This window comes from Aeromonas sp. R7-4, assembly GCF_040908055.1.
Lineage (GTDB): Bacteria > Pseudomonadota > Gammaproteobacteria > Enterobacterales > Aeromonadaceae > Aeromonas > Aeromonas sanarellii.
On the sequence record NZ_JBFODA010000012.1, the window covers coordinates 1 to 54,693 of the forward strand.

Consider the following 54,693-nt stretch of genomic DNA (forward strand, 5'->3'; position numbering starts at 1 on the left):
TGGATTTGACCCCATAGATCCAGACACTCTTTCCCGCTTAGGGTTGTGATACCCGACTGCGCAGATATTCCCGAGGGGAACGATACCCCAAGGCGCTGTGCGGGTGGTGCTCGTTGTAATGCTCGAACGCGATCGCCAAATTGCCTACCGCTGTTCGGCTATCCGGCTTCGGCATCATCTCGATATAGTCTCGCTTCATCGTCTTCACGAAGCTCTCCGCGATACCGTTGCTCTGTGGACTCCTCACCGCCGTTGTTCTGGGCTCCAACCCGATTTCTCGTGCGAACGCGCGAGTCTCATGGGCCCGATACACCGAGCCATTATCTGTCAGCCATTCCACCGGTGAGGCCGGCAACGCATCCCCGAAGCGACGCTCGACCGCGCGCAGCATGACATCTTGTACCGTGTCACTGTCGTAACCCCCGGTGCTGGCGGCCCAGTCCAAGGCTTCCCTGTCACAGCAGTCCATGGCGAACGTGACCCGGAGTTTTTCGCCATTATCGCAGCGAAACTCAAAGCCATCCGAGCACCAGCGTCGATTGCTCTCGTTAACGGCGACACGCCCCTTATGTGCCTGCTGAGCCAAGGGAACCGCCGGTTTTCTTTCCAGCAGCAGGCCATGATCGCGCATGACGCGATATACTCGCTTGGCGTTGACGACGGGCAGTCGTTCGGCCTCTGACTGACGTCGTAACAGCGCCCAGACTCGCCGATAACCATAGGAGGGGAGCTCTGCCAGCGCGCCCATGATCCGGGCAAGCAAGGCGCTGTCATCGCGTTGGCGATGCTGCCGGCCATCTCGCCAACCAGGTTTTCGATGAACATGAACGGATAGCTGCGCACGCGATACACCAAGGGCTTGGCTCACCGCCCTTAATCGTCGTCCCCCGGCAACAAGGGCGCATGCGCAATCCATTTTTTTGCTCGACCAACCTCCACAGCTTCTTTGAGGATCTCGTTCTCCATGGTCTTCTTCCCGAGCAGACGCTGGAGCTCTCGGATCTGCTTGATGGCAGCAGCCAACTCTGAGGCTGGAACAACATCCTCACCGGCGGTGATCGCCGTGAGAGAGCCTTCCTGGAATTGTTTGCGCCATTTGAAGAGCTGGTTGGCGTTGACGTCGTGCAAGCGAGCGACATGAGAGACGGTCATACCGGGCTCAAAGGTCTGCTGCACCATGGTGATCTTTTCTTGCGGAGTCCGGCGTCGACGGCGCTCGGCTCCTGTTAACACTTCGGCCATCTTCTCGTTGCGACTAGTACTGAACATAGTTCCAAGACTACCTCTTAAGTTAAGAGGGGCGAAGTGTCTGGATCCTCCAGGGGCCAATCTACGCTCTGCACGGGTTGCCGCCGTGCGCCTTGTCTCTGCACCCACCTCGCACGCTACGACCAGCTCTTGCCACGTTACCTCAGCCACTCCTCCTGCTATGGAACCATTGCTGCTGATTACACAAAAGTAATTTGACGTTACCGTCATTTTTACCAACAAACGCCATCGGCATACTGGCGCCATTCTCCCGTCGGGAGTCACCATTCAAGGAGTTTGTATGCCACTGGCGTTGTTTGCCCTCACCCTGAGTGCCTTTGCGATCGGCACCACCGAATTCGTGATCGTGGGGCTCATCCCCACCATCGCCGACCAACTGCACGTCTCGCTCCCTTCGGCGGGCCTCCTGGTCAGCCTCTATGCCTTGGGCGTCGCCATCGGCGCCCCCGTGCTCACGGCGCTCACCGGCAAGCTGCCGCGCAAGTGGCTGCTGGTCGGGCTGATGGCGCTCTTCACCGCCGGCAACCTGCTGGCCTGGCAGGCCCCCGGCTATGAGAGCCTGATCGTCGCCCGGGTGCTGACCGGTCTGGCCCACGGGGTCTTCTTCTCGGTGGGCAGCACCATAGCCACCGGCCTGGTCCCCAAGGAGAAGGCGGCGAGCGCCATCGCCATCATGTTCAGCGGCCTGACCGTGGCCCTGGTGACCGGCGTGCCGCTCGGCACCTGGATTGGCCAGCAGTTCGGCTGGCGCGAGACCTTCCTGGTGGTGAGCGCACTCGGGGTCATCGCCATGGCCGGCAGTCTGCTGCTGATCCCGGGCAACCTGCCCAAGGGGGCTTCCGCCAGCCTGGGCGAGCAGCTCGCCGTGCTGACCAGAAAGCCCTTGCTGCTGGTCTATGCCAAGACGGCGCTGGGTTACGGCGGTGCCTTCACGGCCTTTACCTTCCTCGCCCCCATCCTGCAGCAGGTGAGCGGCTTCGATGCCAACGCGGTGAGCCTGATCCTGCTGGTCTACGGCGTCTCCGTGGCGGTCGGCAACATCTGGGGCGGCAAGCTCGCGGACAAGATGGGCCCGCTGCCCGCCCTCAAGCTGCTGTTTGCCGGTCTCGCCCTGGTGCTGCTGATGCTCACCTTCACCGCGCCCCATCCGGTGCTGGCGGTGCTCACCGTGCTGGTGTGGGGCGCCTTCGCCTTCGGCAACGTGCCCGGCCTGCAGGTGCTGGTGGTAAAACAGGCCGAGCAGCACACCCCGAACGCCGTGGACGTGGCCTCCGGCCTCAACATCGCCGCCTTCAACGTCGGCATCGCCCTGGGCTCTGTCGTTGGCGGCTTTGTGGTGGAGCACCTGGGGTTGATGCACACCCCCTGGATCGGAGCCCTCATCGTGCTGCTGGCCTATGGCCTGACCCATGCCAGCGAGAAGCGCGAAGCCAGACTGGCGCCGGCAATCTGATCCGCCACGCAAAAGAACGAGAAGGCCGACACCCAGTGTCGGCCTTTTTCATTGGCAAGATGGCGCGGCTCAAGACTCCTTGAGATCCTCATCCGCGGCCCAGCGCGCCTCCAGCCAGAGCAGATTGACCAGGCCGCACAGCAGCGCGAACCCCAGCCCCAGTATCCAGGTGAAATACCACATATCGAAGACTCCTCAATTCCCGTGTCAGTAGAGGCTATGGCCGTGCTCGCGCACCTGCTCGGTGCTCATCTTGCCCCGCGCCACCCAGTAGACCCAGAGGGTGTAACCGATGTTGATGGGCATCAGCACGCCGACGATGCCCAGCATGATAAGCAGGGTGCGCTCGCTGGAGGTGCCGTCCCACAGGGTCAGGCTGCTCGACGGATCCAGGGACGAGGGCAGCACGAAGGGGAACAGGGCGATGGCGATGGTCAGCATCATGGCGGCGCAGGCACCGCCGCTGGCGACGATGGCCAGCCGCGCCCGGCCAAGGGCGCTTGCCAGCGTGCTCAAGAGCGGCAGCAAGAGGCCCAGGGCTGGCACGGCCCAGAGCACGGGGTGCGCCATGAAGTTGCCAAACCAGCCATCCGGCGCCGTCGTTACCTGCTTCATCAGGGGCGTCAGGGCGCCGTTGAGATCCCCGATCCCGGCTATCCGGTAGCCCCGCATCTGGCTGAGCCAGAAGCCGCCCAAGGCAAACAGGGCGCTGGCCAGCGGGCCCAGCCAGCGGCTGTGGCGGGCGCAGCGCGCCGCTATCACCCCTTGGGTCTTGCACTGCAGGAAGCTGGCGCCGTGCAGCATCAGCAGGGCCAGCGCCGTGCCCATGCAGGTCAGGAGCAGCGGCCAGTGGAACTCGAAGGCGCCGTAGTGGATGCGAAGGGCCGAATCGAAGCGAAACGGCAAGCCTTGCAGCAAGAAGCCCAGGGTCGCGCCAAACACCAGGGTCGGCAGCAGGGCGCCAACCACCAGGGCCCGGTCCCACCAGCGGCGCCACAGGGGCTCCGGCAGCTTGCTGCGATAGTCGAAACCGACCGGGCGCAGGAAGAGGCCGAACAGCAGGAACATGAAGGGCACGTAGAGCGCTGAGAAGGAGGCGGCATAGACCAGGGGCCAGGCGGCGAACAAGGTGCCGGCACCGGCGATGAGCCACACCTGGTTGCCCTCCCACACCGGGCCCACGCTGTTGAGCAGCACCCGCCGCTCCTCATCGTCCTTGGCCACCACGGGCAACAGCATGCCGACCCCGAGATCGAAGCCATCCATCACCACGAAGCCGATGAGCAGGAACAGCACCAGCCCCCACCAGACGAGTTTCAGGGTTTCGTAATCCATCAGACGGGACTCCCGTTTTTCAACACTTCACCTTGATAACGACCCGTCTGCAGGCTGGCGGGCCCTTTGCGGATCACGTGACGCAACAAGAACAACTCCACCACCAGCAGCGTGCTGTAGATGAGGAAGATGGCGATCAGGCTGAACCAGAGCTGGCCCGGTTGCAGCAAGGAGACAGACGCCGAGACCGGCAGCACCTCGCTGATGGTCCAGGGCTGGCGACCGAACTCGGCCACGAACCAGCCCGCCTCGATGGCAATCCAGGGCAGCGGTATGCTCCAGAACAGCGCCTTGAGCAGTCGGGTCGATTGCACCAGCCGGCCCCGGCACAGTTGCAGGAAGGCGGCGGCAAAGAGCGCCAGCAACACCACGCCTATGCCCACCATCAGCCTGAAGCTCCAGAACAGCGGCGCCACCTGGGGAATGGAGTCATCGACAGCCTTGGCGATGGCCGCCTCGTCCGCCTTGCCAATCTCCTTGGCATGGGGGGTCAGCAGCAGGCCATAGCCGAGATCGGCGCGGTGGCGCTCGAAGGTCGCCCTGGCCTCGGCATTGCTACCGTCTGAGCGCAGGGTTTCCAGGGCGTCGTACGCCAGCATGCCGCTGCGGATGCGTTTCTCGTGCTGCGCTTTCAGATCCTTGAGGCCCGTCACCTGCTCATCCAGGGAACGAGTGGCGATGATACCCATCAGATAGGGGATCTTGACCGCGGCGTGGGTGGTCTCGGCGCGCTGATCCGGCAGGCCGAACAGGGTGAAGGAGGCAGGGGCAGGCTCGGTGTGCCACTCCGCCTCGATGGCGGCGAGTTTCACCTTCTGCACCTCGCCGGTGCGATAGCCCGACTCGTCCCCGAGCACGATGACCGAGAGGATGGCGGCGAGGCCGAAGCCCGAGGCGATGGCGAAGGATCGCAGGGCGAAGCTCACCTCCATGCGGCGCAGCAGATACCAGCTGCTCACCCCCATCACGAACAGGGAGGCAGCCACATAGCCCGCCGCCACCGTGTGCACGAACTTGACCTGGGCCACCGGGTTGAAGATCACCGCCGCCACGTCGGTCAGCTCCATGCGCATCGTCATGGGGTTGAACTCGGCGCCGACCGGGTTCTGCATCCAGCCGTTGGCGATGAGGATCCAGAGCGCGGAGAGGTTGGAACCGAGCGCCACCAGCGCGGTCACCAGCAGGTGCTGGCCCCGGGAGAGCTTGTCCCAGCCGAAGAAGAAGAGGCCCACCAGGGTGGATTCGAGGAAGAAGGCCATCAGCCCCTCCACCGCCAGCGGGGTGCCGAAAATGTCGCCGACGTAGTGGGAGTAGTAGGCCCAGTTGGTGCCGAACTGGAACTCCAGGGTGATCCCGGTGGTCACCCCCATCACGAAGTTGATGCCAAACAGCTTGCCCCAGAAGCGGGTGATGTCCTTGTAGATCACCTTGCCGGTCATCACGTAGGCCGACTCGGCGATCACCAGGATCCAGGACAGCCCCAGGGTGAGGGGCACAAACAGAAAGTGGAACATCGCCGTCGCGCCGAACTGTATTCGGGAGAGGCTGACCACATCATCCAGGCTTATCATGCATGACTCTCTATGTTGCATTTAACAGGCAGGTTTTCGCCCGTTCAGTACAACACGCGCCATGACACCTATAACAGATGCAGTTATAGTGAAATCCACCTATAACAGTTTGAGCCCACCATGTCCCGCTACGGCCAACTGGCAGATCAACTGCAGCAACAGATAGAGAGCGGCGTCTGGCGAGCGGGGGAGCGCATCCCCTCCATCCGCCAGAGCTGCAAGACCCACAACCTGAGCCCCATGACGGTGCTGCAGGCCTATCAGCTGCTGGAGAGCCGCGGCCTGGTGCTGGCCCGGCCCCAGTCCGGCTACTACGTCAAGGCCGCCGCCTCCCCCCAGCGCATCAGCGCCCCCCGGCAGGCCCGCTACAGCGGATCTGTGGACATCAACGATCTGGTGTTCGAGGTGCTGCAGGCCAGCAAGTCCCGGGAGCTGGTGCCGCTGGGCATGGCGGTGGCGGATCCCGCCCTCTTCCCCCACCCCCAGCTCGGCCGGGCCCTGGGGAGCTGCATGCGCCGGCTCGATCCCTTCAGCACGGTGGCGGATCTCCCCCCCGGCAACGAGATCCTGCGCCGGGCCATCGCCCGCCGCTACGCGGACGACGGCCTGGCGGTGGATCCCCAAGAGATCATCATCACCACCGGCGCCATGGAGGCGCTCTCCCTCAGCCTGCAGGTGCTGACCGAACCGGGAGACTGGGTGGTGGTGGAGTCACCCACCTTCTACGGCGCCCTGCAGGCCATCGAGCGGCTCAAGCTCAACGTGGTGGAGATCCCGGTGCGCCCCGGGGTCGGCATCGATCTCGCCCTGCTGGCCCAGGCGCTCGCCGAGCGCCCCATCAAGGCGTGCTGGCTGATGGGCAACGTCCAGCACCCGCTGGGCCACACCATGCCGGATGGCCACAAGGAGGCGCTGATGCAGTTGCTCAACGCACACCGGGTGCCCCTGGTGGAGGACGACGTCTACGCCGAGCTCTACTTTGGCCGCGAGCGCCCCCGCCCCATCAAGTGCTGGGATGCGCGGGGAGAGAGCCTGCTGTGCGGCTCGTTTTCCAAATGCCTGGCGCCGGGCTTTCGGGTCGGCTGGGTGGTGGCAGGGGCCCATGCCGAGCGCATCCAGCGGCTGCAGCTCATATCGACCCTCTCCACCAATGTGCCGAGCCAGCTGGCGCTCGCCGACATGCTGCGCCAGGGCGGGGTGGACGCCCACTTTCGCCGCCTGCGCCATACCCTGGCCCAGCGCCAGCAGCAGATGCGGGCCGCCCTGCTGCGCCTCTTCCCCGAGGCGAGGATCAGCGCCCCGGATGGCGGCTACTTCCTCTGGCTGGAGTTTGATCACCGCCTAGACAGCCGGGCCCTGCACACACAGGCGCTCGCCTGCGGCTTTTCCCTGGCGCCCGGGGCGCTCTTCTCGAGCCAGGGCCAGCACAACCACTGCCTGCGCCTCAACAGCTCCCATCCCTGGAGCCCGGCGCAGGAGGCGGCCCTTGCCCGGCTGGCGGCGCTGATCCACCAGCAGCTCGGCACCGACCAGGGCTAGCCACTTTGCCTCTGAGCCCGCCTGCGAGGCTGGCTCGCCGTCGACTTCGGCTGCCCCGACTCGACGACGCCGATTTTTTTCTGCTCGGCTGCATCCAATCGCCTCCCTCCTGCGTCTCTTGCTTGAACCTCAATCAAGGAGAGACGATGAAATCCCACCCCCTCTGGCTCGCCCTGCTCTGCTCGGCCCTCATCCAGCCGCTGCAGGCCGCCACCCTCCCCCAGTCTGCCCAGACCGACCCCGTCCATCAGGCCGACGACGGCGTGATCCGCCTCTATGGCCCCGGTGGCCCGGACACCGCCCTGAAACGGGCGGCCGCGGCCTTCCAGCAGGAGACCGGGATCCCGGTCGAGGTCACCGCAGGCCCCGAACATAGCTGGCGCGACAGGGCCGTGAAGGATGCGGATCTCATCTTCGCCGGGGCCGAGCAGTCCATGTCCGCCTACCTGCGAAGCTACCCCTTCCTCGACCCCCAGAGCGCCCACGCCTACTACCTGCGCCGCAGCGTCATCGCGGTGCAGAAGGGCAACCCGGCGCAGATCACGGGGGTGGAGGATCTGATCAGCCGCCCCCTCAAGGTGGTGGTGACCGAGGGACTCGGCAACTACAACACCTCGGGCACCGGCCTCTGGGAAGACATCGCAGGACGCAAGGGCTCCCTGGCCGATGTGCAGAAGCTGCGGCGCAACATCGTCGCCTTCGGGCAGGGCAGCGGTGCGAGCCTGCGGGCCTTCACCAATCAGCGGGCCGATGCCTGGATCACCTGGGTGCACTGGCCCCTGAACCACCAGGACAAGGCCGACTTCGTCGAGATCGAGCCGGAGCGCCGCGTCTATCGCGGCCTGCTGATCAGCAAGGCGCAGGGCGCGGATGCCAGCACCCAGCGCTTCATCGACTTCATCGACAGCCCCAAGGGCGAGCCCTTCTTCGCCCAGGATGGCTGGACCCGTTAACCCTGACCTCCCATAACCCAAAGACCATCGCCAACAGACCCAAGGAGAACGCCATGAACAAGTTCCTCATCAGCCTCGCCTGCCTGCCCCTCGCCTCGGCCTGGGCCCTGGACACCCAGCCCCTGAGCGGCGCCGAGCAGCTGCCCATCGCCCGGATGACCGAGAACGGCAAGGCCTATCTGGTCGATGCCAAGGGCTTCAGCCTCTACCGCTTCGACAAGGATGCCCAAGGAAAATCAACCTGTTATGCTGAGTGCGCCGAGAAGTGGCCGCCGGCATTGGCCAGCGCGGAGCAGGCCAAGGCGGGGGTCGGCAAGGCCGCAGACGCCGGGATAGGCCTGGTCCTGCGCGACGACGGCCGCTATCAGTGGAGCTACCGTGGCCAGCCGCTCTATCGCTGGATCAAGGATGAGCAGCCCGGCCAGAGCAGCGGGGATGGCGTGAAGCATGTCTGGCACCGCGTCCAACTGTGAGGTCTGAGTGAACATCGACAACCAGCAGCTCGCCCACCTGCTCGCCCGCAGCAAGCAGAGGGACAAGCAGGCGTTTGAAGCCCTCTACCAGCTGACGGGCCAGCCCCTGTACGCCATGCTCCACGCCCTGCTGAAAGACAGGCAATGGGCCGCGGACATATTGCAGGAGGGCTTTTTGAAGATCTGGCACGGCCAGAGCACCCATCCCGTCGACTACCCCTGGGCCTGGCTCTGCCAGTGCATGCGCAATCTGGCCATCGACGCCCTGCGGGCGAAGAAGCGCCACGGGGAGACCCCGCTGGAAGAGTCCTGGGAGGAGAAAGCCGACCAGGAGACCCGGCCAGGAGACACAGAGGGGCTTGCCCCCTCTTTCTCCCTCGAGCACTGCCTCGGGCGGCTCTGTGCCGACAAGCGCAACGCCATCGTACTCGCCTATCGCCACGGCCTGAGCCACCAGGAGATAGTCACCCACACCCAGACCCCGCTTGGCACCGTCAAGTCCTGGATCCGGCGCGGACTGGAGGAGCTCAAGCTATGTCTGACCCAGTGACCCCCCAACGCTACCGGGATCCCGCCCTGCGCGAGCGGCTCGCCGGCGAATACGTGCTGGGTACCCTGAGCCCGCGGGTGCAGGGCAGGATGAGCCGGCTAATGGCCCGCGACCCCGACTGGTGGCAGTGGATCGAGCAGTGGCAACAACATCTGGATCCCCTGCTGCATCAACCCCAGCCCGCCCCGCCCCTGCCCCGCAGCGTCTGGCGTAACATAGAGCAGGGGATCTCTCCCAAACCCGGGCCCCATCGCCTGTGGTGGCCGCTCGCCATGGCCGCCTCCCTGCTGCTGGGCCTGTGGCTGCAGCCGCTGCTCCCCTGGCCCTCCGCCCCCATCCAGCCGGTGCGCTACCTGGCCATGATGTCTTCTGCCAATGAGGAAGCCCCCTTCGTGCTGGTGGCCTATCAGGGCAAGCGGCCGGGCCAGTCCAGCATCCGCCTGCAACAGAACCAGGCGAGCCCGCTGCGCCTGCCCACCGACGCCATGCTCTGGATGCGCGACAGGGAGTCGGAGCAGCTGGTGCCCCTGGCCCCCCTCGGGGAGGTCATGGCGGGCCGATTGATGAGCCCGACCGAATGGAAGCAGCTCAAGCAGAGCAGCGAGCTGCTGGTGATGGCGAAGGGGAGCGAGCGCCCGCTCTATCGCGGCCACTGCATCGAGCTCGGCCCCTGGCCGGCGGAGAGCTGAGCACGAGCGCAGTCCCTGCGACAGCAACAAGGCCCCATGACGGGGCCTTGTTCATCGCGCGACTCCCCGGCTTATCGGGCGTAAATCTCCGACTGGCGGGTAAAACCCAAGGATTCGTAAAGTGCCTTGGCACGCGTGTTGAACGACATCACCTCCAGGCGCAGCTGACTCGCGCCCCGGGCCTTGCCCCAGCCGTCACAATGGGCGATCAGCGCCTTGCCGATGCCTTGGGAGCGATGCCCCTCATCGACCACCACGGTACTGATGCGGCAAATGGGCTGCTTGCTGAGAAAAGGGATGGTCTCGTTGATGTCGATGCGCGCGGTCAGAAAGCCCGCCACCTTACCCGCCACCACCGCCACGCAAAACAGCCGACCTTCGGCGGCGATGGCATCGAGCAAGAAGGTGCGCTCCTCGGGGGATGGGGGGCGAAACACCTGTGGGGCCTGCTCGAAGTGGATCTCTCCTATCTGCCGGTTCAGCTCGAGGATGGCGTCGATATCCTGTTCATTGGCCTTGCGAATGTTCACCTGATGCTCCTTGCATGGTGGGCCGGCGGGGATGATAGAGTCTCATCCGTCACCCTTTGGCCTGAGCCCGCATCTTACTGGCTTGCACCGGCAACCAGCAAGCCGCCCTCAGAAAACGACCAGGCCCCGCGATGGGGCCTGGTCGTCAACACGATGGCGCGGCTCAACCCGGCCCGTTCAGCTGGGCCACCTGCCGCTCTATGCTGCCCTTGAGGTTGTCATCGAGCTTCAATGCCCGCGCCAGCTCGTCCAGATAACCGCGCTCCATGAAGTGATCCACCTCGATGGCGAGCAGGGAGGCGAGGTAGACCTCGGTCGCCAGCTCCATGTCGGTCACCTCCCGCGCCAGGACGTGGGGATCGAGGGGGCGGGCCAGCTCGGCGTCGATCCAGCGAGCCGCATCCCGCTCCCCCTGCTCGGTCAGGTACGTCTGGATCTTCTGGCGCTCGGCGGCGTCGATGTGGCCGTCGGCCCGGGCCGCCGCCACCATGGCGCGCACCAGGAGGGCGGCGCGGGCATCCAGCGCATTGCCCTGCAGGGTGTCGAGGGGATGGGTGGGCTGAGCCGGGGCGGACTGCTGGGCCTGCCAGTCCTGATAGAGCTTGTAGGCCAGGCCACCCAGGGCCGCCGCGCCGCCCACCGCCGCCACCTTGGTGCCGTACTTGCGCATCTTCTTGTTGCCAAGCAGCAGCGCCATGGCCCCGGCGGCCAGCCCGCCCTGGGCCATGCCCTTCATCTGGGCCTTGCGCGTGTCACCACCGTCGTCGAGCCAGCCCTTGCCGCTGCTCAGCAGTTGATCGAGTATTTGTTTCATAGCCCCTCCTCGTTGCATAGTGTTTCATGCTGGTTCGCCGCCACTGAACTCAAGGTGAATAAATGCCGCCGTCCCGTCTGTTGCTGCTGACCCTGCTGACCCTGGTGGCGTTCGCCGCCAACTCGGTGCTCTGCCGTCTGGCGCTGTTCGAAGAGCGCATGGATCCGGCGCTGTTCACCCTGCTGCGCCTGACCAGCGGGGCCCTGGTGCTGATCCTGCTCTGTGCGGCCCGCCGCCCCCCGCCGCCCCGCCAGGGGGACTGGGGAGGCGCCCTCTACCTCGTCACCTACGGCGCCGCCTTCTCCTTTGCCTACCTGACCCTGACCGCAGGCACGGGGGCCCTGCTGCTGTTCGCCGCCGTCCAGCTCAGCATGCTGGCCCCGCCCCTGCTGCGTGGCGAGCGGCTTCCCCCTCGCCAGTGGGCCGGCCTGCTGATCGCCATGGCAGGGCTGATCGTGCTGCTGCTGCCCGGCATCCAGGCCCCCGATCCCCTGGGGGCGATCCTGATGATCGCCGCCGGCATCGCCTGGGCCTGCTATACCCTGCGCGCCCCGCGCTTTGCCGACGCCCTCGCCGCCAACGCCGGCCACTTCCTGCGGGCCAGCCTGCCCGCGGCCCTGATCTACCTGTTGCTGGGACGGCTCGACGCCAGCCCGACCGCCATCGCCTACGCCCTGGCCTCAGGGGCGCTCGCCTCCGGCCTGGGCTATGCCCTCTGGTATCGGGTGCTGCCCCAGCTGGGGCGCACCCTGGCCGCCAGCGCCCAGTTGCTGGTTCCCCTGCTCGCCGCCCTGGCCGGGCTCGTCTGGCTGGATGAGTCGTGGTCATGGCGCTTGTTGCTGTCGTCCCTGGGCATCCTGGGAGGGATTGCCCTGGTCATCGCGGGACGCCCCCCGCAAGGAGACAAACCATGAAGAAGATTGTCATACTGCTGCTCGGTTGCACCTTCGCCACTGGCCTGCTCGCCGCAGTGCAGGACAGGGAAACCCATCAGGCCGGTCTGGATCGGGCCTGCGCCAACGCCCAGCAACAGCTGATCGTGCAGGGCAGGCAGCAGCGCATCGACGCCTGCATCAAGGCGGGTGGCAAGGCAACCCGATGCCAGCAGGAGTACGCCAGCTTCGGCCAGCGCGAGGGCAACAAAAGGCCCGATTTTTCGACCCTGCCTCCCTGCCAGCAGGCCGAGGCGTATCGCAAGAGTTACCGGCAATGAGCCGGATACAAGGAGAGCGCATGACCCCACCCCGCGAGCTGACCCTGCAGTTCCTGGCCGAGCCCGCCGACGTCAACTTCGGCGGCAAGGTCCATGGCGGCATGGTGATGAAGTGGATCGATCAGGCGGGCTACGCCTGCGCCGCCGGCTGGTGTGGCGGCTATGCCGTCACCGTCTACGTGGGGGGGATCCGCTTCCTGCGTCCCATCCAGATAGGCCAGCTGGTGGAGGTGCACGCCAAGGTGATCCACACGGGCACCACCAGCATGCACCTGGCGGTGGATGTCTACAGCCGCCACCCCACCGACCCCGAGCGCCACAAGACCACCCACTGCATCATCATCTTCGTGGCCATGGACGAGCAGGGCAACCCGACCCGGGTCCCCCAGTGGCAACCGGTGAGCGAGGGCGATCTGCAGTTGCAGCAGTACGCCAGGAAGCTGATGGCCCTGCGCGAGGAGATAGACAAGGAGATGCGCCAGCACCTGTGAAGGGAAGCCCGCAACCGGGGCGTGTTTCACGGGCCGCCGGCGCTATAATGGCGCCCCCCATCCACGAGAGAACACAATGTCACTGGAAACCGCCCCCGCCGAGGTGCAGCTCGCCGTCGATCTGATCGAGCTGCTTGAGACCAACCAGATAGCCCCCGAGCTCGCCCTGGCGGCGCTCGCCATCGTCCGTCAGGACTATGAGCGCAAGCTGAGGGAGGGCCGGGATCACTGACCCTGTCACCGGAGACGCCATGTCAGAGCCCATCCGCTTCGAGACCGGCAGCGCCATGCTGCTTGGCGGCCTGCGCCGCCACCACGAGTTCCAGCACGCCGACTTCGGCGGCCAGTGGCGTGACTTCGGCGCCTTCACGCCCCTGCCTGGCCAGCTCGGGGAGCACGCCTACGGCGTCATCTGCGGCGTGACCCCCACGACCTGCGAATATATGTGCGCGGTGGAGGTCGCCGCCCTGGAGGTGCTGCCCCCCGGGCTCGGCCGGATGCGCATCACGCCCCAGACCTATGCGGTCTTCCGCCATCTGGGCCATGTCTCCACCATGCCCCAGACCTGGCAGGGAGCCCTCGACTGGCTGGCCGGCTCCGGCTGGGAGTCGGCCCACAAGCCGGACTTCGAACGCTACGGCGCCGACTTTGACGCCGCCACCGGCAGCGGCGAGGTGGAGCTCTGGCTCGCCGTGGTGCCGAGGCACTCCCTGGCTTGAGCCATCGGGCCCGGGGTTGTGCCTACCTCGGTCCCATCACCTCGTCACAGAGCGCCATCAGGGCCTCCCCCAACCGGGCGAGGGGCTCGCTCGTGCCAGGCCCCTGATGCAGGGCCAGCTCCACCGGGCGCACCTCGGGCCAGCCTGTCAGCACCACCTGATCCGGTTGCCGCAAGCGGGCGGGCAGCAGGCTGACCCCTATCCCGGCGCTCACCGCGCCCTGCAGGCTGGCGAGGCTGGCGCTCACATAGGCGATGCGCCAGGGGATCCCCTCGGCATCCAGGGCGTCGGTGATCTGGCGCCGGTAGAGCCCCTCGCTCGGAAACACCGCCAGGGGCAGCGGCACTCGCCCGGCGGCGGGCCACTCCCGGCTGTCGACCCAGGCGAGCGGCTCGCGCCAGCGGGCGATGGGCTCCCCCTGCCCGCCCCCCTGCTTGATCAGGGCCAGATCCAGCTCCCCCGCCTCGAACCCCTGCCACAGGGCGTGACTGAGATCGCTGTGCACCTCCAGCCTCACCTCGGGATGCTGACGGGCAAAGCTGGCCAGCACCCTGGTCATGGCCCCCGCGGCGAAATCCTCAGGCACCCCGAGGCGCAGGGGCAGGCTCGCCTCCCCCACCCGCTCGCTCGCCCGGGCCAGCAGCCCCAGGATGCGGCGCGCCAGGCCGAGCAGGGTCTCCCCCTGGGCCGTGGTCACCACCTGGCGACCGGAGCGGTCGAGCAGGGTGCAGCCGAGCTGCTGCTCGAGGCGACGCATCTGCTGGCTCAGGGTGGACTGGGTCAGGTGGACCCGCTCGCCGGCGCGGGTAAAGCTGCCGGTCTCGACGATGGCGACGAAGCTGCGCAGCAGTTGGGGATCCAGCAGGGGGCGCTCCATGGGTCACTCCATTTAGAAAATCACTGAAAGTCATTTTATCATTTAATTTCCAAATGATGTGGCGACCCTCTAGGCTGCGTCCATCCCTTGTCTTTTTCCAGAATGCCCCATGCCACACCCCAGCCAGTCCGGTGACCGCCTCCTTCGCACCCTCACCGCCCTCTCGTCCCCCAGCCATCAGGAGTGGCTGGAGCAGGCCCTGCACCTGGCCCTGACCCACCGCCAGCAAGGAGGCCGCCCCTTCGCCGCCCTGCTGGTGCGGGACAACCGGCTGGTGGCGAGCGCCGTCAACCGCATGCTGGAGGACGGCGACCCCACCCGCCACGCGGAGCTGGAGGCGCTGCGGGAAGGGAGCCGTCAGGGGCCGCTGGCCGGTGCCATCGTCTATGCCAGCGGCCACCCCTGCCCCATGTGTCTGTCCGCCCTGGTGATGAACGGCATCCAGGCGGTCTACTACGCCTTCGACAACGCAGACGCCGCCCCCTTCGGCTTTGACAGCGGCGCCGCCTACGACAGGCTTAGGCTGCCGCTCTGCCCGCCGCCCCTGCCCCTCGTCAAGCTGGCGAGCCCCATCCCGGCCGAGGCCCTCTACGGCCCCCTGCCCCATGCATAAGCGCCTCATCCCCGCTGGCAGCGGCGCCCTGCTGATGCTGGTGATCCTGATCGCCCTCAACCTGCGCCCCTTCCTCACCGCCATCGGTCCCCTGGCGCCCCAACTAGACGCCAGGCTGGCCCTCGGGATGGACACCCTGGCCTGGGTCACCCTGCTGCCGCTCTGGCTTATCGGGGTCGGCGTCCTGCTCACCCCGGCGCTTCTTGGCCGCACGGGGCCGCGTCCCCTGCTCGGGGCGGCCCTGCTGCTGCTCGCCCTCGGCAACGCCCTGCGCGTCGAGCTGGCGAGCGGCGCCCTGCTCATCGCCAGCGCCGCCCTCTGCGGCCTGGGTTCGGCCCTGGTGCAGGGGGTCTTGCCCGGCCTCATCAAGCAGGGCTTCGCCCGCAAGGTGCCCCTGGTGATGGGGATCTTCTCCGCCTGCATGATGGGGGGCGGGGCGCTGGGGGCCGTGCTCACCCCGCGCCTCGCCGAGCATATGGACTGGTCCAGGGCGCTGGCGCTCTGGAGCCTGCCGGTGCTGCTGGCCCTCGGCTGGCTCGCCTGGCGGGTGCGGCTGCCTGCGGCGCCGGTGGCGGTATCCGGCGGCGGCGAGCAGCGCCTCATCAACCTGCCCCGCACCTGGCTGCTCATCGCCTGCTTTGGCATCATCAACAGCGGCTACGGCATCGTCGTGGCCTGGCTGGCCCCGGCCTACATGGCGGCGGGCTGGAGCGCCCAGCAGGGGGGCGAGCTGGTGGCCTGGCTCGCCCTGGCCCAGACCGCGAGCGGCCTCGGCCTGCCCCTGCTGGCGACCGGTCGGCTGGACAGACGCCCCTGGATGGCACTCGCCATCGCCTTGCAGCTGGCGGGTTTTGGCGGTCTCTGGCTGGCGCCGACCAGCGCCCCCATTCTCTGGTGCCTGCTGTGTGGCGCCGGGCTTGGGGGGAGCTTCTCCCTCATCATGGTCATTGCGCTCGATCACCTGCCGGACCCGCGCCGCGCCGGCGCCCTCTGCGCCCTGATGCAGGGGGTCGGCTTCATGGTGGCGGCCACCGGCCCCTGGGTGGCGGCCCGGCTGCACAACTTGAGCGGTGACTTCGCCACCGCCTGGCAGTGGCAGCTCGGCGCCCTGATGCTGATGAGCCTGCTGGTGCTGCGCCTCGACCCCCGCCACTACCCAGGCGCGATGCGCCTGCCTCGAAGCCAGGCCGAGACAATGGCTATGCCGGCGCCCGACAACACGCCAGCCTGATCCGACCCCCTTGCCCTGACGTCACTGTGCCCCAAAACAAGACACCGGCCAGGGGCCGGTGTCTTGTTTTGTGGACGCGGGGGATGTCGGGGGGCTCAGCGCCCCTTCTTCTGACGCCCGCCCTGCCCTGTGCGCGGCTTGCCCTGGGCTGGTTTGGCCCCCTTGCCGGGCGCACCCTTGCCCTGGCCGCCTTTGCCTGAGGGGCTCTTCCTCTCGAAGGCCTCGGGGCCCGGCACATTGGGGCGACCGCCGATCTCGTGATCGTCGCTGCGCCGCGGCTTCTTGACCTGGGCCGGCGTGCCGGCCGCAGCCGCCTTGGGCTTGGCAACCTGAGCCCCCTTGGCCGGTTTGGCCTCGGAGGAGGAGTCCTCGATCAGCTTGAACAGCTCGATCAGCTCGTCGTCGGTGAGATCGCGCCACTCCCCTACCGGCAGCCCCTTGAGGCTGACGTTCATGATGCGGATCCGCTCGAGCTTGGTCACCTCGAAGCCGAAGTGCTCGCACATGCGGCGGATCTGGCGGTTGAGCCCCTGCACCAGGGTGATGCGAAACACGAACGGCGCCTCTCTCTTCACCTTGCACTTCCTGGTGACGGCGCCGAGGATGGGCACCCCGGCCGCCATGCCCCTGACGAACTCGTCGGTCACCGGCTTGTCCACGGTCACCAGGTACTCTTTCTCGTGATCGTTGCCCGCCCGCAGGATCTTGTTCACCAGATCCCCGTGGTTGGTGAGGAAGATGAGCCCCTGGGAGTCCTTGTCGAGCCGGCCGATGGGGAAGATGCGGGTGCTGTGGTTCACGAAGTCGACGATGTTGTCCTTCTCCCCCGCCTCCGTGGTGCTGACGATGCCCACCGGCTTGTTGAGGGCGATGAAGACCAGGCTGTCGGCTTCCCGCGGCTCGATCACCTGGCCATTGACCTTCACCAGATCCCCGGCAAACACCTGATCCCCCACCCCGGCCCGCTTGCCGTTGATGAAGACGTTGCCCTGCTCGATGAAGCGGTCGGCCTCGCGGCGCGAGCAGATGCCGCTCTCGCTGATGTATTTGTTCAGGCGCATGGATTCATCGGCCAGCATGAGGCACCTCCCGGGTCGCGAGGGCTGTCGGGATGGTCGGCTGGCTCAGCCGGCGTGTGGTCGGGTTCGTCTGCATACAACTCCATGGAAAAAAGGGCCCGTGCCCTGCATGTTCGGCAAAAAACGCCGCTACAGTAGCACATCGCCCCCTCCCGCGCCCGGTCCCCGTCGCCGGATTGTGGCGCCCATCCCCTGTTCGGCCATCTGCCCCCTCACTGTGCGGCCCCTTGCCGTCATGACACCCGGTTGACGCATGCGACCAGGCCCTGCCGATGTCCGGATGGCGCGCCCTGACCGCCCCGCCGCCAGAGAGGGCGGTCTCGTCCTCGTCAAAGAGCGGGATGAACTAAAACTTGATATTTATCTAGCAAAAATGCATAAAAAGATTTTAGTCATCGCGAATTATCTGCTCTGCCCCGCCGATGACGGGAGACGACAGGTCGCCGGGGCGCAGGGCGAGACTTTTCCCCCTCCCCTCACCGCCTCTGCTGACGAACCGCTTCCCTCTCTGGCAGGACGCCACTTTCATCGTTCACGACAGGAGTCAAAGATGCACCATTCCCTCTCCCAGGAGGCCTTCCTGGCCCAGGTGGCCAGCCGCAACCCCCACCAGCCCGAGTTCATCCAGGCGGTGAGCGAGGTGGTCGCCTCCATCTGGCCCTTTATCGAGCGCCATCCCCGCTACCTGCAGCACGGTCTGCTGGAGCGGCTGGTGGAGCCCGAGCGCCTCGTGCAGTTCCGGGTGAGCTGGGTGGATGACCAGGGTCAGGTGCGGGTGAACCGTGGCTACCGGGTGCAGCACAGCTCCGCCATCGGCCCCTTCAAGGGCGGCATGCGCTTCCACCCCTCGGTGGATCTCTCGGTGCTGAAGTTCCTCGCCTTCGAGCAGACCTTCAAGAACGCCCTCACCACCCTGCCCATGGGCGGCGGCAAGGGGGGCAGCGATTTCGATCCCAAGGGCAAGAGCGAGGGGGAGGTGATGCGCTTCTGTCAGGCCCTGATGCTGGAGCTCTATCGCCACCTCGGGGCCAACACCGACGTGCCGGCCGGCGACATCGGGGTGGGCGGGCGCGAGGTGAGCTACATGGCGGGCATGATGAAGAAGCTCACCAACAGCGCCGAGTGCGTCTTCACCGGCAAGGGGCTCTCCTTTGGCGGCAGCCTCATTCGCCCTGAGGCTACCGGCTACGGCCTGCTCTACTTCGTGGAGGCCATGCTGGCCCATCGCGGCCAGTCGCTGGCGGGCATGCGGGTCTCGGTGTCGGGCTCGGGCAACGTGGCCCAGTACGCCATCGAGAAGGCGATGGCCCTCGGCGCCCGGGTCATCACCGCCTCCGACTCCGGCGGCACCGTCTATGATCCGGACGGCTTCACCCCCGAGAAGCTGGCCCGTCTGATGGAACTTAAAAACGAGCAGCGCAAGCGGGTGGCGGATTATGCCCACGAGATGGGGCTCGAGTTCTTCAGCGACCGCACGCCCTGGCACCTGGCAACCGACGTCGCCCTCCCCTGCGCCACCCAGAACGAGCTGGATGCATCGGACGCCACAACGCTTATCGCTAACGGCGTACAACTGGTGGCCGAGGGGGCCAACATGCCCTCCAGCGCCGCCGCCATCCGCCTCTTCCACGACGCCCGGGTGCTGTTCGCCCCGGGCAAGGCGGCCAACGCCGGGGGGGTCGCCACCTCGGGCCTGGAGATGAGCCAGAATGCCCAGCGCCTCTCCTGGACCCGGGAGGAGGTGGACGCCCGCCTCAAGGGGATCATGACCAGCATCCACGCCACCTGCGTGCGCTACGGCCGGGACGATGACGACCATGTGAACTACGAGTCAGGCGCCAATATCGCCGGCTTCGTCAAGGTGGCCGACGCCATGCTGGCGCAAGGGGTCTGCTAGTTCTCGCCATACCCGGCATCAACGCAACAACGGCAGCCAGAGGCTGCCGTTGTTGTCTGCTGTGATCCTGAGTCAGGCACTCACCGTCACTGGCCTAGCCTGTCCCTTCTTACCTGCGCCCTGGGCGGCGAGGCTTAGCGATAGCGGCTGATCTCGATCAGGTTCCGATCCGGGTCCAGGCAATAGACTGACTCGATGGGGCCGCAGGCGCCGCTTTTCGTCACCGGCCCCTCCAGGATCTCGACCCCCTGGCTCGCCAGCTGGGCCATCACCTGATCCAGCGGCCAGCGGGTGATGAGGCAGAGATCCCCCGACCCCACCTGCGCCCGGTTGCGCACCTCCTCCCCCAGCAACTGCAGATTGATCTTCTGGTTGCCAAAGTGCAGCGCCCGGCGCCCCGCGCCGAAGGTGATGGGCTCCATCTTGAAGGCGCCGCTGTAAAACGCCACCGCCCGCTCGATGTCGCTCACCGTCAATACCAGATGGTCGATATGGCTGATCATGCTTCCTCCCTGTGGTGGTGATTGCCTCCCCATCATAGCCGCCCGCCACAATGGAAACTGTGGAATGGTGCACAGGGGTGTTTCTAACCAATTATTTTCACTAGGGAAATACCTTAGCGTACGGCGGCGCACGCCTTATCACGCTGCGCCCTTCGCTGCCCATGGCAGCCAGAATAGCCTGATTACAGGCCCGCTCCGTGAGCTTCACCGGGTTTTGCTTGGCGTCGGTGATTTCCGCAATCATGGGGCGATAACCGGCAGCCGCCGAGCAGTACATGGTGCGGTACTTGGGAAGCTGCCAACTACTGTCGTCTTGCCGTGTCAGGTCATCGCACAATTTGCCAAACAGTGCCTGCGCCTTGACCGTGCACTGACTGAAGCGCCGCACATCTTGATCGTAGGGACGGCAGACGCTTTGCTCACTACTCCGATGCCGCCTTTTATGTGGAAAGAAGCGGCAAAATTGGCAGTTGGCTGAGCACCAATCACAACAAGGCCCCCCGGGGCGGGCCGCCTTCGTGTGGTCAGCAGGCAATCCGCTCGATGCGGCCGCCGCTGAGTTTGAAGAAGGCATCCTGCGGCAGCTCCTGCAGCCAGGTGGTGGCGTAGTCCAGATCCGCATAGGCACCGCGCAGCATGGCGCCGAACAGGCCGTGGGAAACCACGATGGCCTGCTCGGCAATGTGTTCGTCCTCAAGCCATTGCCGGGCCCGGCGCTGAATGCTCTCAAAACTCTCGCCATGCGGGGCCCGCAGATACCAGTCCGGCTCCTCCAGATCGAGTTCGGGGTGAGCCGCCAGCAGTTCGGGGACCCGGCGACTCTCCCACTCCCCCATCCCTAACTCCACCAGCCGTTCGTCCCAGATGATGCACTCTCTCCCCAGTCCAAGCCGCTGACACACCAGTTCCGCCGTCTGCCTTGCCCGGCCGAGGGGGCTGGCATAGAGGGTCCAGCTGGCGGGCTCTGCCAGCAATTCATTCAACCGGTTCCCCATGGCGAGGGCCTGGGCTTCTCCCCTGGGGGTCAGCTCCGAGTTGCAGCGCCCCTGCAACCGCAATTCGGCGTTGTAACGGGTCTGGCCGTGGCGCAGCAGGTAGAGGGTACGAGACATGGGTTCTCCAGCAGGTTCAACGAGATAACGAAAACGGGAGGGGCATGATAACAGAAGAGCCCGACATAGGCGCAAACGGGGCCTGACACCATGGGTTGCACCCTGGTCTCCCCCATGGTCATAGTGAACGCGTCAGTGTGGCAAGAGTCCCAGATAAACCTTCGTGCGCAAGCACCACCAAGCCCCTCTGGCATTGTCACTTTCCGGGATTGGATATGCAGAGACTCTCAACGGATCTGTCCCCCAGATTTTCTATACCCCTGAATTTAAAGCGGGAAAATTTGAAACCCCTCTTTTGACAGGGAGCGGAAAGGGCTAGCTCGAAAGGGATGATTTCAGCATTTTTACTCTGATCCTGGGGCCATTTCGGTACGTATCTCTGGCTCATCCCGGGGGGGCCTGGTGTACAATCCCCACCCCGATTTCCCCCGCGCCCCGGCCAAGGCTCAGGCCGTTGTCCATCCCAGAGTAGATGAACGTGATCGCGACCCACCCCATGCTCGACAGCTATTACAGCCAGGATCTGGTGTTCTTCTCCATCCTGGTGGCGGTGCTCGCCTCCTACACGGCGCTGAACATGACGAGCCGGGTGAGCCAGAACCGGGGCCGGGCCGCCGCCTTCTGGCTCGCGGGGGGGGCCTTTGCCATGGGATTCGGCATCTGGTCCATGCACTTCATCGGCATGCTCGCCTTCAACCTGCCCATCGCGCTGGGTTACGATCTGACCCTCACCGGCCTCTCTCTGGTGGCAGCCATCGGCTCGTCGGCCTTTGCGCTCTGGCTGGTGAGCCGCCCCCGGCTTCCCTGGCATCAGGTCGTGTTCGGGGCCCTGCTGATGGGGGCCGGCATCGCCACCATGCACTACATCGGCATGGCCGCCATGAAGATAGAGCCCGGCATCCATTATCAGGCCGGGCTCTTCATCCTCTCCATCCTTATCGCCGTGCTCGCCTCCGGCGCCGCGCTCTGGATAGCGTTTCGCCTGCGCAACAGCTCGCCGCGCGCCTTCTTCAGCAAGGCTCTCGCCTCCCTCGTCATGGGGGGCGCCATCATCGGCATGCACTACACCGGCATGGCGGCGGCCCAGTTTCCCGAGGGCAGCCTGTGCGGCGCCCTCTATACCGGGCTCAATACCCAGTGGCTGGCGACCGTGGTCATCATAGTGACCCTGGCGGTGTTCGCCATCGCCCTGGTGCTCTCCATGCTGGACGCCCACGCCGCCAAGCTCTCCACCTCCCTGCATCAGGCCCACGACGAGCTGCTCAAGCTGGCGCTCCACGACAGCCTGACCCGGCTGCCCAACCGGCTGCTGTTCGCCGACCGGCTGGAGCAGCGCATCCAGGAGTGCCAGCACAGCCAGCGCAGCTTCTCCCTGCTGTTTCTCGATCTCGACGGCTTCAAGATCATCAACGACGCCCACGGCCACCATACCGGGGATCTGCTGCTGGTCGAGGTCGCCGAGCGGATCAGCGGGCTGCTCGGCGGGAGCGACACCGCCTCGCGCTTCGGGGGGGACGAGTTCGTGCTGGCCCTGGCGCCGGGGGATCTGGGCCAGACCACGGCCTTCGCCGAGCGGCTGCTGGCCGCCCTGGCGCAGCCCTACGAGTGGGAACATCACAGCCTGCACATCACCGCCAGCATCGGCATCGCCGTCTATCCCCAGGACGGCACCAGCCTGCACGAGCTGACCCTCAACGCCGACGCCGCCATGTACTACGCCAAGGAGCGGGGGCGCAACGACTACTACTTCTTCGACAGCGCCATGAACGCCAACGCCCACCAGCAGTTCCTGCTACAAAGGGAGCTGCAACACGCCCTGGAGCGGGGGGAGCTGGCCCTGCACTATCAGCCCAAATACGCGGCCCGCGGCGGTCAGGTGGTCGGCGCCGAGGCGCTGCTGCGCTGGCAGCACCCGGTGCATGGTGCCATCTCCCCGGTCCGCTTCCTGCCCCTGGCGGAGAAGAGCCGCCTCATCATCCCCATCGGCAACTGGGTGCTCGACGAGGCCTGCCGCCAGATGAGCCGCTGGCGGGCGGCGGGGCACCACGACTGGAGCGTGGCGGTCAACCTCTCCACCATACAGCTGGCCAGCCCCGGCCTGCTGGAGGAGGTGCAGGCGGCGCTCTCCCGTCACCGGCTCGAGGCCCGTCACCTGACCCTGGAGATCACCGAATCCACCGCCATGGAGAACGCCGAGGAGAGCCTGACCATCCTCAATCGCCTGGCCGAGCTCGGGCTTGGCATCTCCATCGACGACTTCGGCACCGGCTACTCCAGCCTGCTCTACCTCAAGCGCTTCCCCGCCAACGAGCTCAAGATAGACAGGGGCTTCGTCACTACCCTGGTGCAGGGGGGAGACGATGCCACCATCATCGCCGCCATCGTCGCCCTGGGTCAGGCCCTGGGCATGCGCATCGTAGCCGAAGGGGTGGAGACCCAGGCCCAGCGCACCCTGCTGACCGAGCTGGGCTGCGACACCCTGCAGGGCTATCTGCTCGGGCGCCCCATGGCAGGGGATCAACTGCTGGCCCACTGCGGTGAACGGCCCCAGGACGGCGTGCTCGCCGAGTCCGCCTGACACGGACGCGGTATCTCCCGAACATGGGGCTATCCCTTGCGCCCTGCCATGTCCGGCTCCTGCCATACCCCGGAAAAATTCCCGATTGCGTCTCTCGCTGACTCGGGATAGGCTGCCCCACTAAAGACTCGAATGCCGCCCCTCACCCCTGTATTGGGGCAAGCAGGGACAGTTCGACCAGCACCTATCCGATCGACAACGCCGCACAGGCGAGGATCACAGATGGCCAGATACCAGTTTTTCAGCATTCCGGCCTCCAACCGGCAGCAGTACACCTATGTCGACATGGCCTCCCCCAGCTTTCTGACGGAGAAGGCTGAGCTGCTGGCACAGGGATTCGAGGTGCAGGAGGACTTCATCGATGCCACCAGCCCCCAGGAGGCGGTGGAAAAATACAAGTCCGACTTCCTCTATGTGGCGGACGAGGTGGGCAAGTCGGACGCCAGCTACGGGCTGGCGGTGTTTATGCAGGAGATGGCCAGGAAGCTGTTTGGCCGCAAGGGCCATCACTGAATCGGCTGCACCAAGGCCATCGGCACTGTGCCGATGGCCTTGCACAACTCAGCCGCAGGCAAGTTGCCGGAGCATGGCGATCAGCTCCTCTTCGCTGGCCGGTTCATAGGCGAGCTGCAGGCTAGGCGCCGCGCCGCCCATCAGCATATAAACCTGGGTACTGCAGTGATCGTAGTGATACCACTTACCGTCGATACAGACGTCGGTATAGCATCTCGGGTCCCTTTTGAGTTCCATACACCTCTCCTTCTGTTACATATCACCAACATCCTGTTCGACCCTAAGGTAACCGGCCGGATCCAAACTTGATTCGGATCAAGGGGGCGCACGAGCCTGGCCCTCTTTCGGGATCATGGGTGCCGCTCGTATCGCAAACCACCTCCATGGGGCTAGCCCGCGGCCAACAAAAACGGCGCCCGAAGGCGCCGTTTTGCATTTCCGTCTTTTTGCTGTCAGCGACGGGGCGAACAAGCCTGGGCTTATTCGTCTTCCAGATAGGCGTAGCCTTGCAACCCCAGCTCCAGCTCTTCGAGCAGGGCCTTGCGGGTCGCATCGTCCAGCGCCGGGTGGGAGACGATCTGCTGGTAGTTCTCGCGGATGACGGACGGGTCGATGTTGACGTAACGCAGCAGCTGGTCGACGGTGTCGCCGCGAACCACGTTGCGGATGTCCATCTTGCCCTCCTCGTCCAGCCACACTTCCGCGCAGTGGGTGTCACCGAACAGGTTGTGCAGATCGCCGAGGATCTCCTGATAGGCGCCCACCAGGAAGAAGCCGACGTGGCACTCTTCGTTCGCACCGTACTCCGGCATCGGCAGGGTCTTCTCGACGCCGAGGCCGTCCACATAGTGCTCGACCTGACCGTCGGAGTCGCAGGTGATGTCCATCAGGATGCCGCGGCGGGTGAGCGGACGCTCGAGGCCGGCAAGCGGCATCACCGGGAACACCTGGCCGATGCCCCAGGCATCCGGCAGGGACTGGAACAGGGAGAAGTTCGCGAAGCACTTGTCCGCCAGCTTCTCGGAGAGCTCGTCGGCCAGGGCGCGGTGGTTGCGGTTGACCGGGTTGAGCAGCTCCTTGAGCGCCAGGCAGGTGTTCTGGTGCAGCATCTCGGCCCAGGCGCGCTGCTCCAGGTTCAACAGCCCCATGGTGTACTGGGTGTTGACGTCCGCCAGATCCGCCATCGAGTCGTGGAAGATCTCCAGCAGGGACGGATCTTCTCCGCGCAGGTCCAGCCAGCCTTTCCACATGTTCTGCAAGATGGTGGGCGCGTCTTCGTCCGGCGCGCTGATGTCGTTCACCTCCACCCCTTCGGCACCGATGATGTTGGTGACCAGCACGGCGTGGTGGGCGGTCAGGGCACGGCCGGACTCGCTGATGATGGTGGGGTGCGGCAGGTCGAACTCGCGGCACACGTCGCCTATGCCCCACACCACGTTGTTGGCGTATTCGGAGAGGCTGTAGTTGGCGGAGCAGTGGCTCTGGGAGCGGGTGCCCTCATAGTCCACGCCGAGGCCGCCGCCCACGTCCACCACCTCGACATTGGCGCCCAGACGGCACAGCTCGGCGTAGAAGCGGCCACACTCGCGGATGCCGCCCTGGATGTCGCGGATGTTGGCGATCTGGGAGCCCAGGTGGAAGTGCAGCAGTTGCAGGCAGTCCAGCTTGCCGAGGCTGCGCAGACGCTCCACCAGCGCCAGGATCTGGGAGGCGGAGAGGCCGAACTTGGACATGGCGCCGCCGCTCGATTCCCACATGCCGGAGCCGGTGGAGGCGAGGCGGGCACGCACCCCGATGTTGGGCTTGATGTTGAGGCGAGCCGACTCGTCCAGCACCATCTCCAGCTCGGAGGGCTTTTCCACCACTATGTAGACCTTGTGGCCCATCAGGTTGCCCAGGAGGGCGTGGCGGATGTATTCGCGGTCCTTGTAACCGTTGCAGACGATGACCGAGCCCTGGGCATGGTGATGGGACAGCACGGCCAGCAGCTCGGGCTTGGAGCCCGCTTCCAGCCCAAGCCGGGGCTTGTCGCTGTAGGACTGACTGATGGTCTCGATGACGCGACGCTGCTGGTTCACCTTGATGGGGTAAACGCACAGGTAGTCCCCTTGATAGCCTGACTTCTCGATGGCCTGACCGAAGGCGTTGAACAGCGCATCGACCCGGCTCTTGAGGATGTCGGGGAAACGCAGCAACACCGGCGTGGTCAGCCCGGACTGGCGCAGTTGCTCGATGGCCTCGGACAGCACGATCTGCGCCTCGGGGCGAGACTTGTCGGGGGAGACGGTCACATGACCGGCGTCATTGATATTGAAAAAACCCGCACCCCAGTAGGGAACGTTGTAGACCTTCAAGGAGTCCTTGCTGGACCAGTTAGTCATGGGCTATGCCTCGCAAATGAGCGGCCGTGGGCCGCCTTCGTTACCCTCAATCACATCCAGACCATCGACGGCAACGGGCGGCGCGTCAAGGCGGCCTGCTGATCCGGTGCGTGGCGGCACGCCTGGCGGGCCTGTTGCCTCGCCGTGGCCTGGCCACCCCGGTTCGTCTGTTGCACATCGCGGCAAGCCAAGGCTGCCTGGTGGATCTTGGGAAGTAACGAGTCTTGATGTGGGGCTGGTGGCTTTACATCAAGCTCAACGGTATGCGGTGCCACCTTAACGGAGCGCCGCGGTACTTTGATGACAACCGGCATCAGCCACGCCGTTTGTTCATCATTCGGCCGCGATCCCGACGGACAGGAGAGGGTTTCAAGGAAGAGAAGGGAAGGCCTCAGCACGCATGCGTGTTGATGGACGACAACCGCCACAGCCAGCTCAACGCCAGTGACCACCCATGACAAGGGAAGATGATGAGCCGCTGGCTCACTCGGTCAGCTGAAAGATGAGAGTCCGTTGTTCTCCCTGATACCGGAGCCTAACCGGTATTAAAGAAACCATTCCCCAGCAGTGTCTGTCGTTTCTGCGTGCCTCGCCCTATAGGCGTATGATCCTGTGGGTGTCTGGCGGCCTCTGCCTGCTCAGGGTTGCCCTCGGATCGGCGCGGAGTGTACACACTTACCGGCGCCAGTGACAATAAAAAATCGCGTTAAAAAACAGGTTTTCATCGAGGGGGCAAATCTTGCTGCCAGCGAGGCGGGCTCTGGGGTGGCGGGGGATGAGCCCGGTCTGGAACAACCCTGAAAATAACGGGTGATCCGGCCTTTTTCCCCCACCCCTTGCCAGTGCTGGGCCGGGATGAATTTCAGCCTTTTCGCATATGCTTAATCAGTTTTTTATTTGGAATTTTTATTCACATTTATCCCGCAAGAACGACCGCCACTCAGCCTCCCGCGTCACCCCGCTCCCGACAAATCCATCAAAAACTGCGCTGACGCAATAAGCGCGCGGGCCGTCTTGGCCACAATGGTACCTCTTCCGTGACCCGAGGCTTGTCCATGAACACCCTGCTTTCGCGCTTTCTCCACTACCTGACCTTCCATACCCGCTCCGACGCCACCAATCCCGCCTGCCCGAGCAGCGAGGGGCAGCTCGTCTTCGCCCGCGCCCTGCAAGAAGAACTCGAAGGACTCGGTCTGAGCCAGGTGGTACTGGATGATAACGGCTATCTCACCGCCTGCCTGCCTGGCAACCAGCCGGATGCGCCGGCCATCGGCCTGATTGCCCACATGGACACCGCCGACTACGAGGCCGGGCGGGTGGTGCCCCAGATCGTCGAGAACTACCAGGGGGGCGACATCTGCCTTGGCAAGGGGGACGAGGTGCTGGCCATCCGCCAGTACCGTTTCCTCAAGAACTACCTGGGCCAGGATCTCATCACCACGGACGGCACCACCCTGCTCGGGGCCGACGACAAGGCGGGCATCGCCGAGATCCTCACCGCCGTCGAATACCTGCAGGCCCACCCGGAGATCCCCCGCGGCGATCTCTGGATAGGTTTCACCCCGGACGAGGAGATAGGGCGAGGCGCGGATCGCTTCCCGCTGGCGCGCTTCCCGGCCCGCTGGGCCTACACGGTGGACGGCGGCGAGCTCGGCGAGCTCGAATACGAGAACTTCAACGCCGCCAGCGCCACGGTGCGCATCACAGGCAACAACGTCCACCCCGGCACCGCCAAGGGCAGCATGATCAACAGCCAGACCCTGGCCGCCCGCTTCCACGCCGAGATGCCCCCCGAGCAAACCCCGGAGTGCACGGAAGGGTACGAAGGCTTCTACCACCTGGCCCGGATGGAGGGCACCGTGGAGGAGAGCACCCTGCACTACCTCATCCGCGACTTCGACGACGACCGCTTCGCCGCCCGCAAGGCCCAGCTCAAGGAGCGGGTCGCCTCCCTGCAGCTGGACAATCCCAAGGCCCGCATCACGCTGGAGATAGAGGACAACTACCGCAACATGCGCAGCCAGATAGCGCCCTATCCCCACATCGTCGAGCTGGCCAAAGCCGCCATGGAGGCCGCCGACGTGGCGGTGAAGATCAAGCCCATTCGCGGCGGCACCGACGGCGCCCGCCTCTCCTTTATGGGACTGCCCTGCCCCAACCTGTTCACCGGGGGCCACAACTTCCACGGCAAGCACGAGTTCATCCCGCTGCAATCCATGGAGAAGGCGGTCGCCACCCTGGTGGCGCTGGTGCGCCTCACCTCGGCCTGGCGGGCAGAGTAAGGGATTGAGGACGGGGTTCGCCCCGTCATCAAACCGTCACGGCGCTGCCACACGGCGGGAACGCAGGGGGGAGAAGCTTGAGCAAAGTTCAGCGGAGCCTTGCCCATGTTCGACGTCGATACCCTGCTGGGGCAGCACCTGCCCCGCCTCGCCGGCCAACCCCTCATCCGCCCCCTGCTCCGGCAGGGGCTGCGCTGGCTGCTGCACGAGGAGGCCTTCACGCGCTTCGCCAAGCGCCATCCCCACCTGCGCGGCCTCGACTTCGTCGAGCAGGCGCTCACCGAACTCGACTTCGACTGCCGGGTGAGCGAGGCGCAGCTCGAGAACATTCCCGCCAGCGGCCGGGTCATCCTGGTCGCGAACCACCCCATCGGCTCTTTGGACGGGCTGGCCCTGCTGCGCCTGCTCGGGCGCATTCGCCCGGACGTCAAGATAGTGGCCAACCAGATATTGGCTCAGCTCGCCCCCCTGCGGCCCCTGCTGCTGCCGGTGGACAACCTGGGGGGCAAGACGGACAGGCGCGCCATCCTGGCCATGGGGGAGCACCTGGCCGAGGAGGGGGCCCTCATCATCTTCCCCGCCGGCGAGGTGTCGCGCCTCGGCCCCAAGGGGGTGAAGGACGGCCCCTGGCAGAGCGGCTTCATCAAGCTGGCCAGGCGCACCCGCACACCCCTGGTGCCGGTGCACCTGGACGGGCGCAACGGCCTCTCCTTCTACCTCGCCGCCTGGCTCAACAACGACTGGGCGGGACTGCTGCTGGTCAAGCAGCTGTTTCGCCAGCAGGGGCGCCGCCTCACCCTCACCCTGGGGGAGCGCATCCCGCCCCAGAGCCTCGGGGATCTCGCCCCCAAGACCGCCGCCGCCCTGGTGCGCAGCCACCTCTATCGCCTCGGGAAGGGGAAGAAGGGGGGGCTGCAGACCGAGGCCCCCATCGCCCTGCCGGAGGATCGCCGTCTGCTGAAACAGGCCGTCGACGGGTGCGAGCCGCTCGGCCAGACCCCGGATGGGCAGCGCATCCTGCTCTATCGCCGCCACGAGCAGAGCCACTCGGTGATCCTGCGCGAGCTGGGACGGCTGCGGGAGATCGCCTTTCGCGCCGTGGGGGAAGGCTCCGGCAGACGGCGGGATCTCGACGCCTTCGACGACGACTATCACCACCTGATCCTCTGGGATCCGGCCCGCCTCGAGATAGTGGGTGCCTACCGCTTCGCCCCGGTGGCCGAGCGGCTGGCGAGCCAGGGGCTGGATGGCCTCTACAGCCACACCCTGTTCGGTTTTGAAGAGAAGCTGCTGCCGAGGCTGGAACAGGCCATCGAGCTCGGTCGCAGCTTCATCCAGCCCGCCTACTGGGGCAAGCGGGGGCTGGACTACCTCTGGTTCGGCATCGGCGCCTATCTGGCCCGCTACCCCCAGTACCGCTACCTGTTCGGGCCCGTGAGCCTCTCCGGCAGCCTGCCGCCGGCGGCCAAGGATCTGCTGGTGGGCTTCTACCGCCAGCACTTTGCCCCCGAGCTGGCGCTCGCCCCGTCACGCCGCCCCTACCCCGAGACGCCGCCCCTGTTCGAGGGGCGCGACTACGGGACCGATCTCAAGGCGCTCAAGGCGGGGCTCGACCACCTGGGCTGCGCCATCCCCACCCTCTACAAGCAGTACGCCGAGCTGTGCGAGCCGGGGGGCGTGCAGTTCATGGATTTTGGCATCGACCCGGACTTCAACCACTGCATCGACGGCCTGGTGTGGGTGGACGTGAGCCGCATCAAGCCCCACAAGCGGGCGCGCTATATCGGTGTCCCCGTCCAGACGGACGCGGGGGCCTAAATCACCGCAAAAAGAAGAGGGAGGCTGATGCCTCCCTCTTCTCTTTCATCTTCACGCCTCATTCGGTTGCGGGCTTGCGATCCGCGTGGCCGAGATCCCGCTCCGGGGCGATGAGGTCCCGCACCCGCTGCTTGATCTCCTTGGCCTCGGGGAAGCCCTCGTCGGCCACTCGATCCCACACCTGCACCCCGTCCACCAGGATGCGGAACTCCCCCTTGCTGGCGGGCACCAGCGCCACCTCGCCGAGCTCGCCGTCGAAGGTGGAGAGCAGCTCCTGGGCGAGCCAGGCGGCCCGCAGCATCCAGCGGCAGAGGGTGCAGTAGCGGATCTCGATCCGCGGCTTGTTCATCTGGGTTTGTGTCTCTGTCATGGGGTGACTCCGTGAAAATCGGTTAACCAGTGGCGGGCGATGCGCTGCATGGTGGCCTGGGGCAGTTCGTGCAGGCCGGAGGCCGATGCCTGCCTGGCCAGCTGGTGCACCCCCTCGATGATCTCCGCCAGCACCAGGTAGACGTATTCGCCGATGACGGCGCCGTGGACGAAGTTGACCGCCTCCCCCCGGTTGAGCAGGAAGATGGTGCTGCCGTCCGGGCGGCTGAGGGCCAGCACGTGAGGGCACACCTCCTCGCTCGGCCAGGGCAGCTGGGAGAGGCAGAACGCGAACTCGTCGTCGGCGGAAGTGACCGACGCCACCATGGCGCCGGGGCGCAGGGCCTGCAAGTCGGCAATGTCCAGCGCCCCGTTGCCGGTGCAGCAGATCACCAGCTCGGCCCGCCCCAGGGCCTCTGCTTTGTTCACCAGCTTGAAGCCGTGGGAGAGCGCCTCCACCTGGCGCAGGGCGTCCGTCTCCACCAGCTCCAGATGCAGGTTGCGGCAGCGCAGTTCGCGGGCGATGCTGCGCCCCACCTTGCCATAGCCGAACAGGGCGGCCTGGCAGACGTTGAAGGTACGTCTCAGGGTGCGCGCCAGGGACTCGGCGGAGTAGACCACGCTCAGGCCGATCTGGATGTCCTCCGCCTGCTTGAGGGGGCTGCGGGCCACCGAGATGACGGGGGCGGCCAGGTGCTCCTGCTCGTAGCGCTGATGGCCGTTCTCCGTCATCTCCACCACCCCGAGAAAGCGCGCCCCGAAGTGCTCGGCGAGGACCGCCTGGCTCTTGGCAAAATAGCCGCCGATGTCGAGGATGATGAGCCGCTCATGCTCCCGCACCAGGGGGGCAATCTGGGCTATGACCCCTTCGGGATCCGAGGTCCAGTGGCGATTGAGGGGTAGCACGGGATAGTGCTGCTGGGCCCAGGCCAGGGTCGGCCCGTGGACGGACTTGGGTTTGGGCAGGATGGCGCCGACGCGCCCCACCCCATCGAGCACCTGGATGAAGTGGGGCCGGTCGGGCAGCAGATGGGTCACCAGCAGGATGCAGAGATCCCCGAGGCGTCCCTGCTCGGTGAAATGGCGAAAAAACAGATGCTCAGATCCCTGACTGCGCAACTGTGGCCTCCTTAGCGTGCCGCGAGAAAGCAGGCAAACAGAACCCGGCATAGCCGGGTTCTGTGTGTGTCCAGATAATTGAAAATCCTTTTTATCCGAAAGCACCATGGGTCTCAATCTTTATCTGTGCAGACTTTGACAAGCCCATCAATTTCTAAGGTAATAGCCTGTTTTTCATGCAGAAATCAGTAAAGTGACGCCTGGGGCCATACCCACCACAGACTCACACCGGCACCGATCACCGCCACCAGGATCAACAGACCCCAACGGGACAATTCGGGGCGCTTGCGCAGGATCCACTCAAGGAGTGGCAGCAACCAGACCGGCAGCAGCACCAAGAGCGGCACTTCCACGTATTGCCAGGCCAGCATCTGCACGAAGGCGAGCGCCAGCCCCAGGGCGGCCGGGGCCACCTTGACCCCCGCAAAGGCGCCGAGCAGGGCACGGAACCCGGCGAAGGCGGCCAGGGCGCCCGCCAGCTGGGCGATCAGCAGGCTGCCGTCGATGCCGATGACCAGCGCCAGCCAGATGAAGGCGAGGGCGAAGCCGAGCCCCTCCTCGCTGTCACCGCGCCAGCTCGTCCAGCCGTACCAGGCGACGGCGGGCAGAAGGGCCAGCCAGATGCGCGGCTCTGTGGCGAGCACCGAGGCCAGCCCCTGCCACCACACCAGGGCGCCGAGCAGGGCGAACAGCACCAGGGCGACCCCCTTGCCGACCTGTTGTGCCAGGGCGGGCACCAGCAGGCACAGCGGCAACCACTGCCACGCCTTGACCGGCAGGCCATAGGCACCGCCCAGCAGGCAGCCCACCAGCCAGAGCGCCAGGGCGCCCCCCGGATACCCCAGCCGTGGCCAGCGCCACGACAGCAAGGCGGCCCCCAAGGGGGCCGCCAGGGTTTGCAGCAGGAGTGCCGCGCCCATTACTTGCGCACGCCTTCGACGAACAGGCTGATGTTCATCTCGTCCGGGATGTTCGGCACCATGTAGTTCACGCCAAAGTCGCTGCGCTTGATGGTGGTGGTGGCGTTGAAGCCGCTGCGGTAACCACCCCAGGGATCCTTGCCTTCGCCGATGTGGACCAGATCGAAGGCCACTTCCTTGGCGACGCCGTGCAGGTTCAGGGTGCCCTTGAGCACGCCCTTCTCCTTGGTGCCTTCATAGCCGGTGCTGACGAAGGTCATCTTGGGGTACTGCTTCACGTCCAGGAAGTCGGGGCTGCGCAGGTGCTTGTCGCGGGCCTCGTGGTTGGAGTCCACGCTGGCGGCGTCGATCTCGAAGCTCGCCTTGGCCGCCGCCGGGTTGGCGTCGTCCATGCTGAAGGTGCCGCTGAAGGTGTTGAACCGGCCGACTAGTTCGGAGAAGCCGAGGTGGCCCACCTTGAACTGGACTGTGGTGTGGGCCGCGTCGACATCGTAATCGGCCGCCATCAGGGGAGCCGCCATAAACAGGCAGGAGGCCAGCAGGGCCTTGGTCATTTTCATTCCGATCGTTCCTTCATTGGGGGTTCACATCTGTGTCCAAAATGCTAACCTCCTCGTAGCAATAGATAATCATCGATTTATTAAAATAATTATCAACTGAGAGTGGAATATGGATCAGATAGCCGCCATGCGCACCTTCATCAAGGTGGTGGAGTGCCAGAGCTTTACCAAGGCCGCCCACCAGCTCGGGATCTCGGTCGCCATGACGTCCAAGCTGATGCAGCAGCTCGAGGAGTCGCTGTCGACCCGGCTGCTGTCGCGCACCACCCGCCAGGTCAACCCCACAGAGGCGGGCCAGTTCTACTACCAGCGTTCCCTGGCCCTGCTGGCGGAGCTCGAGGAGACCCACAGCCAGCTCACCCACAACAACCAGCAGCCCCAGGGCACCCTCAAGCTCTCGGTGCCCATGGATTTCGGCTACCTGCACCTCTCCCCCGCCCTGCCGCTGTTTCGCGAGCGCTACCCGGACTTGAAGCTCGAGATTGAGTACAGCGACCGGCGGGTGGCCCTGGTGGAGGAGGGGTTCGATCTGGCCCTGCGCATCGGCAACCTGCCGGACTCCTCCCTGGTGGCCAAGCCGCTCGCCATGATGAAGATGGTGGTGTGCGCCAGCCCCGACTACCTGGCCCGCCGGGGCACCCCCAGGACCCCGGAGGATCTCAAGCAGCACGACTGCCTCATCTACACCCTGACCCAGCCGGACTGGGTCTTCAAACGGGATGGGGAGCAACAGAGCATTCGCCCCCAGGGGCCCCTTCGCGCCAACAACGGGGTGGCCCTGACCCGGGCCGCCTGCGACCACCAGGGCATCATACTGCAGCCCACCTTCATCGTCGGTGACGCGCTGCGCTCGGGGGCGCTGGTGCCCCTGCTGCCGGAGTGGGAGAAGGGGCAGGTGGGGCTCTACGCCCTCTATCCGCACCGCCGCTTCGTCTCGGCCAAGGTGCGCTGCTTCATCGAGTTCGTGCAGGAGCGCTACCTGGCGCCCCACTACTGGGACAGGGAGACCTGAGCCCGGGCTCAGGGAGTGGGCATCAGCTCGGCCACCAACAGGAGTTCGGTCATCGTCAGCTGCCAGCGCGGCAGGCGCTGGCGCAAGGCGGCGAGCTCGGCCTCTCCCAGCGCATAGGGCAGGGTGATGTGCAGGCAGTGGCAGTCGAGCATGGCTGCCAGTTGCAGGATCAGGGCGAGGTTCGCCTCGTCGCTCTTGTGCCTGTTGATGCGCTTGCCGAGCTCGTGGCGAAAATGGGTCTCGGGATCCTGGGTCATCGCCTGCCAGCCGTAGCCAAAGAGCGGGATGAAGGCGCTGACGATGCCGAGGGCGGTGAGGGGCCGCTTGGGAGGGTGATAGAGGGCGTTGAGATCCAGCAGGATGGGGCTTTGATGAGGCTCACGACTGCCGGATAAAATAGTATTGCTCATTGGATTACCCTGTTGATTCCTCTAGACTTCGCCGCATCTTTGACCCGACATGCCAACGAGGTGCTGATGCTAAGCGATATCGAGATCTCCCGCCAGTCCCCCCGCCTGCCCATCGCCGAGGTGGCAGCACAGCTCGGCATAGCGGCCGCCCATCTCCACCCCCACGGCCGTTACAAGGGCAAACTCGACCTCGCGCTGCTCCATCACGCCCCCGCCCGCGAGCCCGGCAAGCTGGTGCTGGTGAGCGCCATCACCCCGACCCCCCTCGGGGAGGGCAAGACGGTCACCACGATCGGCCTCTCCATGGGGCTCCACCACATCGGCCAGTCCGGCATCGCCACCATACGCCAGCCGAGCCTCGGCCCCGTGTTCGGGGTCAAGGGAGGAGCCGCCGGGGGTGGCATGGCCCAGGTGGTGCCGATGGAGGAGATGAACCTCCACCTCACCGGGGATTTTCACGCCCTCACCGCCGCCCACAACCTGGCCGCAGCCGCCCTCGATGCCCGCCTGTTCCACGAGCAGAAACTCGGGGAGGCGTTCACCCCCAACACCGGGCTGGCGCGCCTGGATATCGACCCGGCCAACATCCTCTGGCCGCGCGCCCTGGACATGAATGACAGGGCCCTGCGCCACCTCACCCTCGGTCAGGGGGGCGTCGCCAACGGTGTCGAGCGCCCCGATCGCTTCGTCATCACCGCCGCCTCCGAGCTGATGGCCATTCTGGCCCTGGCGAGCGATCTCAAGGACTTGCGCGCGCGCATCGGCCGCATCCAGCTCGCCCTCGACCTTCGCGGCCAACCCGTGACCGCCGAGCAGCTGGAAGTGGCGGGGGCCATGACGGTGCTGCTCAAAGACGCCCTGCAACCCACCCTGATGCAGACCACGGAGCAGACCCCGGTGCTGGTCCACGCCGGCCCCTTTGCCAACATCGCCCACGGCAACTCCTCCGTCATCGCCGATCGCATGGCCCTGGACCTGGCCGACTATGTGGTGACCGAGGCGGGGTTCGGCTCCGACATGGGGCTGGAGAAGTTCTTCAACATCAAGTATCGCCAGTCCGGCCTCGCCCCCGCCTGCGTGGTGCTGGTGGCCACGGTGCGCGGCCTCAAGGCCAACAGCGGCCTGCTCGACATCCGCCCGGGCCAGTGCCTGCCAGCCAGCCTGCTGGGGGAAGATCTGCCCACCCTGAAAGCGGGCTGCGCCAACCTCGCCTGGCACATCCAGAACGCCCGCCGCTACGGGGTGCCCGTGGTGGTGGCCATCAACCGCTTCCCGAGCGACAGCGACGCCGAGCTGGCCCTGCTGGCAGAGGAGGCGCGCCGCGCCGGGGCCTGCGACGTCGCCCTCTCCCAGGCCTTCACCCAAGGAGGGGCGGGCGCCGCGGATCTGGCCCGCGCCGTGGTGACGGCCTGCGAGCAGCCGAGTGAGGTCAGGCTGCTCTACCCCGACGAGGCGAGCCTCGCCGCCAAGCTCGCCACCCTGGTGGAGTGCGGTTACGGCGGGCGCGGCGTGCAACTGTCGGACAAGGCGCGCCGGCAGCTGGCCAGTCTCTCGGCCGATGGCTGGGATCACCTGCCGGTCTGCGTGGCCAAGACGCCGCTGTCCATCAGCCATGACCCCGCCCTCAAGGGCGTGCCGACGGACTTCGAGGTGCCCGTCGAGGAGGTGCGGCTCTGCGCCGGCGCCGGCTTCGTCTATGCCCTGGCGGGCCCCGTCATGACCATGCCGGGCCTGGGCAGCCTGCCGGCCTACCGTCATATCGATATCGACGACGACGGTGAGATAGTCGGATTGAGCTAAATGATCGGATAAACAGTCTGGCGCCGGCCGATTACGCTGCACTAATCGACCCTACGATCAACAAACCAGCCAGAAACGACAAGGCCCCGCCAATTGGCGGGGCCTTCTGTTATCTGCCGAACAAGGCTTACAGGGTAAAACGCTGGGTCATATGGTGCAGCGAGGTGGCCAGCTTGCTCAGCTCGACGCAGGCCTGGGCGGTCTGCTGTGCCCCCAGGGCGTTCTCGTCGGCGGCGGCATGAATATTGACGATGCTGCGGTTGAGCTCCTCGGTGACCGCATTCTGCTGTTCGGTGGCGGTGGCGATCAGGGTGTTCATGTCGGTGATCTGGGTGACGGCACCGTTGATGCTGTCGATGCTGCCCCCGCCTCCCGGGCCAGCTCGACGCTTTCCTGCATCTGCTGGCGGCTCAGCTGCATGGCGTTGCCCGCCTCGGCGGTGCGCTCCTGCAGCACCTCGATCATCTTGCTGATCTCGGCGGTGGACGCCTGGGTGCGCTGGGCCAGACTGCGCACCTCGTCCGCGACGACCGCAAAGCCGCGCCCCTGCTCGCCAGCCCGGGCCGCCTCGATGGCCGCGTTGAGGGCCAGCAGATTGGTCTGCTCGGCGATGCCGCGAATGACGTCAAGCACCATGCTGATGCTGGCGCTGTCGGTCTCCAGTTGCTGCACCACGGCCCCCGCCTGCTCTATCTGGCGGGAGACCTGCTCTATGCTGCCAATGGCGCCACGCACCACCTCGTTGCCCTGGGCCGAGGTACGGGAAGCCTGCTTGGCCGCGCCCATGGCGTCCGTGGTGTTGCGGGCCACCTCATTGACAGTGGACTGCATCTCGTTCATGGCGGTGGCCACCTGGGAGACCTCGCTCTGCTGGCTGGCCATGCCCTTGGCGGACTGCTCGGAGATGGCGCTCACCTCCTCCACCGCGCTGCTGAGCTGGCTCACCGAACCCGCGATCTCGCTCACCAGGCTAGCCAGCGCCTCCTGCATCCGGTCGATGGCCGAGCCCAGCTGACCCAGCTCGTCGCGGTTGAAGCGGTTGCCACGGATCCACTCCTGCAGCTCCCCCTTGCCGAGATCGCCGCTCGCGATGCGCTGGGCCTGGCGGGCCAGCATGATGAGCGGGTCGCGGATCTGGCGGGTCAGTACCACGGAGAGGGCGATCACCAGCGCCAGGCCGATGATCAGGGCCAGGGTGACGCTCAGCTTGGCGCTGTCGAAGGCGGCGACCACCTCGGCACGGGAGCTGACGGAGTAGCCGTGATTGATGCGGATGAGATCCCCCACCGACTTGCTCAGGTTGGTGTAGAGGGTCACCCCCTCGGCCATGAAGAGGTGCTGGGCCTCGGCCATCTGGCCTGCGTCCTGCATCTGACGGATGCGCTGGTGCAGGGCGACGTACTTCTCCCAGTCCGCCTTGACGATGTCGAAGGTGCGCCGCTCCTCCAGATCTTCCGCCCAGATGGTGGCATCGTGGGCCGCTATCTGCTGCGCGGCGTCCCGCAGGCTCTTCTCGCTCTCGTCGCGATAGCGGGCCTTCTGCTGGGGATCGTCCGCCACCAGGAAGACATCCAGCTCGTAGCGGCGCAGGGCATTGATGGTCTCGCCCAGGGTGCTGGTGCGCACGACCGCGGGCAGGATGCTGTCGGTGAAGCCGATGGCGGCCCGGTTCATCTTGCTGAATTCAAACAGCGAGGCCCCGCCGATAAAGGCCATCATCAGGCCGAGGACGGCAAAGCCGGCGGTAAGTTTCTTGCCTATTGTCATGGTGTTCATGGCATGTCCTGCATGGGGAAAACAAGGGGCATTGGTCGGCGTCGGCCCAAGGGCGCGAGCACCATCACCGCCATCCGTAGCAGTACATCGGGTCTCATCCGTGTCGGTGTACACCAGGGCAACGCCATGCGCTGGCACCGCTGTTGCACCGTGGGATGAGGGCGCCGCACGGCACTGAAAAACCGGCCATCCGGCGACACGGAGAGCCATATCGGCCGGCATTGCCCGGGCTTTAGGATTTTTTCAGAAAAAAGGGGCTGGCGGGGCATGCCGGAGCATGCCCCCTGTTGCTAACCCTTCAGGCCGCCGAGAAACTCGGCGCGGGTATCGGGCTGGGTCTTGAAGACGCCGCCCAGGGAGGTGGTGGTGGTGTAGGAGGTGGAGTCCATCACGCCACGGGCCTTCACGCAAAAATGGGTCGCCTTGATGCTGATGGCCACATCCTGGGTGCCGAGCAGGGTCTGCAGCGCCAGCAGGATCTGCTGGGTGAGCCGCTCCTGCACCTGGGGACGGCGGGCGAAGAACTGCACGATGCGGTTGATCTTCGACAGGCCAATCACCTTGCCGCGGGGGATGTAGGCCACGTGGGCAAAGCCGTCTATGGTGACGAAGTGGTGTTCGCAGGTGCTGGTGAGGCTGATGTCCCGCACCATGATCATCTCGTCCACCTTCATCTTGTTCTCGATCACCGTCACCTTGGGGAAGGTGGCATAGTCGAGGCCGGAGAAGATCTCGTTCACGTACATCTTGGCAATGCGGTGCGGCGTCTCGGCCAGACTGTCGTCGGCCAGATCCAGCCCCAGCGTCTCCATGATGGCGCGCATATGACCTTCGATTTTTTCCTTCTTCTGCTGGCCGTTCAATGCATTGGCCACCAGAGGTGTCTCGAGGCCCTGGGCCTCGAGCGCCGCCCTGACCAACAGGGCTTCCTGGCTTAAGCTCGTCATCTTGTTTCTCTCCCACGCTCAGGGACTGTGCTGGCCTGCGACATGGTGCCGCGGCGCAATCTTACAGGGCGATTATTGTCATAATTCCGGCTAACTCAAGTCCGGCACCCGACTTTATGTCAAACCGCCCCGTTTTGCTCTCTATCCACCTCCCCGTTCGGGGACATACGCTGAACCCGGACCCGCCCCCACCTGGTGGTGCGAGAGGACTGCCGCCCCACACCCGGGGGCCAGCCCCCATTCCCGCACCTTCGGCCTGCCCATTCGGGCGGATTTTTGGGATAATCCGCCCCCTACACACCAGAGAGGTCATGATGATGGGATTCGATATCGGTGCACTCCTCCCCTTGGACAAGGCCCTGCAAGGGATGCTGGAACAACTCAGCTGCTGCTGCGAGACGGAGCGGTTGCCCCTGCCCCAGGCGCTGGATCGGATCCTGGCCGAGGAGATCAGCTCCCCCCTGTCGGTGCCCCCTTTCGACAACGCCGCCATGGACGGCTATGCGGTGCGCTTGGCGGATCTCGCCGCCGGGGCGCCGCTTCCCGTGGCGGGCAAGGCCTTCGCGGGCCAGCCCTATCAGGGGGAATGGCCTGCCGGCCACTGCATCCGCATCATGACCGGGGCCCCGGTGCCCGCGGGCACGGAGGCTGTGGTCATGCAGGAAGAAACGCAGGCGAACGACAACGGGATCACTTTTCTGACTCATCCCGTGCCTGGCCAGAATATCCGCCGCCGCGGCGAGGACCTGGCGCAGGGGGCCAGAGTGCTCGCCAGCGGCCTGCGCCTGAGCCCCCGGGAGCTGCCGCTGCTGGCGTCCCTCGGCATCGCGAGCGTCTCGGTGCGCCGCCCCCTGAAGGTGGCCATCTTCAGCACGGGGGACGAGCTCAAGCCCCTGGGTACCCCGCTCCGGCACGGGGACATCTACGACTCCAACCGTTACGGGGTCAAGGCCATGCTGAGCCGCATGGGCATAGACTGCCTGGACCTTGGCATCATCCCGGACGATCCGGCCGCCCTGCGCGCCGCCTTCTTGCAGGCCGATCGCGAGGCCGATGCCCTGATCACCACGGGCGGTGTCTCGGTGGGCGAGGCGGACTTCACCAAGCAGCTGCTCGAGGAGCTCGGTGAAATCGGCTTCTGGAAGCTCGCCATCAAGCCGGGCAAGCCCTTTGCCTTTGGCCGCCTGCCCCATGCCTGGTTCTTCGGCCTGCCGGGCAACCCGGTCTCCGCCATGGTCACCTTCGATCAGCTGGTGCAGCCGGCGCTGGCCAGGCTGGCCGGCCAGCAGTTCGAGCGCCCGCTTTCTCTCAAGGCCACAGTCACCGAGCCGCTCAAGAAGAGCCCGGGGCGCCTGGACTTCCAGCGCGGCATATTGAGCGCGGGCCCGCACGGCCTCGAGGTGCGCAGCACCGGCTCCCAGGACTCCGGGGTCTTCAGCTCCCTGTCCCGGGCCAACTGCTACATCGTCCTCGAGCAGGAACGGGGCAAGGTGGCCGCCGGCGAGACGGTGACCGTCGAACCCTTCTCGGGGCTGCTGCTGTGAGCGAGATCCTGAGCGACGCCGAACTCCTGCGCTACAACCGCCAGATCATCCTGAAATCCTTCGACTTCGAGGGGCAGGAGGCGCTCAAGCAGGCCCGGGTGCTGGTGATAGGCGCCGGGGGCCTGGGCTGCGCCGCCAGCCAATATCTGGCGGTGGCCGGGGTCGGCCACCTCACCCTGGTGGATTTCGATCGGGTGGAGCTCTCCAATCTGCAGCGCCAGGTGCTGCACAGCGACGAGCGCATCGGCCACTACAAGGTGGACTCCGCCGCCAAGACGCTGCGGGCCCTCAATCCCTGGCTCGAGGTGGAAACCCACGCCGCCGTCGCCGACGAGGCGCTGCTCGACGCCCTGCTGCCGCGCCACCAGCTGGTGCTCGACTGCACCGACAACGTCGCCATCCGCAACCTGCTCAACCGGCGTGCCCGCGCGCATCGGGTGCCCCTGGTGTCCGGCGCCGCCATCCGGCTGGAGGGGCAGCTGTGCAGCTTCACCTGGCAGGAGGATGAACCCTGCTACGCCTGCCTGAGCGCCCTCTTTGGCGATCAGGCGCTCACCTGCGTCGAGGCCGGGGTGCTGGCTCCCGTGGTGGGGCTGGTGGGCAGCCTGCAGGCCCTCGAAGCCATCAAGCTGCTGGCCGGCATGGGCAAGAGCTACAGCGGCTGCCTGCTGATGATCGACGGCCTCCAGGGCGGTTTCCGGGAGATGAAGCTCCCCAAGCGCCCCGACTGCCCGGTCTGCTCCAAGCCCTGATAGGCGCCCACAAAAAAGCCGAACCCCGGGGTTCGGCTTTTTTGCATCGCAGTGTCGACATGGCCCTAGAAGATCCCCTTCGCCTTGACCTTCTTCATGTTCGCCACCTGGCTCGAGAGATCCTCGATCAGTGGCTCGGCACCCGGCTCATTCCCTCCAACCTGCCGGCCCGGCTGGCTGGCCAGCCGCTGGATCAGCAGATGCTGCTCGCGGATGAGCCTGGATTGCTCCTCCAGCTGGCGGGAGAACTGCTGGATGCTGCCGGCCAGGGGCGCCAGATCCGGCTCCGCCGCCGCGGAAGGCAGCTTGCCCGCGATGGCTTCCGCCAGCAGATCGTGATCGAGCGGGGCCGGCAGCCCCTGCTTCAGCTCGTCCCAGAGCCCGGCAGGCTGCTGCTCGCCGATGCGGCTCACTATCTCGTCCACCAGATCAGTCTGGGATAGGCCACCTTGTGACTGTCCCAGACGCTGGACTATCTCGTCCACCAGGTGGACCTGGGAGGCGGCGGTCTGGGGCTGCCCCAGGCGCTGGACTATCTCCTCCACCAGGGAGGCCGAGTCCCCCTGCTCGAGCCGGGGGGCCAGCCTGGCCACTATCTCGTCGATCAGGGTGTCGGTCATGGCGGGGATCGCCCCCTCCCCCAGATCGAAGCCGCAACCGGCGAAGACGTGGCGCAGGGTCGCGAGGTTCACCTGCTCCGGGCCGAAGGCGTTGGCCATCCCCTTGCACAGGCTGGGGGCCAGCACATAGAGGAACATGCCGGAGAGGTAGATGTCCTTGTGAAAACGGCTCTTGGAGAAGTCAAACTCCTCCACATCGTCCTGGATCTTGCGCGCCCGCTGATACCAGCTTTGCAAGATCCCGGCCGCGTAGCGATCAGACTCCAGCGCACCCGGATCCATGAAGATGGAGAAGGTCATGCGCTTGAGTTGACTACTCATCGCCGACCCCGGCCATCACCGGCGCTTCCCGGTACACTTCTTCCTCTTCCGTGGTGTAGAGGCAGATCTCCCGCGCCAGGGCGGACTGGGCGTCGTCCAGCAGCTCCACCCTGTCACCCAGGGTCGGGTAGGCGGCCTTGATGGCATCAAAGATCAGCGACGCCCCGCCGCCGACCAGATAGACCCGGTTCGGGTTCTTGGCGAACTTCTTCGCCTCGTGGGCCACCTGGGAGCCCAGCTCGTCGATCTTGTTCTGCATCTTCTCGAGGATCTTGGGGATCTGGCTCTCGTCGTTGACCACGTCCCGCACGAAGCTCATGTCGTGGCGACGCTTGATGAACTCGTTGGCCACCAGATAGCTGGAGTCGCTGTCCGCCGCCGCCAGCGCCTTGCGGGTCGCGTCGGTCACCATGGAGACGCCGATCTCGTTGTTGCCATAGACGTCGGAGACGTCGTCAAACTCGCCGACGATGATCCCCATGTCCAGGGTGGTGCCGCCGCAGTCGATCACCAGCGTCTTGGTGAACTCGTTGCAGCCGGATCCGATCAGGCGGGAGAGGGCGGCAGGCAGGCTCTCCGGCATCACCTCCACGCTGACGATGTTGAACAGCTCACCCTTGTTGAGGCTGATGGCCCGCATCAGGTTGCGGCGCTTCTTCTCGATCTTCTCCTCGTTGCGCTGGCAGTCGTCCGGGTTGTAGAACTCGGTGATGGGCAGGGTGACCGTGATGGCCACGTCACAGGGGGTGACCCCGGTCTGCAGCAGGGCATGGTGCACGGAGAGCAGGTTGAGATCGTCGTACTGGTACTCCACGTGGGTGGTGGCCAGGGACTTGTCGGAGGTGGCGTCGTAGGTGTACTTGGTATTGCCTATCTCGTAGTTGTAGATCTTCTTGTCCTTGCGTAAGGCGGCACTCTTCCAATCCTTGCGAAAGGAGTTGGGGGAGATGATGGTCTTGAGCACCTTGTTGTCGATCCAGCTCACCTTGACGTTGGTCGAACCATCGTCGATGGCCATTTTCATTACTTCAGACATGAGGAAATACCTGTTGATAGCGCAAAATGGGTCCGATTGCCTTGCCTTGTGCCAGTGGCAAGGCGATCGGACCAATCCATACACGGGTGATAAGCCTAAGGGGCGACAAGTTTAATGAGTTTCTAAAATCCGGTGAAGCAAATGATTGAACCCGGCGGGATCTTCCGCCGGCCAAGCGTGATGACCCTCGGGAGTGTGGATGCTGGCGTTGGGCAGAGAGGCGAACTGCTCCACCCGCCGCGCCAGGGGCAGATAGTCGTGGCTGGTGGAGACGATGGCCACCGGCTGCCAGATGGTGCCGAGACGGGCGCGCACCGACCAGCCAGGCAGCGCCTCCAGCAGCGCCTTGTAGGTTTTCTTCTTGTTACGCACGAAGCGCAGCCGGAAGGTGTGGCGCACCTGGGCGAGCTCGGGACCGGGAAAGAGTTCCCGCCCAAGCCACCAGGCGAGCGGCCGCATGCCGAACCAGCGCAGCCACTTGAGGCGCATGGCGTAGCGCTCCTGCTCCTTGGGGGTCTCCAGCAGGAATTCGCTGAAGCCGTTGACCAGCACCAGCCCCTGCACCTTGTGCGGCAGTCGCAGCGTCAGCTCCAGCGCCACCATGGCCCCCAAGGAGAGCCCCACCACCCAGGCGGGCTCGGCCTGCTCGTCGAGCCAGCGGGCCACGTCCGCCGCCAGGGTGGGCACGTCGAAGGGCCCCTCCTGCAGGCTCTGGCCGTGACCACGCAAGTCCAGCGCCACCACCCGGTAGTGCTCGCTGAAGTGCTCTATCTGGGCCTGCCAGTCGAGACTGGAGGAGCCCAGCCCGTGCAGCAGCACCAGCAGGGGCCCCTCCCCCGCGCTGCGCAGGGCCAATCCATGGGATTTCATTACCTGGTTGCGACGCACCCGTCCTCTCCCTTTTCTTTCGATAGCCGCCTGCCCGTACCGGCCTCAGCCTTCCCCCACCAGGCTCACCGCCTTGACGTAGGCATAGAGCCGCTGCCCGGGCGCCAGATCCAGGCGCCTGGCGGATCGGCTGGTGATCCGGGCCAGCAGTATCTGCTGCCCCAGGGCCAACTGCAACAGGGTTTGCCCCGGCCGCACCTCCCGCGCCCCCAGCAGCCGGGTCTCCAGGCAGTTGGAGAGGCTGGAGTGCTCGATGGGCGCCGTGGCGATCACCAGGTCCCGCGCCGCCACCTTGATCTGCAGGGGGCCCGCCTCGTCGGGGGCATGCTCCATGGTCACCATCAGGATCTGCTCCCCGAGCCGCAGGGTCGCCATCTGTTCGCGCTCGTCATAGTGGGCCAGGGTCGCCGAGAGCATGACCCCGACGTCGTCGCGACTTGCCAGAGACAGGTCGGTACGGGCGAAGATCTCTTCGGGGGAGCCCTGGGCCTCCACCCGGCCATCCGCCAGCAGCACCAGCCGATCGCAGAGCAGGCTCACCTCCTCCATGGCATGGCTGACGAAGATCATGGGGATGCCGCTCTCCTGCTGCAACCCCTTGAGCACGTGGGCCTGATGGATGCGGCTGCGCCTGTCCAGCGCCGAGAAGGGCTCGTCCAGCAGCAGCAGATCGGGTTCCGCCAACAGGGCGCGGCCCAGGGCCACCCGCTGACGCTGACCGCCGGAGAGGCCATGAGCGGGCTGCTCCAGCAGCTCGGCAAAGCCGAGCCGCATCGCCAGCGCCTCCGGTTGCCAGCGCCCCCTGCCCTTGCTGGCCGCCAGTTGCAGGTTGCCGAGCACGCTCAGATGGGGGAAGAGGCGGGCGTCCTGAAACACCAGCCCGATGCGGCGCGCCTCGGGTTGCAGGGCCGCGAGCTCGCGCCCGCGCCAGCACAGGGCGTCCGAGGAGGCCCGATCCAGCCCGGCGAGGATGCGCAGCAGGGTGCTCTTGCCACAGCCAGAGGGGCCGAACAGACCGAGGATGCGGCAGGGGGGCAGCGACAGCTCGCACGCCAGGGTGAAGGGGCCGAAGGAGCGACGAACGGAGATCTCCAGCGTCATCCGAACAGCCTCCGTTGCCGGCGCTGCAGCACGCCGTAGACCAGCACCAGCATCACCAGGGAGAAGCCCATCAGGCCGCCCGCCAGCAGGTGGGCGCTGCGATAGTCCATCGTCTCCACGTGATCAAAGAGGGCGATGGAGAGCACCTGGGTCTCGCCAGGGATGTTGCCCCCTATCATCAGCACCACGCCGAACTCCCCCAGGGTGTGGGCAAAACCCAGGGCCGCCGCCATCACGAAGCTGGGCAGCGTCATCGGCAGGATGATGCGAAAGAAGCGCTCGATGGGCCCCAGCCCCAGGGTGGCGGCGGCCTCGATCTCCTTGCTGCCCATGTTGACGAAGGCGGAGGTGAGGGGCTGCACCACGAAGGGGAGCGAGTAGATGACGGAGGCGATGAGCAGGCCGAGGAAGCTGAAGGCGAGCGGGGTCCCGAAGGTCTGCCGCCACCAGGTGCCGATGCCGTATTCGGGGGAGAACGCGATCAGCAGGTAGAAGCCGAGCACGGTCGGCGGCAGCACCAGGGGGAGCGCCACCAGGGCCTCCACCACGGGACGCAGTCGGTGCTGGCTGCGAGACAGCCACCAGGCGAGCGGCGGCGACAGCAGCAGCAGGATGCCGGTGGTGCTGGCGGCCAGCTTCAGGGTGAGCCAGATCGCCAGCAGATCCCCCTCACTCATCGCCCGCCTCCCGGATACCGACTGACAGGCATAGGAGGCCTCTCAGCACACGGGCCATCACTGCGGCAGGGCATAACCCGCGGCCTTGATCTGCGCCTGCCCAGGCCCCTTGAGCCAGGCCACCAGGGCGTCCACCGCCTCCCCTTTCTTCAGGACCAGGCCCTGCTGCTCGATGGCTGGATGGAACTGGCTCGGCACCACCCAGGCTTCGCCTGTCTTGCCCGCCTCCACCAGGTTGGCCCAGGCGACGAAGCCGAGCTTCGCATTGCCGGTGTCGACGAACTGCCAAGTCTGGCCGATGTTGGTGCCGGTCAGCAGACGGTACTGCCTGGGATCGATCTTGAGGTGTTCCAGGGTCGCCATGGCGGCGGCGCCATAGGGGGCAGTCTTGGGGTTCGCGATGGCCAGCTCCCCCTCCCAGTGGCGCAGGCTTGCCTCGTCGGGGGCCGGTCCCCCCTTCTGCCACAGGCCCAGTTGGCCGATGGCGTAGGTGAAACGCTCGCTCCCCTTGCCTTCGGCTTCCAGTTTCTGAGGGGTCGCCACGTCGGCGGAGAGGAAGAGATCGAAGGGGGCACCGTGGCTGATCTGGGTATAGAGCACGCCGGTGGCTGCCGAGCTGATGACGACGCCGTGGCCGGTCTTGGCGGTGAACGCCTTGCCGATGCGCTCCATGGTGCCCTTGAAGTTGGCCGCCACGGCCACCTTGACCTCGTCGGCCTGCACGGCGGTGGCGCAAGCACTCAGCAACACCACGGATAACAGCTTCTTCATTCCCTTACTCCTGTTGAAACCTGTGCCGGTTTGCAGCCCTGTCGCGGGGGGCCCGGCGGATTCACACCCCTTGTTGCCAGCGGGCGGTGGCGGCGTCGTCGCTCGCTTTGGCCTCGACCCAGCGTTGTACCCCGTCGGCGGTCAGCTCTTTTTTCCAGAACGGCGCCCGGGTCTTCAAAAAATCCATGATGAAGTGGCAGGCCTCGAAGGCCGCCTCGCGGTGGGCGCTGCTCACCGCCACCAGCACGATCTGATCCCCGAGCAGCAGCTCGCCGATACGGTGGATCAGGGTGCACTCCTGCAGCGGCCAGCGCGCTCGCGCCTCCTGCACGATGGCGGCCAGCGCCTTCTCGGTCATGCCGGGGTAGTGCTCGAGGGCCAGCCCCTTCACGTGCTCCCCCTGATTGAAGTCGCGTACCTTGCCGACAAAGCTGACCACGGCGCCGCTGTCGGGGCGGGTGGCGAGACGCCCGTACTCCTCGGCCAGCGAAAAGTCCGCCCGCTGTACCAGAATGCGATCCACGGTCATTATCTTGCTCATCCTTAACCTCCGGTCACCGGCGGGAAGAAGGCCACCTCGTCCCCGTCTTTGAGGGGGGTGTCGAGGGGCACCAGGGTCTGGTTCACCGCCACCAGCAGCTTGCCCGCTTCCAGCGCCAGCGCCCACTTGTCACCCCGCTCGCTCAAGGCGGCGCGAAGGGCATCGGCACTGGCATACTCGCAGCACAGGCTGAGCTCGTCGCAGCCGACCAGCTCCCTGACTTGCGCAAAAAACAGTACCTTGATCATGCGTTCTCTCCTGCATTTGCATCCAGCTGGAAATGACCGGACTTGCCGCCCTTCTTCTCCACCAGCCGGACCTGCTCGATCACCATGTCCTTTTGCACCGCCTTGCACATGTCGTAGATGGTCAGCGCCGCCACCGACGCCGCGGTCAGCGCCTCCATCTCCACCCCCGTCTTGCCGGAGAGCTTGCACAGGGTGCGAATGTGGATCCTATTGTGCTCGGGCTGGGCCTGGATCTCTACCTCCACCCGGGTCAGGGCCAGGGGGTGGCAGAGGGGGATGAGATCGGCGGTCTTCTTGGCCGCCATGATGCCGGCGATGCGGGCGGTGGCGAAGACGTCGCCCTTGTGGTGCCGGCCACTCAGGATGAGCGCCAGGGTGTCGGGCGCCATGCGCACGAAGGCCTCGGCGCGGGCCTCCCGTTCGCTCACCTGCTTGTCGGTGACATCCACCATGTGGGCTTCACCGCTCTGGTTGAGATGAGTCAGGTTGGGTTGAGTCTGCCTGGGATCGGTCGGGTTCATGGCTGCCCCTCACAGATGGGCGACGAAGTTGCACGGCCTGGTGCGGGCGTCGAGCTGATCCCGGATCAGCTGCTCCCACCCGAGGCGGCAGGCGCCGGTCGAGCCAGGCAGGCAGCAGATCAGGGTGCGATTGGCGAGCCCCGCCAGCGCGCGGCTCTGCATGGCCGAGCCCTTGATCTCGGCAAACGAGAGCTGGCGGAACATCTCGCCAAAACCCTGCACGGTGCGCTCGAACAGCACGCCGACCGCCTCGGGCACCCGGTTCTGCTCGTTGAAGCCGGTGCCACCGTTGATGAGCACCACCTGTACCCCTTCATCGGCGATCCAGTCGCTCACCTGGGCCCGGATGCGAAACAGGTTGTCGGGGCAGAGTGCCCGGTCGGCCAGCACGTGGCCGCTCTCGGTCAGGGCGGACACCAGGTAGTCCCCCGAGCTGTCATCGGCGGCGCTGCGGCTGTCGGAGACCGTCAGTACGGCAATCTTGAGAGGGATGAATTCGCTGTGTTTGGGGGCCATGGGGCAATTCCTGTCAATCATTGACCACGAGAGAATGGGATGAAGGCGCCGCCTGGCCTGGTCGAGGATGCAGGACGACACGCTACCGGGCGGGATTCTATCAAAAGTTGTCTGGCAGAGGGGGGGAAAATCACAGGCCACCGGATCGGCGGGATCCGGTGGCCTGGGTATCAGAAGCCTGGCACGCCTTTCATGTCAGGCAGTTGGTGCGCAATCCCCTTGTGGCAGTCGATGCAGGTGCTCTGACCGCTTGCCAGGTTGGTGGAGTGCATCTGGGCCGCTCGCCGCCCTTGCAGGGAGAAGTCCATGTACTCGAAGTTGTGACAGTTGCGGCACTCGCGCGAATCCGTGTCCTTCATCCGCTTCCACTCCCGCTCCGCCATCTCGCGGCGGTGGGATTCAAACTTCTCGCGGGTGTCCACCTTGCCGGTGATCATGCCCCACAGCTCCTTGGAGGCCTGCACCTTGCGGATGATCTTGTAGGTCCACTCGTGGGGCACGTGGCAATCCGGGCAGCTGGCCCGCACGCCGGAGCGGTTGGCATAGTGGATGGTGTCGCGGTACTCCACGAACACGTTGTCCTTCATCTCGTGACAACCGGTGCAGAAGGCCTCGGTGTTGGACGCCTCCATGGCAGTGTTGAAACCACCCCAGAAGATGACGCCGCCGAAGAAGCCCATCAGCAGGATGACCCAGAGAGCCGCCCTGGACGGTGACTTGAAGGTGGTCCACAGACGCTGGACAAAGCCGGGTAATTTCATCTATGGCTCCTCAGTTCAGTGCTTCGTTCACTGGTGTGTTGAAGGTGGTCCAGACACTGGGGACAAGGCTGAGTGATGTCATCGGTAAACTCCTTAGTTCAGTGCTTCGACCGGTTTGAAGGTGTTCTCCACCAGCGGCTTGGCGTCCGCCTGCGGCACGTGGCACTGCAGGCAGAAGTAGCGGCGGGGAGAGACTTCACCCAGGGTCTGACCGTCGCGGGTCTCGAAGTGAGTGGGGCTTATCTTGGGCGCCTTCATCTTGCTGGCGTTCTTGAAGCTGTGGCAGGCCAGGCACTTGTTGACCTTGTTGTCCACCTCGTAGTTGCGGGTGTCGTGGGGGATCAGCGGGGGCTGATGCATGTACTGGCGATCATAGATGTCGCCGTCCTTGCGGTAGTTCTTGAGCGGGGCCGCGTCGGCCTCGGTCACCAGATCCGTGCTCCCCCGCTCCGACTTGATCCCCCCCGTGCTGTTGGTGATCTCGGGGACGGCCGCCATCAAGGAACCCGCCATCAGGCAGGCCAGCATTGCTCCAATCAGCTTCTTCATTATTTGTTCTCCGACGTTTTCTCTGCCTTGACGGCAAAACCTGTAGTGATTTCGAAAACTTGCTCCGCGCAGACATCGATGCAACGGCCGCAGTTGGTGCACTCCTGAGCCGCAATCAAGGGCCCGTGACCTCGTTTGGCCCCGTGAACCGGGCCGCGCAGTATGGGGCGCTCCGGGCAGACCGCATAACAATCCATGCAGTTGCTGCACCGCTCGCGCCCATTGGCTGCAATCTTGACGAACCCCACCCGGTTGACCAGGGCATAGAAGGCCCCCACCGGACAGAGATGACCACACCAGCCCCGCTCCACCACGAAGAGGTCGAACAGGAACAGGGCCGCCAGCAGACCCCAGCCCGCCCCCATGCCGAACAGCAGGCCGCGCAGGCTGAGCGACACCGGGTTGACCAGCTCCCACACCAGCACGCCTGTGATGGCCGGGGCCACCAGCACCATGGCCAGCAGCCAGTAGCGGGTGTGGCGGTTGAACTGGCCGTTGCCCTTGAGACCGAGCCGGGCCCGAGCCCAGGCGGCGGCATCCGTGACCAGGTTGACCGGGCAGACCCAGGAGCAGAACACCCGCCCCCCCACCAGCCAGTAACCCGCGAGTACCAGCCCGGCCCCGAGCCACAGGGTGGGGATGGGCCAATGGCCCGCCGCCACCGACTGCAGCAGGGTCAGGGGATCCGTGAGGGGCACCGTCTCCAGCAGCAGCGAGCTGGAGAGGTTGCCCTTGAGGATCCAGATGCCCGCCAGCGGTCCCAGCAGGAAGAGCGAGAGCACGCCGAACTGGCAGAGCCGGCGCAGCAGCAGGAAGCGATGCGACCGCCACCAGCCCAGCCGCGCCCGGGCTTCGGCCCCCGGATAACGACTCATAGCCCCTCCGGTTTGCGGGTCGGCAGGGTGAGGCGCTCACCGATGAGGGACTTGCCCGCCTTGGCCTTCTCTTCCCAGCCGAGCCGGTAGTGATGGCCCAGCTCCCCCTTGGCGAGCCCGCGAGGCACCACCTTGATGGCCGCCTCCTCCAGCACGCAGGCGTGCTCGCACTTGCCGCAGCCGGTGCAGGCCTCGCTGTGCACGGTCGGCAGGAACATGGCGTGCTTGCCGGTGCGCGGGTTGCGTACCAGTTCGAGCGAGATCGCCTTGTCGATGAGCGGGCAGACCCGGTAGCAGACGTCGCAGCGCAGCCCCAGGTAGTTGAGGCAGGTCTCGTGGTCGATGAGCACCGCCACCCCCATCCGCGCCTGATCGATGTCCGTCATCCCCTGATCCAGGGCTCCGCTCGGGCAGGCTGCCACGCAGGGGATGTCGTCACACATCTCGCAGGGGACGCTGCGCGCCTCGAAGTAGGGGGTGCCCGTGGTCACGGGGGTCAGCAACCGGGCAAGCTTGAGGGTGTCATAGGGGCAGGCCTCCACGCAGAGCCCGCAGCGCACGCAGGCGCCGAGGAAATCCGCTTCGTCGAGGGCCGCCGGCGGGCGCAGCGCCTGGGCGGGCACCGCCTGGGCCTGCTGACGCGCCACCGTGCCCAGACCCGCCCCGAGGAGGCCCACGCTGCAGGCCCCCTTGGCGAGGTCGGCCAGGAACTGGCGACGGCTGCGACTCATCCCCCCAGCCCCGCCTTAGGCCTTCATGACCTTGACGGCGCACTTCTTGTAATCCGTCTCCTTGGAGAGCGGATCCGTCGCGTCCAGGGTCAGCTTGTTGACCAGCTGGCTCGCGTCGAAGAAGGGCATGAACACCAGTCCCTTGGGCGGACGGTTGCGACCGCGGGTCTCGACCCGGGTCTTCACCTCGCCACGGCGGGAGGCGACGATCACCTCTTCGCCACGGCGCACACCACGGGCCTTGGCATCTTCCGGGTGCATGAAGAGCACCGCATCCGGGAAGGCGCGATAGAGCTCGGGCACCCGGCGGGTCATGGTGCCGGTGTGCCAGTGCTCCAGCACGCGGCCGGTGGAGAGCCAGAGATCATACTCCTTGTCCGGCGACTCGGCGGCAGGCTCGTAGGGCAGCGCGAAGATCACCGCCTTGCCGTCGGGCTTGCCGTAGAAACGCACCCCCTCGCCCGCCTTCACATAGGGGTCGAACCCTTCGCGATAGCGCCACAGGGTCTCCTTGCCGTCCACCACGGGCCAGCGCAGGCCGCGGGCCTCGTGATACTGATCGAAGGGTGCCAGATCGTGGCCGTGGCCGCGACCGAAGGTGGCGTACTCCTCAAACAGCCCCTTCTGGACGTAGAAGCCGAAGTGCTCGGCCTCGTCGTTGAGCGCCCCCTTGCTCTGCGCTTTCGGGAACTGGTCGACCTGGCCGTTGGCGTAGAGCACCTCGAACAGGGTCTTGCCCTTCACTTCCGGCATCTTGGCAATCAACTCAGCCGGCCACACCTCTTCCACGGTGAAGCGCTTGGAGAACTCCATCAGCTGCCACAGGTCGGACTTGGCCCCTTCCGGTGCCTTGACCTGCTGGTGCCAGAACTGGGTGCGGCGCTCGGCGTTGCCGTAGGCCCCCTCTTTTTCCACCCACATGGCGGTGGGCAGGATGAGGTCGGCCGCCTGGGCGGTCACGGTCGGGTAAGGGTCGGACACCACGATGAAGTTGGCCGGGTTGCGATAGCCGGGCAGCCCCTCCTCGTTCATGTTCGGGCCGGCCTGCATGTTGTTGTTGCACATCACCCAGTAGGCGTTGAGCTTGCCGTCTTTCAGCATGCGGTTCTGCAGCACGGCGTGGTAGCCCACCTGCTCGGGGATGGTGCCTTCCGGCAGCTTCCAGATCTTCTCGGCGATGGCGCGGTGTTTGGGATCCGTCACCACCATGTCGGCGGGCAGGCGGTGGGCGAAGGTGCCCACCTCACGGGCGGTGCCGCAGGCGGAGGGCTGGCCGGTCAGGGAGAAGGGACCGGAGCCCGGCTGGGAGATCTTGCCGGTCAGCAGGTGGATGTTGTAGCAGAGGTTGTTGGCCCAGACGCCGCGGGTGTGCTGGTTGAACCCCATGGTCCAGTAGGAGACTACCTTCTTGCTCGGGTCGGCATAGAGCTGGGCCAGCTTCTCGAGCTTGTCCTTGGGCACGCCGGAGAGCTTGGAAACGGACTCCAGATCGTAATCCGCCACGAATTTCGCGAAGTCGTCGAAGCTCATCGGGGTGGAGTCGCCGTTGTCCGGGTTCTTGGCCTTCTGCTGCAGCGGGTTGGTGGGACGCAGGCCGTAGCCGATGTCCGTGGTCCCCTTGCGGAACTGGGTGTGCTTGTTGACGAACTCCCAGTTCACCTTGTCGTTCTGGATGATGTAGTTGGCGATGTAGTTGAGGATCGCGAGATCGGTCTGCGGGGTGAACACCATGCCGTTGTCCGCCAGCTCGAAGCTGCGGTGCTCGAAGGTGGAGAGCACGTGCACCTGCACATCCTGGTGGGACAGACGGCGATCGGAGATGCGTGACCAGAGGATGGGGTGCATCTCGGCCATGTTGGAGCCCCAGAGCACGAAGGCGTCGGCCTGCTCGATGTCGTCGTAGCAGCCCATGGGTTCGTCCATGCCGAAGGTGCGCATGAAGCCGACCACGGCCGAGGCCATGCAGTGACGGGCGTTGGGGTCCAGGTTGTTGGAGCGCAGGCCCGCCTTCATCAGCTTGGCGGCGGCATAGCCTTCCCAGACGGTCCACTGGCCGGAGCCGAACATGCCGACGGCGGTCGGGCCCTTCTCTTTCAGGGTCGCCTTGAACTTCTCGGCCATGATGTCGAAGGCCTGATCCCAGCTGATGGGGGCGAAGTCGCCGTTCTTGTCAAACTTGCCGTTGGTCATGCGCAGCATGGGCTGGGTCAGGCGATCCTCGCCATACATGATCTTGGACAGGAAGTAGCCCTTGATGCAGTTGAGGCCGCGGTTCACCGGCGCATCGGGATCGCCCTGGGTCGCGACGACACGGCCTCCTTGGGAGCCCACCAGCACGGAGCAGCCGGTCCCGCAGAAGCGGCACGGCGCCTTGTCCCAGGTGATGGCTGTCTTGTCGGTACTGGTGATCAGGTTCGCCGCCAGGGTGGGGGCACTGACACCGGCCACGGCAGCGGCTGCCGCCACCGCATTGGCCTTCATAAAGTCGCGTCGACTCAGCTTCATGACATATCCTCGCATTGCTTAATCACATCAATGACAGCCATTGTGACGAGCCGCGCTGGCTCAGCTCCATGGCGCTTTTATTGCTTTCATCGGCCTCGTGAACCTTGCAGCCCCGGCCTCATGGCTCTCTATTCCCTGCCCTCGGCGTCGGCTTCATCGAACTGGTGGTAGATGAGGGAGGCAGAGAGCACCCCCTGCATCCCATTGATGGCATCGATGGCCGCCATGATGGGACGCTGGCTCGGCCCCTCCAGGGTGACCACCAGCTTGCCCTCCTCGCTGACGGCGTGGATCTCGGCCCCCTCCAGGGTCGCGATCTCCTCGGCAAGCTGGTGACGCC

The 54,693-nt window shown here is 65.6% G+C and carries 56 protein-coding genes and 2 pseudogenes (1 of these 58 only partly in view); 22 read left to right on the plus strand and 36 right to left on the minus strand.

The annotated features are described in order from the left end of the window. Positions 1 to 37: 37 nt before the first annotated feature. Positions 38 to 1,242 (minus strand): IS3 family transposase gene (locus AB5Y72_RS01635; protein WP_270822696.1). Its coding sequence is split into 2 segments (ribosomal slippage): positions 38 to 924 and positions 924 to 1,242, totalling 1,206 coding nucleotides; the frame shifts between segments, so codons are not numbered across the junction. Positions 1,243 to 1,549: 307 nt separating this feature from the next. Between AB5Y72_RS01635 and AB5Y72_RS01640 the strand changes: the two genes are divergently transcribed. After that, positions 1,550 to 2,722: an MFS transporter gene (locus AB5Y72_RS01640; protein WP_216989942.1), complete on the plus strand. Its 1,173-nt coding sequence runs from the start codon at positions 1,550 to 1,552 to the stop codon at positions 2,720 to 2,722. A 69-nt stretch (positions 2,723 to 2,791) separates the two neighbouring features. Here AB5Y72_RS01640 and cydX read toward each other — a convergent pair whose 3' ends face one another. From cydX to AB5Y72_RS01655, 3 genes are read right to left on the minus strand one after another with little or no spacing between them, the layout of a single operon-like run. Beyond that, the gene (cydX, locus tag AB5Y72_RS01645; protein ID WP_005310033.1) at positions 2,792 to 2,905 is read right to left on the minus strand and encodes a cytochrome bd-I oxidase subunit CydX; all 114 of its coding nucleotides are present in this window, start codon (positions 2,903 to 2,905) and stop codon (positions 2,792 to 2,794) included. A gap of 24 nt (positions 2,906 to 2,929) precedes the next feature. Beyond that, positions 2,930 to 4,057: a cytochrome d ubiquinol oxidase subunit II gene (gene cydB / locus AB5Y72_RS01650; RefSeq protein WP_325782427.1), complete on the minus strand. Its 1,128-nt coding sequence runs from the start codon at positions 4,055 to 4,057 to the stop codon at positions 2,930 to 2,932. Beyond that, complete coding sequence (locus AB5Y72_RS01655; protein WP_209791546.1) at positions 4,057 to 5,628, minus strand: cytochrome ubiquinol oxidase subunit I; 1,572 nt, start codon at positions 5,626 to 5,628, stop codon at positions 4,057 to 4,059. The genes cydB and AB5Y72_RS01655 overlap by 1 nt, the downstream gene beginning before the upstream one ends. A gap of 120 nt (positions 5,629 to 5,748) precedes the next feature. Between AB5Y72_RS01655 and AB5Y72_RS01660 the strand changes: the two genes are divergently transcribed. The 5 genes from AB5Y72_RS01660 (at position 5,749) to AB5Y72_RS01680 (ending at position 9,832) form a co-directional block, all read left to right on the plus strand. After that, on the plus strand, positions 5,749 to 7,167 hold the full coding sequence (locus tag AB5Y72_RS01660; RefSeq protein WP_325782428.1) for a PLP-dependent aminotransferase family protein: 1,419 nt from the start codon (positions 5,749 to 5,751) through the stop codon (positions 7,165 to 7,167). Between the two features lie 146 nt (positions 7,168 to 7,313). Continuing rightward, a complete protein-coding gene (locus AB5Y72_RS01665) occupies positions 7,314 to 8,120 on the plus strand; it encodes a substrate-binding domain-containing protein (RefSeq protein ID WP_325782429.1) in 807 nt (268 codons plus the stop codon). Positions 8,121 to 8,173: 53 nt separating this feature from the next. After that, positions 8,174 to 8,593, plus strand: coding sequence for a hypothetical protein (locus tag AB5Y72_RS01670; RefSeq protein WP_325782430.1), 420 nt, complete (start codon positions 8,174 to 8,176; stop codon positions 8,591 to 8,593). A 7-nt stretch (positions 8,594 to 8,600) separates the two neighbouring features. Continuing rightward, positions 8,601 to 9,143, plus strand: coding sequence for an RNA polymerase sigma factor (locus AB5Y72_RS01675; RefSeq protein ID WP_209791537.1), 543 nt, complete (start codon positions 8,601 to 8,603; stop codon positions 9,141 to 9,143). Beyond that, positions 9,128 to 9,832, plus strand: coding sequence for a hypothetical protein (locus AB5Y72_RS01680; RefSeq protein ID WP_325782431.1), 705 nt, complete (start codon positions 9,128 to 9,130; stop codon positions 9,830 to 9,832). The genes AB5Y72_RS01675 and AB5Y72_RS01680 overlap by 16 nt, the downstream gene beginning before the upstream one ends. A 71-nt stretch (positions 9,833 to 9,903) precedes the next feature. Here the strand turns inward: AB5Y72_RS01680 and AB5Y72_RS01685 are convergent, their stop codons facing one another. Together AB5Y72_RS01685 and AB5Y72_RS01690 are read right to left on the minus strand one after the other, a co-directional pair. Further along, a complete protein-coding gene (locus tag AB5Y72_RS01685; protein WP_042077063.1) occupies positions 9,904 to 10,362 on the minus strand; it encodes a GNAT family N-acetyltransferase in 459 nt (152 codons plus the stop codon). A gap of 163 nt (positions 10,363 to 10,525) precedes the next feature. Then, a complete protein-coding gene (locus AB5Y72_RS01690; protein WP_209791534.1) occupies positions 10,526 to 11,176 on the minus strand; it encodes a tellurite resistance TerB family protein in 651 nt (216 codons plus the stop codon). A gap of 62 nt (positions 11,177 to 11,238) precedes the next feature. Between AB5Y72_RS01690 and AB5Y72_RS01695 the strand changes: the two genes are divergently transcribed. From AB5Y72_RS01695 to AB5Y72_RS01715, 5 genes are all read left to right on the plus strand, one after another. Then, a complete protein-coding gene (locus tag AB5Y72_RS01695; RefSeq protein WP_209791533.1) occupies positions 11,239 to 12,090 on the plus strand; it encodes a DMT family transporter in 852 nt (283 codons plus the stop codon). Next, positions 12,087 to 12,389: a hypothetical protein gene (locus AB5Y72_RS01700; protein WP_042077067.1), complete on the plus strand. Its 303-nt coding sequence runs from the start codon at positions 12,087 to 12,089 to the stop codon at positions 12,387 to 12,389. The genes AB5Y72_RS01695 and AB5Y72_RS01700 overlap by 4 nt, the downstream gene beginning before the upstream one ends. Positions 12,390 to 12,409: 20 nt before the next feature. After that, entirely contained in the window at positions 12,410 to 12,880 is a 471-nt protein-coding gene (locus AB5Y72_RS01705; protein ID WP_042077068.1) for an acyl-CoA thioesterase, read from the plus strand. A 76-nt stretch (positions 12,881 to 12,956) separates the two neighbouring features. Then, a complete protein-coding gene (gene rsmS, locus AB5Y72_RS01710; protein WP_209791532.1) occupies positions 12,957 to 13,112 on the plus strand; it encodes a pleiotropic regulatory protein RsmS in 156 nt (51 codons plus the stop codon). A 19-nt stretch (positions 13,113 to 13,131) separates the two neighbouring features. Continuing rightward, a complete protein-coding gene (locus AB5Y72_RS01715) occupies positions 13,132 to 13,599 on the plus strand; it encodes a GyrI-like domain-containing protein (protein ID WP_042077069.1) in 468 nt (155 codons plus the stop codon). A gap of 22 nt (positions 13,600 to 13,621) precedes the next feature. On the opposite strand, the gene AB5Y72_RS01720 is transcribed toward AB5Y72_RS01715, so the two are convergent. Continuing rightward, the gene (locus tag AB5Y72_RS01720; RefSeq protein ID WP_219144334.1) at positions 13,622 to 14,464 is read right to left on the minus strand and encodes a LysR family transcriptional regulator; all 843 of its coding nucleotides are present in this window, start codon (positions 14,462 to 14,464) and stop codon (positions 13,622 to 13,624) included. A 121-nt stretch (positions 14,465 to 14,585) separates the two neighbouring features. Between AB5Y72_RS01720 and AB5Y72_RS01725 the strand changes: the two genes are divergently transcribed. Both AB5Y72_RS01725 and AB5Y72_RS01730 read left to right on the plus strand, forming a co-directional pair. Then, positions 14,586 to 15,089, plus strand: coding sequence for a nucleoside deaminase (locus AB5Y72_RS01725; protein WP_325782433.1), 504 nt, complete (start codon positions 14,586 to 14,588; stop codon positions 15,087 to 15,089). Further along, complete coding sequence (locus AB5Y72_RS01730; protein ID WP_325782434.1) at positions 15,082 to 16,320, plus strand: MFS transporter; 1,239 nt, start codon at positions 15,082 to 15,084, stop codon at positions 16,318 to 16,320. Before AB5Y72_RS01725 ends, AB5Y72_RS01730 begins: the two co-directional genes overlap by 8 nt. Positions 16,321 to 16,415: 95 nt before the next feature. On the opposite strand, the gene rluF is transcribed toward AB5Y72_RS01730, so the two are convergent. Next, positions 16,416 to 17,399, minus strand: a complete 984-nt coding sequence (gene rluF, locus AB5Y72_RS01735) for a 23S rRNA pseudouridine(2604) synthase RluF (RefSeq protein WP_209791528.1) — start codon at positions 17,397 to 17,399, stop codon at positions 16,416 to 16,418. Positions 17,400 to 17,949: 550 nt separating this feature from the next. Here rluF and gdhA point away from each other — a divergent pair. Then, entirely contained in the window at positions 17,950 to 19,296 is a 1,347-nt protein-coding gene (gene gdhA / locus AB5Y72_RS01740) for an NADP-specific glutamate dehydrogenase (protein WP_325782435.1), read from the plus strand. Positions 19,297 to 19,430: 134 nt separating this feature from the next. On the opposite strand, the gene AB5Y72_RS01745 is transcribed toward gdhA, so the two are convergent. The 3 genes and pseudogenes from AB5Y72_RS01745 to AB5Y72_RS01755 form a co-directional block, all read right to left on the minus strand. Next, complete coding sequence (locus AB5Y72_RS01745) at positions 19,431 to 19,799, minus strand: VOC family protein (RefSeq protein ID WP_325782436.1); 369 nt, start codon at positions 19,797 to 19,799, stop codon at positions 19,431 to 19,433. A gap of 113 nt (positions 19,800 to 19,912) precedes the next feature. Continuing rightward, positions 19,913 to 20,214, minus strand: a pseudogene (locus AB5Y72_RS01750) (hypothetical protein); the annotation flags it as partial. A 109-nt stretch (positions 20,215 to 20,323) separates the two neighbouring features. Next, the gene (locus tag AB5Y72_RS01755; protein WP_325782439.1) at positions 20,324 to 20,911 is read right to left on the minus strand and encodes a histidine phosphatase family protein; all 588 of its coding nucleotides are present in this window, start codon (positions 20,909 to 20,911) and stop codon (positions 20,324 to 20,326) included. A 472-nt stretch (positions 20,912 to 21,383) separates the two neighbouring features. Here AB5Y72_RS01755 and AB5Y72_RS01760 point away from each other — a divergent pair, with 472 nt between their 5' ends. Next, a complete protein-coding gene (locus AB5Y72_RS01760; RefSeq protein WP_254203642.1) occupies positions 21,384 to 23,489 on the plus strand; it encodes a bifunctional diguanylate cyclase/phosphodiesterase in 2,106 nt (701 codons plus the stop codon). Positions 23,490 to 23,711: 222 nt separating this feature from the next. Next, positions 23,712 to 24,002, plus strand: a complete 291-nt coding sequence (locus AB5Y72_RS01765; RefSeq protein ID WP_042077455.1) for a hypothetical protein — start codon at positions 23,712 to 23,714, stop codon at positions 24,000 to 24,002. A 48-nt stretch (positions 24,003 to 24,050) separates the two neighbouring features. On the opposite strand, the gene AB5Y72_RS01770 is transcribed toward AB5Y72_RS01765, so the two are convergent. Together AB5Y72_RS01770 and speA are read right to left on the minus strand one after the other, a co-directional pair. Continuing rightward, the gene (locus AB5Y72_RS01770; protein ID WP_042077453.1) at positions 24,051 to 24,239 is read right to left on the minus strand and encodes a hypothetical protein; all 189 of its coding nucleotides are present in this window, start codon (positions 24,237 to 24,239) and stop codon (positions 24,051 to 24,053) included. A 242-nt stretch (positions 24,240 to 24,481) separates the two neighbouring features. Further along, entirely contained in the window at positions 24,482 to 26,383 is a 1,902-nt protein-coding gene (speA, locus tag AB5Y72_RS01775; protein ID WP_042077451.1) for a biosynthetic arginine decarboxylase, read from the minus strand. Between the two features lie 1,055 nt (positions 26,384 to 27,438). Between speA and pepT the strand changes: the two genes are divergently transcribed. Further along, entirely contained in the window at positions 27,439 to 28,665 is a 1,227-nt protein-coding gene (gene pepT / locus AB5Y72_RS01780) for a peptidase T (protein ID WP_368198491.1), read from the plus strand. A 105-nt stretch (positions 28,666 to 28,770) separates the two neighbouring features. Continuing rightward, on the plus strand, positions 28,771 to 30,483 hold the full coding sequence (locus AB5Y72_RS01785; RefSeq protein WP_216989922.1) for a lysophospholipid acyltransferase family protein: 1,713 nt from the start codon (positions 28,771 to 28,773) through the stop codon (positions 30,481 to 30,483). A 58-nt stretch (positions 30,484 to 30,541) separates the two neighbouring features. On the opposite strand, the gene AB5Y72_RS01790 is transcribed toward AB5Y72_RS01785, so the two are convergent. The 4 genes from AB5Y72_RS01790 to AB5Y72_RS01805 all read right to left on the minus strand — a co-directional run bounded on the left by AB5Y72_RS01790 (position 30,542) and on the right by AB5Y72_RS01805 (position 33,451). After that, positions 30,542 to 30,853 (minus strand): SelT/SelW/SelH family protein, encoded by a 312-nt coding sequence (locus AB5Y72_RS01790; protein WP_042077444.1) that lies wholly within the window; start codon positions 30,851 to 30,853, stop codon positions 30,542 to 30,544. Continuing rightward, positions 30,850 to 31,971: an adenosylhomocysteinase gene (locus tag AB5Y72_RS01795; protein WP_216989921.1), complete on the minus strand. Its 1,122-nt coding sequence runs from the start codon at positions 31,969 to 31,971 to the stop codon at positions 30,850 to 30,852. The genes AB5Y72_RS01790 and AB5Y72_RS01795 overlap by 4 nt, the downstream gene beginning before the upstream one ends. Positions 31,972 to 32,156: 185 nt before the next feature. Further along, positions 32,157 to 32,891: a hypothetical protein gene (locus AB5Y72_RS01800; RefSeq protein ID WP_216989920.1), complete on the minus strand. Its 735-nt coding sequence runs from the start codon at positions 32,889 to 32,891 to the stop codon at positions 32,157 to 32,159. Continuing rightward, complete coding sequence (locus AB5Y72_RS01805) at positions 32,891 to 33,451, minus strand: YceI family protein (protein WP_368198494.1); 561 nt, start codon at positions 33,449 to 33,451, stop codon at positions 32,891 to 32,893. Before AB5Y72_RS01805 ends, AB5Y72_RS01800 begins: the two co-directional genes overlap by 1 nt. 109 nt (positions 33,452 to 33,560) lie before the next feature. Between AB5Y72_RS01805 and AB5Y72_RS01810 the strand changes: the two genes are divergently transcribed. After that, complete coding sequence (locus AB5Y72_RS01810) at positions 33,561 to 34,463, plus strand: LysR family transcriptional regulator (RefSeq protein ID WP_216989919.1); 903 nt, start codon at positions 33,561 to 33,563, stop codon at positions 34,461 to 34,463. A gap of 8 nt (positions 34,464 to 34,471) precedes the next feature. Here AB5Y72_RS01810 and AB5Y72_RS01815 read toward each other — a convergent pair whose 3' ends face one another. Beyond that, complete coding sequence (locus tag AB5Y72_RS01815) at positions 34,472 to 34,873, minus strand: hypothetical protein (RefSeq protein WP_216989918.1); 402 nt, start codon at positions 34,871 to 34,873, stop codon at positions 34,472 to 34,474. A gap of 66 nt (positions 34,874 to 34,939) precedes the next feature. Between AB5Y72_RS01815 and AB5Y72_RS01820 the strand changes: the two genes are divergently transcribed. Then, positions 34,940 to 36,673, plus strand: coding sequence for a formate--tetrahydrofolate ligase (locus AB5Y72_RS01820; RefSeq protein WP_368198496.1), 1,734 nt, complete (start codon positions 34,940 to 34,942; stop codon positions 36,671 to 36,673). Between the two features lie 127 nt (positions 36,674 to 36,800). On the opposite strand, the pseudogene AB5Y72_RS01825 reads toward AB5Y72_RS01820, so the two are convergent. Together AB5Y72_RS01825 and folE are read right to left on the minus strand one after the other, a co-directional pair. Then, positions 36,801 to 38,449 (minus strand): annotated as a pseudogene (locus AB5Y72_RS01825) (methyl-accepting chemotaxis protein). A gap of 290 nt (positions 38,450 to 38,739) precedes the next feature. After that, positions 38,740 to 39,396 carry a GTP cyclohydrolase I FolE gene (gene folE / locus AB5Y72_RS01830; RefSeq protein WP_042077431.1) on the minus strand — a complete coding sequence of 219 codons (657 nt, stop codon included), beginning with the start codon at positions 39,394 to 39,396 and terminating at the stop codon, positions 38,740 to 38,742. A gap of 317 nt (positions 39,397 to 39,713) precedes the next feature. Here folE and moeA point away from each other — a divergent pair, with 317 nt between their 5' ends. After that, entirely contained in the window at positions 39,714 to 40,940 is a 1,227-nt protein-coding gene (gene moeA, locus AB5Y72_RS01835; protein ID WP_368198523.1) for a molybdopterin molybdotransferase MoeA, read from the plus strand. After that, on the plus strand, positions 40,937 to 41,692 hold the full coding sequence (gene moeB, locus AB5Y72_RS01840) for a molybdopterin-synthase adenylyltransferase MoeB (protein WP_368198498.1): 756 nt from the start codon (positions 40,937 to 40,939) through the stop codon (positions 41,690 to 41,692). Before moeA ends, moeB begins: the two co-directional genes overlap by 4 nt. A 65-nt stretch (positions 41,693 to 41,757) precedes the next feature. On the opposite strand, the gene AB5Y72_RS01845 is transcribed toward moeB, so the two are convergent. The 16 genes from AB5Y72_RS01845 to AB5Y72_RS01920 form a co-directional block, all read right to left on the minus strand. Continuing rightward, the gene (locus tag AB5Y72_RS01845) at positions 41,758 to 42,633 is read right to left on the minus strand and encodes a hypothetical protein (RefSeq protein WP_368198499.1); all 876 of its coding nucleotides are present in this window, start codon (positions 42,631 to 42,633) and stop codon (positions 41,758 to 41,760) included. Beyond that, positions 42,626 to 43,669 carry a plasmid segregation protein ParM domain-containing protein gene (gene parM, locus AB5Y72_RS01850; protein ID WP_245195958.1) on the minus strand — a complete coding sequence of 348 codons (1,044 nt, stop codon included), beginning with the start codon at positions 43,667 to 43,669 and terminating at the stop codon, positions 42,626 to 42,628. The genes AB5Y72_RS01845 and parM overlap by 8 nt, the downstream gene beginning before the upstream one ends. Before the next feature lie 111 nt (positions 43,670 to 43,780). After that, positions 43,781 to 44,557, minus strand: a complete 777-nt coding sequence (locus tag AB5Y72_RS01855; protein ID WP_368198501.1) for an alpha/beta fold hydrolase — start codon at positions 44,555 to 44,557, stop codon at positions 43,781 to 43,783. A 45-nt stretch (positions 44,558 to 44,602) separates the two neighbouring features. Then, positions 44,603 to 45,658, minus strand: coding sequence for a molybdenum ABC transporter ATP-binding protein (gene modC / locus AB5Y72_RS01860; RefSeq protein WP_368198503.1), 1,056 nt, complete (start codon positions 45,656 to 45,658; stop codon positions 44,603 to 44,605). Then, a complete protein-coding gene (modB, locus tag AB5Y72_RS01865; protein ID WP_368198505.1) occupies positions 45,655 to 46,335 on the minus strand; it encodes a molybdate ABC transporter permease subunit in 681 nt (226 codons plus the stop codon). Before modB ends, modC begins: the two co-directional genes overlap by 4 nt. 57 nt (positions 46,336 to 46,392) lie before the next feature. Continuing rightward, positions 46,393 to 47,106, minus strand: a complete 714-nt coding sequence (gene modA / locus AB5Y72_RS01870; RefSeq protein ID WP_042077421.1) for a molybdate ABC transporter substrate-binding protein — start codon at positions 47,104 to 47,106, stop codon at positions 46,393 to 46,395. A 61-nt stretch (positions 47,107 to 47,167) separates the two neighbouring features. Continuing rightward, positions 47,168 to 47,647 (minus strand): molybdopterin synthase catalytic subunit MoaE, encoded by a 480-nt coding sequence (gene moaE / locus AB5Y72_RS01875; RefSeq protein ID WP_368198507.1) that lies wholly within the window; start codon positions 47,645 to 47,647, stop codon positions 47,168 to 47,170. Between the two features lie 2 nt (positions 47,648 to 47,649). Continuing rightward, positions 47,650 to 47,895 (minus strand): molybdopterin synthase sulfur carrier subunit, encoded by a 246-nt coding sequence (moaD, locus tag AB5Y72_RS01880; protein ID WP_216989909.1) that lies wholly within the window; start codon positions 47,893 to 47,895, stop codon positions 47,650 to 47,652. Continuing rightward, positions 47,892 to 48,416: a cyclic pyranopterin monophosphate synthase MoaC gene (gene moaC, locus AB5Y72_RS01885; RefSeq protein WP_042077415.1), complete on the minus strand. Its 525-nt coding sequence runs from the start codon at positions 48,414 to 48,416 to the stop codon at positions 47,892 to 47,894. The genes moaD and moaC overlap by 4 nt, the downstream gene beginning before the upstream one ends. A gap of 9 nt (positions 48,417 to 48,425) precedes the next feature. Then, positions 48,426 to 48,932 carry a molybdenum cofactor biosynthesis protein B gene (gene moaB / locus AB5Y72_RS01890; RefSeq protein ID WP_209793565.1) on the minus strand — a complete coding sequence of 169 codons (507 nt, stop codon included), beginning with the start codon at positions 48,930 to 48,932 and terminating at the stop codon, positions 48,426 to 48,428. 170 nt (positions 48,933 to 49,102) lie between these two features. Further along, entirely contained in the window at positions 49,103 to 49,693 is a 591-nt protein-coding gene (locus tag AB5Y72_RS01895) for a cytochrome c3 family protein (protein WP_219143939.1), read from the minus strand. A 93-nt stretch (positions 49,694 to 49,786) separates the two neighbouring features. Further along, positions 49,787 to 50,242, minus strand: coding sequence for a nitrate reductase cytochrome c-type subunit (locus AB5Y72_RS01900; protein ID WP_042077409.1), 456 nt, complete (start codon positions 50,240 to 50,242; stop codon positions 49,787 to 49,789). After that, positions 50,242 to 51,117 carry a quinol dehydrogenase ferredoxin subunit NapH gene (napH, locus tag AB5Y72_RS01905; protein WP_368198510.1) on the minus strand — a complete coding sequence of 292 codons (876 nt, stop codon included), beginning with the start codon at positions 51,115 to 51,117 and terminating at the stop codon, positions 50,242 to 50,244. Before napH ends, AB5Y72_RS01900 begins: the two co-directional genes overlap by 1 nt. Beyond that, on the minus strand, positions 51,114 to 51,848 hold the full coding sequence (gene napG / locus AB5Y72_RS01910) for a ferredoxin-type protein NapG (protein ID WP_219143938.1): 735 nt from the start codon (positions 51,846 to 51,848) through the stop codon (positions 51,114 to 51,116). Before napG ends, napH begins: the two co-directional genes overlap by 4 nt. Before the next feature lie 15 nt (positions 51,849 to 51,863). After that, positions 51,864 to 54,353, minus strand: coding sequence for a nitrate reductase catalytic subunit NapA (gene napA / locus AB5Y72_RS01915; RefSeq protein ID WP_042077403.1), 2,490 nt, complete (start codon positions 54,351 to 54,353; stop codon positions 51,864 to 51,866). 128 nt (positions 54,354 to 54,481) lie between these two features. Further along, on the minus strand, positions 54,482 to 54,693 hold the 3' portion of the coding sequence (locus tag AB5Y72_RS01920; RefSeq protein WP_042077401.1) for a chaperone NapD. The gene runs 91 nt beyond the window's last position; the window shows 212 of its 303 coding nt (coding positions 92–303); the start codon falls outside the window, past its right edge — the gene reads right to left on this strand; the stop codon is at positions 54,482 to 54,484.

Bases quoted from the DNA above. Each gene is read 5' to 3' on its own strand.
- AB5Y72_RS01640 (WP_216989942.1), top strand. From the start codon at position 1,550: ATGCCACTGGCGTTGTTTGCCCTCACCCTGAGTGCCTTTGCGATCGGC.
- cydX (WP_005310033.1), bottom strand. From the start codon at position 2,905: ATGTGGTATTTCACCTGGATACTGGGGCTGGGGTTCGCGCTGCTGTGC.
- cydB (WP_325782427.1), bottom strand. From the start codon at position 4,057: ATGGATTACGAAACCCTGAAACTCGTCTGGTGGGGGCTGGTGCTGTTC.
- AB5Y72_RS01655 (WP_209791546.1), bottom strand. From the start codon at position 5,628: ATGATAAGCCTGGATGATGTGGTCAGCCTCTCCCGAATACAGTTCGGC.
- AB5Y72_RS01660 (WP_325782428.1), top strand. From the start codon at position 5,749: ATGTCCCGCTACGGCCAACTGGCAGATCAACTGCAGCAACAGATAGAG.
- AB5Y72_RS01665 (WP_325782429.1), top strand. From the start codon at position 7,314: ATGAAATCCCACCCCCTCTGGCTCGCCCTGCTCTGCTCGGCCCTCATC.
- AB5Y72_RS01670 (WP_325782430.1), top strand. From the start codon at position 8,174: ATGAACAAGTTCCTCATCAGCCTCGCCTGCCTGCCCCTCGCCTCGGCC.
- AB5Y72_RS01680 (WP_325782431.1), top strand. From the start codon at position 9,128: ATGTCTGACCCAGTGACCCCCCAACGCTACCGGGATCCCGCCCTGCGC.
- AB5Y72_RS01690 (WP_209791534.1), bottom strand. From the start codon at position 11,176: ATGAAACAAATACTCGATCAACTGCTGAGCAGCGGCAAGGGCTGGCTC.
- AB5Y72_RS01695 (WP_209791533.1), top strand. From the start codon at position 11,239: ATGCCGCCGTCCCGTCTGTTGCTGCTGACCCTGCTGACCCTGGTGGCG.
- AB5Y72_RS01700 (WP_042077067.1), top strand. From the start codon at position 12,087: ATGAAGAAGATTGTCATACTGCTGCTCGGTTGCACCTTCGCCACTGGC.
- AB5Y72_RS01705 (WP_042077068.1), top strand. From the start codon at position 12,410: ATGACCCCACCCCGCGAGCTGACCCTGCAGTTCCTGGCCGAGCCCGCC.
- rsmS (WP_209791532.1), top strand. From the start codon at position 12,957: ATGTCACTGGAAACCGCCCCCGCCGAGGTGCAGCTCGCCGTCGATCTG.
- AB5Y72_RS01715 (WP_042077069.1), top strand. From the start codon at position 13,132: ATGTCAGAGCCCATCCGCTTCGAGACCGGCAGCGCCATGCTGCTTGGC.
- AB5Y72_RS01725 (WP_325782433.1), top strand. From the start codon at position 14,586: ATGCCACACCCCAGCCAGTCCGGTGACCGCCTCCTTCGCACCCTCACC.
- AB5Y72_RS01730 (WP_325782434.1), top strand. From the start codon at position 15,082: ATGCATAAGCGCCTCATCCCCGCTGGCAGCGGCGCCCTGCTGATGCTG.
- rluF (WP_209791528.1), bottom strand. From the start codon at position 17,399: ATGCTGGCCGATGAATCCATGCGCCTGAACAAATACATCAGCGAGAGC.
- gdhA (WP_325782435.1), top strand. From the start codon at position 17,950: ATGCACCATTCCCTCTCCCAGGAGGCCTTCCTGGCCCAGGTGGCCAGC.
- AB5Y72_RS01745 (WP_325782436.1), bottom strand. From the start codon at position 19,799: ATGATCAGCCATATCGACCATCTGGTATTGACGGTGAGCGACATCGAG.
- AB5Y72_RS01755 (WP_325782439.1), bottom strand. From the start codon at position 20,911: ATGTCTCGTACCCTCTACCTGCTGCGCCACGGCCAGACCCGTTACAAC.
- AB5Y72_RS01760 (WP_254203642.1), top strand. From the start codon at position 21,384: ATGAACGTGATCGCGACCCACCCCATGCTCGACAGCTATTACAGCCAG.
- AB5Y72_RS01765 (WP_042077455.1), top strand. From the start codon at position 23,712: ATGGCCAGATACCAGTTTTTCAGCATTCCGGCCTCCAACCGGCAGCAG.
- AB5Y72_RS01770 (WP_042077453.1), bottom strand. From the start codon at position 24,239: ATGGAACTCAAAAGGGACCCGAGATGCTATACCGACGTCTGTATCGAC.
- speA (WP_042077451.1), bottom strand. From the start codon at position 26,383: ATGACTAACTGGTCCAGCAAGGACTCCTTGAAGGTCTACAACGTTCCC.
- pepT (WP_368198491.1), top strand. From the start codon at position 27,439: ATGAACACCCTGCTTTCGCGCTTTCTCCACTACCTGACCTTCCATACC.
- AB5Y72_RS01785 (WP_216989922.1), top strand. From the start codon at position 28,771: ATGTTCGACGTCGATACCCTGCTGGGGCAGCACCTGCCCCGCCTCGCC.
- AB5Y72_RS01790 (WP_042077444.1), bottom strand. From the start codon at position 30,853: ATGACAGAGACACAAACCCAGATGAACAAGCCGCGGATCGAGATCCGC.
- AB5Y72_RS01800 (WP_216989920.1), bottom strand. From the start codon at position 32,891: ATGGGCGCGGCACTCCTGCTGCAAACCCTGGCGGCCCCCTTGGGGGCC.
- AB5Y72_RS01805 (WP_368198494.1), bottom strand. From the start codon at position 33,451: ATGAAAATGACCAAGGCCCTGCTGGCCTCCTGCCTGTTTATGGCGGCT.
- AB5Y72_RS01810 (WP_216989919.1), top strand. From the start codon at position 33,561: ATGGATCAGATAGCCGCCATGCGCACCTTCATCAAGGTGGTGGAGTGC.
- AB5Y72_RS01815 (WP_216989918.1), bottom strand. From the start codon at position 34,873: ATGAGCAATACTATTTTATCCGGCAGTCGTGAGCCTCATCAAAGCCCC.
- AB5Y72_RS01820 (WP_368198496.1), top strand. From the start codon at position 34,940: ATGCTAAGCGATATCGAGATCTCCCGCCAGTCCCCCCGCCTGCCCATC.
- folE (WP_042077431.1), bottom strand. From the start codon at position 39,396: ATGACGAGCTTAAGCCAGGAAGCCCTGTTGGTCAGGGCGGCGCTCGAG.
- moeA (WP_368198523.1), top strand. From the start codon at position 39,714: ATGGGATTCGATATCGGTGCACTCCTCCCCTTGGACAAGGCCCTGCAA.
- AB5Y72_RS01845 (WP_368198499.1), bottom strand. From the start codon at position 42,633: ATGAGTAGTCAACTCAAGCGCATGACCTTCTCCATCTTCATGGATCCG.
- parM (WP_245195958.1), bottom strand. From the start codon at position 43,669: ATGTCTGAAGTAATGAAAATGGCCATCGACGATGGTTCGACCAACGTC.
- modC (WP_368198503.1), bottom strand. From the start codon at position 45,658: ATGACGCTGGAGATCTCCGTTCGTCGCTCCTTCGGCCCCTTCACCCTG.
- modB (WP_368198505.1), bottom strand. From the start codon at position 46,335: ATGAGTGAGGGGGATCTGCTGGCGATCTGGCTCACCCTGAAGCTGGCC.
- modA (WP_042077421.1), bottom strand. From the start codon at position 47,106: ATGAAGAAGCTGTTATCCGTGGTGTTGCTGAGTGCTTGCGCCACCGCC.
- moaE (WP_368198507.1), bottom strand. From the start codon at position 47,647: ATGAGCAAGATAATGACCGTGGATCGCATTCTGGTACAGCGGGCGGAC.
- moaD (WP_216989909.1), bottom strand. From the start codon at position 47,895: ATGATCAAGGTACTGTTTTTTGCGCAAGTCAGGGAGCTGGTCGGCTGC.
- moaC (WP_042077415.1), bottom strand. From the start codon at position 48,416: ATGAACCCGACCGATCCCAGGCAGACTCAACCCAACCTGACTCATCTC.
- moaB (WP_209793565.1), bottom strand. From the start codon at position 48,932: ATGGCCCCCAAACACAGCGAATTCATCCCTCTCAAGATTGCCGTACTG.
- AB5Y72_RS01895 (WP_219143939.1), bottom strand. From the start codon at position 49,693: ATGAAATTACCCGGCTTTGTCCAGCGTCTGTGGACCACCTTCAAGTCA.
- AB5Y72_RS01900 (WP_042077409.1), bottom strand. From the start codon at position 50,242: ATGAAGAAGCTGATTGGAGCAATGCTGGCCTGCCTGATGGCGGGTTCC.
- napH (WP_368198510.1), bottom strand. From the start codon at position 51,117: ATGAGTCGTTATCCGGGGGCCGAAGCCCGGGCGCGGCTGGGCTGGTGG.
- napG (WP_219143938.1), bottom strand. From the start codon at position 51,848: ATGAGTCGCAGCCGTCGCCAGTTCCTGGCCGACCTCGCCAAGGGGGCC.
- napA (WP_042077403.1), bottom strand. From the start codon at position 54,353: ATGAAGCTGAGTCGACGCGACTTTATGAAGGCCAATGCGGTGGCGGCA.